Genomic DNA, 57,017 nt, shown 5'->3' with positions numbered 1-57,017 from the left:
GATGGTGATGCGGTGCAACAGCTTGTTGTGGCTCATCTCGAAAATCTGCTTGGTCAGGATGTGACGTAGGCGCTCGTCCTGTTCCGGGATTTGTTCCGCAAGCCCGGCATCGAGTCGGCGTACCAGCTCCATCAAGAACAGCCCAGCAGTGGAGAACAGGTCCGCGAACGTCTTATCAGAATCGGTGAAGATGCCGGGGTTTTCGGCCTCAAGCGTGTCCACCATCATCTTCACCACGGGTTGCGGCGTGAACACGAGAGAGGTCTTCTGCTGTGGAATGTAGGCGAAAATGTCCTCGGTCTGAGTCTTGTCAAAGTAGTTCGCCAGCGCTTCCTTCTTGTCCAAGAACTCCTGAATCGACTGGTCGAACACCGCCTCATCGAACAGGCCGGGGATCTTCACGACGGTGCCGTCATCCTCGGTGACATCTTGGCCGTCGCGCAGGATTCGGAACTCGTCCTCAGTGATCCCGGTGATCTCCTCGAACACGTCGTCGGGGGTGTAATCATCCAGGTTCGCCAGGCGAATGTCCCGGTTGCCGTAAGCCATCAGGAACATCGGGATGGTGCGGGCGAACCCGCGCAGGTGCGAGCGCGCATCCTCCATAGCGCCATCGGCGCGCTTCTGTTCCTTCTTCGTCTCCTCGCGGGTAACGACCTCCGGCACGATGGAATCCAAGCTGGCTTCGACTATCGCGTTGATGTTCGCTGTAAACGCCGCCCTGTGTTCGACCTGCTTGGCCTCGACTACAGCCGCTTCGGCCTGCGTAGCAGCGGCCGCACGCTCATCGGCAAGGTGTTGGGTGGCGATGGCATTGTCAACGTAAGCGCGTTCGACCTGCGCCCTCACTGCCTGTTCTGTGCGTTTCTCATCACGCTCCACCTGCTTGACCGTGAGGCCATATTCGGCCTTCAGTTCGTCTCGCTTGGCACGTGCCTGCTCCGTGACGGCTTTAGCGATACTGGCCGCAGCGACATGCGCCGGAGTGTCAGGCTCGATAACTGGGATGTCCTCGACTGACCACACCGGTTTGCCCAGTTCAGCCACCTTCGGGTTGATGACCGTATCCGCATCGACAGACACGTTGCCGTCGCTATCAACAATCGGGGCGGGTTCCGGCATGTCGATGGTTTGGCCGGTCTTGAGCTTGCCCTGGTGCGCGGTGGGCAGTTTATCGAGGATTTGCTTCACGTGCTCCGAGTAACGGAAGATACCCCCAACACCTGCGAACAACAAGTTCGACAGGAAACCGCGCCGCACCACTTCACGGGCCTTGAACACCTGCGGGAAGGTGAGGACCTGCGCGGCATCCAGTTCGACCATGCGCCCTTCCGAGTCCTCGCCAATGACCGGGAAGAAGTTCAACAGGCGTCGAATGTTCTCCTGACGGACCCCCTGGTCGCCGGACGGGTTCGGATTCAGGTTGTTGGCGAACTTATCGAAGACCGTCAGGGTGCGTTCGGGTGCGAAGTCGAAGATATAGGCGTTCTTCTTCTGGTACACCGTGCCGGCGCGTTCGAATGTGCACGGGTTCTGCGCCCGGAATGCGGCCTGCATGTACAAAGCGGGCGACGTGATATTGGACAGCATGATGACCGCAGTCCATTCGGGGATGGTGACCCCGGTGGTCAGTTGGCCGACGGACAGGGTGATGGTCTTCCCGCCAGTGATTTCAGCCTTGGCTATCGCGCCGCGAACGGCGTCCAACGATTTGCCGGTGACTGCCAGGTCTGCGTCAGCGCCACGTCCATCGCCCGCAGCGAGGACGACCGAATAGTCCTTGAAGACGGGATGCTTTTTCAGCATTCGTTCTAGTGCTTTGGCGGACGCAACGCGGTCTAGGAGCCAGAACGAGTGCCGAATCTCGTCCCGCAACGCGGGGGTTGAGAACGGGTACTTCTCGTTGGTCGTCAAGCAATCAAGGAACTTGGCTACCTCGTCCTCGTGTTCGAAGAACCCATTGTCTTTGGTGCGGAAGAACTCACCCAAGTCAAAGGTGTAGTCGATGTTGGCGGAATCCTCGTCAATGGCAACGCCGACGGCGAGTTGGTCGGTGACCATCCGAGAAACCTGGTAGGTGAGCAGGTTCAGCGTCGGCAGCGCCTCATAGGGGTTCTCGGTAGCGTCATCGTCCCAGGTGTCGCGCGCGGTCTGTTCGTCCTCGTACGTCCAGTTGAAGATTTGGTCGTCGCCAAACTTTCCCGAGGCGAGCGCCTTGAACGGTGTGCCCGACAGGTGCAACGTGTGGGTGCGTTTGATGTGGTCGAACGCTACATCGGTTTTGGTCGTATCGACGCCCTCGTGGGCTTCGTCAATGACCAGGAGGTCCCAGTCGAAGTCGGCAATGTGCTTCAACTTTGGCAGGCTTCCCCCGAAGTACTGGGACCCTTTGAGGTCCTGGAGGGATAGGAACTCAACGATTCGGGGACGGCTGTCTAGATGCTCACCGGAGAATGATCGCCACTGAGCGCGCGTCATCGGTGTGCGGGACGCCAGCGATGGTGATTCGGAAACGAACTTAAAGGTGGTCTGGTGGCCGATGTATCGAACGAAGTCATCGAACCATGAGTTGGCGATAGCCGGGCGGTTCGTGACGACCAGCACCCGCTGTGCGCCCAGGGTGCGCATCAGGTCGTAGGTGGTCAGGGTTTTGCCGAACCGGGGCTTAGCGTTCCATAGGACTTCCGTGTGCCCGGCATCGAATGCGGCGATTGCTTGGTCCACCGCAGCTCGCTGCTCTGGACGCAGCGTGTAGTCGTCCTGCCCGTCTGCTTGGAAATCCGAGTAATCCTGCCCAGCGAAGGTGTTGAAGTAGTCGATGGAAGTCTTCGGTGCGCCAGCAAAATGATGCCACTCGGTGCGTTCCGGTTTGAGCTCGCGTTCCACACCCATCTGGCGCAGATAGGCGTGAAAGTCCGTGTCCTTGAACCTGCCACCAGCCTCAGAGGTGAATACCGCACGCCGGACCCAGAGCTTTTCCTTCGTCACTGAGAGCTGCGACGCTTGTTGTGCGATGCGAATGTCCGCAGATTCCTGTTCGGTGTAACCGATCTTCTCCCAGCCGTCGTACTTAGGGATGTCCGGAGTTCGCCACGAGTAGATCAGTGGCGTAATCACCTTGTATGTGCTGATGCGAGGGCTAGGCATCGGTCCTCACTTCCTTGTGGACGTGCTCAATGCGGCAGGGCTTGTAACTGGCGTACATGGTGAAATCGAACGCGTCTTCGTCACGCAACGACGCCAAGGAGAACGGTTCTCGATGAACCGTACCAGGGATGTTGAGTACGCGATTCCACCAGGAGAACTGGATCGGAGCGCCGCTGAAATCTTGGCCGGTCAGCGTGTTGCCGGCGATGATGTTCGCGCTAATGAGGTAGGCGGCTGACTGGTAGAGGTTGGTGCGGCGGGTGCAACTCGTACCATTCGCTTCGTGAAAGGCCACGAACTCTGTAAGGAGTGCCGACTGGGCGGCTTGGTGGTTGTCGGTGAGTAGCTCGACACCGTAAATGGAAGCGAGCGCAAACAATGACTCCGTGGGCCAGAACTCGCTTTGGTATCGGCGCTTGATGGCAACGAGTTTCCGCTGGAGGATCGCGACCAAGAAGTTCCCGTCACCGGCGGCAGGCTCAAAGAACGTCTTGTCCACAAAGTTCGGGCCAGTCTCCAACTCGGGCCGAACCAGGTCAAGCATCTGATCAACCATCCGGCGCGGGGTGAACACCTCCCCGTACGCCTTGACTCGATCACGGGACTTCACCAGGCGCTCAGGTGCCGGATGGCCCTGTTCGCCACGGGCTGGCGAGTGCGGCAGCTCGGCGGCGGTGCGAACGGTCATGGATCTTCTTCGATTGGTGGAGGGTTGCTCTGAACCAGAAAGTCTACTCAACGTGCGTCCGTGCTCTCGGTCGTAACGCGCTGTGGATTGCAGACTCGACTGCCACTGATTGCGGGTTCCAGATGCTCACACCTCTATCTATGCCAAAACTCACCGACAACTGGCGTTGAACCGTGCACTTCGATAAGAAATCAGCGGTGGCCGTCCGTACTCAAGTCGCTACTGATCGCTGCGACGCGGCTCACGATGCGCACTTAATGGACTTTGCTCTGCTGTCTCTGCTAGGAGCGCGGCTAAGTCGAATGATTCACTTGTGAGCGCAGATGGGTTCGTCTCCAAGCTGTCGATGAGCTGAGCTACTTGGGTCGGAGGAAGTTGGGCGAGAGTGCCCTCCAACTCTACAATCTGCTCGTCCTCGACGATGTTGGCGTTGGCCACTATCCGAAGTTGCTCGTCACTGAATGCCTTCGCCACCAACGCCATGAGATAACGGGCTTGGGCCTCCGAACTGCTCATGTTGCGGCGGTACTCTTGCGAGGCAACGGCGAGGTCGTTCGACGGTAAGGTCGAAGGGTTTTCGACAGACTCATGCACGCGATTCGGCATCTCATTAGGTTCGCGCTGCACGGTTGCCCGCTTCTGTTCGCGACGAGCCTGACGCTCGGTCTTCCGAAGGCTTCGGGCATCAAGTTTGGACTGGATCGTTGGGCTGATCTTTTCCTGCCAGAGCCGCTGAACGTGCGGCTTCGCTTTCACATACGCGACGGCCGCCAGAACGACGACCGCCTTAAGGATGAGTTCGGCCTGCTCTTGCTGATCTTGCTCTCGACGGCGATCCTCTGCTTCCGTTTCGGCCGCTGACTGGGCGGCGTAGTGCGGATCGCCGTAGTCGGAATCGTAGTCTTCCTCCGGTTGATCGTCGTCCGGGATGAATCGAGCGTTCCCCCTCAATTTCCCGTCCCCGTCGTAGAGGTTCTGGTGGAAGCCACCTTCCTTCTTCCTGCCAGGGGTCAGATCATCGTCGTCGTATTCGTAGGTACCGTGGATTCTCGCCAATGCGGTCACCGCCTCTCTTCCCCCGAGATTACCGGCACCCTTCGACGCATCAGGGTAATTCGAGTACTCCTGGTGCACCGGGGGTCGACCTGAATTGCGAGAAAGCCAATGTGGCACGTTCAAGATTAATGACCCTCAAGAGGTTCTCGTCGTAACGCGGGGTAGGGGTCTGCGATCTGGAGGAGGGACATGCGGGTGCGTCCGCGAAGGACTACCCAGAGGGCGTCTCGGGTAGTGGTGCCGCGATTGGCCCCCCAAGTGGCAAGCGTCATCGGCCGACGCCCGTCCCATCCCATCCCATCACGGCCTGGTCAAACGAGTGGGCCCCGTGGGGCTCGAACCCACGACCTACGGATTAAAAGAGCCTCCCAAGCGGTGTAGCGCCACGTAGCGTGGTGTGATCCCGCGTAGCGTTTGTGCAGGCCAGAAAGCATTTAGGGGATCGAAGGTCAAGGATTGGTGTAGCGCCGTGGAGCGGCAAATAGCGTTCGGCTGCTGCAATTTTGCTGCACGTGCAGCACGGTGGTGAAGTCGATCTTCAGATTCTGGGGGACTCGCAGTACTATCAGGTGCCAGCAGGATCAATGGCACCCGTGTTCAGTGCGGGCTGAGACAAGTGGGATGGGCTATGGCGCCGCATGCTCGTGGTGAAGTGAATGAAGTTCCAGTGCACAGTGTGCTCTTGGACACGCGTAACGCGCGGCACGAGCCGGTCCAAACGCAACCCGAGACGATAGCTTCTCTGCTCGGCGATCCTGCTATCGCTCGCTCGATCGTTGCGCTCGCCGAAGACATCTGCGAGTACGGCATTGATCCATCGAGCCTGCCAATACTTGAACCGAAGGGGAAGGGTTGGCGAGTCCTTGAAGGCAACCGGCGGTTCACGGTACTTAAGTGCCTGGCGAATCCAGATCTGATCGTTGAGAGCGCGCTGGTGGACGAGAAGACTGCCAAACGTCTCCGTAAGAAGTTCACGGATCTGGCGAAGAAAAATCCTGCACCCACCAAGGTCGCAGCGGTTATTACGGAAGACCGGGAATACGCCGACCATCTGATCGAACTCAAGCACACTAACCAAGCCCAGCATCGCGGGGCTGGAACCATGACGTGGGATGCTGCCGCCAAGATTCGGCATGACCAGGAGGTCGCGTCTCGTAGTACCAGAAGGCCGCGCGGGTCATCCCCTCAAGCACGGAGAGCCAGTGGGGTTCTCGATCTCCTGGCGAGCATCGCCTCGGGCAACGCGAACCTGAGCGCGCTCATTGCCAATGCTCGTAAGCATGGGTTGACCACGTTGGGTCGTCTGCTTGGCAAGCCTGAGCACCAGGAAAGACTGGGTGTCCGAATTGACAAGGCTCGGGATTATTTCGTAGAGAAGCTTGTAAGCGACGAGGCTTTGCTCCGTGCGTTCACGAAGGTCTTAGGTCAACTCGGCAGCGAGCATCTGAATAGCCGCGTCATCAATACGAATGCGAACCTCGAGGGGTACCTCAACAGGATTTCGTCGGATCTTCCTGCGCCGGGGGACTATCTGACTTCAGATAGCGACTCTGATGAAGACAGCCCTGTTGATGATGAGCCAGGTAGCCCAGGTGAGCCGGACCGCGATACATCCGGTGGAGGCGATCACCCCAATCCTGACGGCGACCCGGAGCCAGATCCGAAGCCAAAGCCGCGTCCGAAGCCGGACATCACACAGCCTTTTGCTGGTCTGCATCTACATACTGCCGGTACTAAGACTCAGCAGGTTCTAGCGGAGTTGCAGGCGCTGCGGATTGATCGCCAGCCGTACTCGTGCGTTGTCATGACCCGCGTTTTCATCGAGCTTTTTGTCGGGGAAGTCTTGAATTCGCTGAAGGGTCTGGGTGAACCTGTGACTCATGCGCTGAAGAAAGAGGATCTTGGGCCACGTGTCGCTCGTTGCTTGGAACTTCTCGAAGGGCGAGGAGTGAGTCCTCGCGCGAGAAAGTTTCCCGCGATTCATGACCACCTATCGAATGGGGCGGGCGAACTTTCAGTGGCGTACATGCACTCCTATGTCCACAGAACGGACTACTACGCAGACCGTGAAGCGGTCAGGAACCAAACAAGGCACTACCAGCCTTTCCTCGAGGCACTAGACCTGTACGTCGCGAACGCACAGAACCGAGCGGCTGGCCATCCGGCTTCAGAGTTGGAATGATAGTGAGGTGACGAGTTCCGAAACCGTGAGCCGCCCCGGACGTGGCATGTATACGCCATTGCGTTACCCAGGGGGGAAACGTCGACTAGCGCCATACATCGCGAATCTGATCGCGGCGCAAGATCGTCCGGCAACGACATACGCTGAACCGTTCGCTGGCGGAGCGGGAGCGGCGTTGAAGTTGCTCGTCGATGAGCGTGTAGATCGGATCTGCATCAACGATCTCCACACCGGTATCGCTTCGTTCTGGAAGTCTGTCTTTGGCCAGACAGATAGATTCTCGTCAGCTATTGAATCGTGCGTGGTTACGGTCGACGAATGGCACCGACAGCGAGCTATCTACCTTGATCCACAAGATCACGACGAGTTCACTGTGGGTTTCGCAACTTTCTTCCTCAACCGTACAAATCGTTCGGGCATCCTTAACGCCAGGCCCATCGGGGGATTGAACCAGAACGGGAATTGGAAGATCGATGCTCGTTTTAACAAGCCAGAACTTGCAGGCCGTGTTCGGTTCTTAGGCGGCTACCGCCATCGTGTGACAGTCACGCAGATGGACGCGCGAGCATTCCTGGAGTCGCTTGAGCCTGAGTCTGATTCGACCTTCGTTTACGTGGATCCCCCCTACGTCGTGCAGGGAGACGACCTGTATCTGGACCGGCTGACGTTGGATGATCACCAGGAGTTGGCAGATCAGTTGAAGGCTTCGACCCTCACATGGTTCATGACCTACGACGCGAACGACGTCATCGCGAACGATCTCTATGAGGGGGTCCGGTGTGCGACATTCAACATCTCGCACACTGCCCAACATCAACATATCGGTTCCGAATACGCACTATTCAGTGAGGACATGGTAGTCCCGGGACTCGATATTCTCCCCAACGATCTTTCCCGCTGGGTCACCGTCTGATACCGCTAGGCCCCACCGTGCACGATTCTGAGCCCGCGGCGCGCTGCGCGTTCCATGACGGGTGTTGCGCTCGCGGCTTGTCGTGGGTCGTTGGCGAGCGATCGGGTGACGGTGTCGGGCACTTCGTCTTGCAGGTGTTTGTAGCGTTCAGTGGTCAGTGGTGAGGTGTGGCCGAGGAGTTTGCCGACGTCGGATAGTGAGATTCCATCTTGGATGAGCCAGCTGGCGTAGGTGTGGCGGAGGTCGTGGATCCGGATGTGGGGGATTTCTGCTTTGTCGCATGCGTTGTTGAGGGCGGTACGGAAGCGGGATTGGTCGAGGATCGCGCCGTTCGGTGTGGTGAGCAGGAGCGGTGAGTGGCAGATTCCGGTGTCGTGGGAGTAGCCGCAGGTGCCGGTGGTGGCGGCGGGTAGGTCGATCCAGGGCGGGATTGGCACGGTGCGGGGTTTCTTGCCTTTGGGGTAGGGCTTCATGGTGCGGCCGGACTGTTGCCAGACGTCGATGACTTCGAGTGTGCGGCGTTGGTGGTCGACGCGGGCGTGGTGAAGTCCAGTTGCTTCGCCCCAGCGCATGCCGGTCCCGACGAGGAGGTCGGCTACGAGGTGCCAGCGCGGGTCGAGGTGTTTGCGGACGTCGGCGTATTGCGCGCGGGTGAGGTAGGTGCCGTGTCGGACGTGGCCGCCGCCGAATTTGAGTCGGGCGGCGGGGTTGGTGGTGAGGATTTCTGCGTCGATCGCGCCGTTGAGTGAGGCGGAGAACAGGTGGACGATCCGTTTGACGGTTTCAGAGGCTACGGGTTTCCGTCCGGTCTTTGTGTCTCCGAGCCGCAGGTGTGCTGCCCAGGCGACGATGTCGTGTCTGGTGATGTCGCACAGTGGGGTGTCTGCCCAGCGGGGGAGCAGATGTGTGTCGCGTCGCCCTTCGTCGGTGCGCAGGGTTGATGGTGCGACGGTGCGTGTTGGCCACCAGGCGGCGCACCATTCTCCCCACGTTTTGCGGGATGCTTCGGGGTCGCGCCAGCCGGCGTGGCGGGACTCGGCTTCTGCGGCAGCGCCGGCGCGGTCGGCTGCGGCTTTGTGGACGAAGGGCCCGCCGGTGACGGTGCGGACTTTCCCGTCGGGGCCGCGGTAGAGCGCTTGGTGTTTACCGCTGGGCAGTTTCCGAGTCCACGCCACATCAATCAGAGCTCCTAGTAGCCGACTGCTTTCACGCCGTACTCTGCCTGCGCGCGGGTGAAGCCTTCGTATTCGAGTTGGTCGATCAGACCGGAGCGAGAGAACGAGCTGCTCTCGAGGTAGCTTTCCGCCTTCTTCGCGGCCTGCTTCTTCCAGTTGACATCGATGTGTTCCACTCCGAACGTTGCTTGCTTCTTGGTGAAGCCTTCGTATTCGAGTTGGTCGATCAGACCGGAGCGAGAGAACGAACTACTGTCGAGGTAGCTTTCCGCCTTGTCGACGGCTTGCTGCTTCCAGTTGACATCGATGTAGTCGACCGCAAATTTCGCTTGCTTCTTGGTGAAGCCTTCGTATTCGAGTTGGTCGATCAGACCGGACCGTGAGAACGCACTGTATTCAAGGTAGCTTTCCGCCTTGTCGACCGCGTTCTGCTGACCGACGGTGAGTTCCGGTTCAGGTTCTTCTTCGATTGCCTCGGTGTCAGATGCGAGGCTGAACCCAGCTTCGGTGCAGCTTGTCATGACGTCGGCAATGTCCTCAGTCACGTGTGATGTGTCCATGTTCAGGCTGCCGCCGCCTGCTGCGACGACGTCGGCAAACGTTTGAAATGGCTCGTTGAGTCGGTCGATCTTCCCTGCCAGTGCGTCGGGTGCAAGTTTGCTGGCCTCGACAAGGGCCTCGTTGATCTCTGTCAATTCGTCGGCCTGGTCATCAGTCAGGTCTGCCCCGATACCAATCAACGCTCCTGGGATCCGCATGAAGATCGCATCGTCGTCGCCCTCGAAGATCTTCGCGCACGCGTCAACCGCTGACCCTTTATTCGGCTCCGTGGCTGGCGTCTCGGTCGTCGAAGTCGATTCCGTTGGTGCTGCCTTGTCACTCGACGTTTCGCTTGGCGTTGTCTCTTCATTCCCACAACCGCCCAGGACTGACGTGATCAATGCCGCCGAGGCAACAAGCGTTAGGAGGTTCTTCTTCATCCCATTCTCCAAGGTTCAGGGCCCCGTGGCCCACATCGTGAAGTCTTGCGCTTCGAATACCATTCATGGACAACGAAGCCCTGACCTCGTGTTTTTGTGAATCAATCGAGGCCGTAGTCTTCCTCGGCTACAGCCTCACGATCAGTACAGACCGCCCCGCAAACCTACCGCCTACCGCCCGTGCCGGTCTAGACCCCGAACAACATTCCGCCTGGCTCGACGCCAACCTCACTCCCGATCGACGCGCGCTCGCGGCCGAGCAGATCGTCGCGCTGCTTCTTCTGCAGCATCTAGATCCGCATCCGTAATCGCGATGGCCGAAGTTGAGGGATGTGCGATCTCGCTAAGGAGTTTGTCTTGCGCGCGTCCAACGACATGTCGTGGGTCGACACCAAGGAAGGTGCAAGCGTTGGAGAAAGTACCTAGCGTCATGAGTCCTCTAACGCCTGCCGCGTAATACGACAACTGCGGCGCACTGATCCCAGCCGCTTTCGCCACGTCTTTCTGCTTGATGCCCTGCTTCTTGGCTTCTGCGATCAGCTCCAGGGTGACTAGTTGAGACAGTCTCCGGCCTTTGTCCATGTGGACAACGTACACGCCATGAGTTCACATGTCTAGCCATACGGCTAATTGACAACCGTTAGCCATGCGGCTACGTTAGGCATATGGCTAACGCAATAGACGCGCTCGATCGGGTTGTTGAGCCCATTCAGACCTACATGCGCGAGCAGGGTTACTCGATCAACTCTCTCGCTTCGGAGACGCGCATTCCCTATGCGTCTCTCCGCCGTCGTCTGCTCGACCCGGAGCAATTGACCTTCAAGGATCTCTCACGCATAGCTGATGCTCTGCACGTAACCGCCGTTGATGTCCTGCCCCAGCCAACAAAGCAACACGCGCTCGCGGATGGGCGGTTGGCGGGATGAACGGGGTTGACCAAATGATCGGCGTTGATCAGCGCCTCGATGCTTTGCGGGTATTGCGCGTGACGGCGGCTTCTTCGGAGCAGGTGTGTGCTGAGGTTCTGCTCATGCTCAACGAGTCGGGGCTACCGCTTGGTTCGGTCGCAGTCGACTTGGTGCGCGGCGCGTGCGAACAAGCCGCACACGCCGCCCAGATGTTCTTAGATTTGGTCGACGTTGACACCGACGACCGGCTGGATACTGATCGGCACGCCGCTGCTGATGTAGATGTCGACAAGCGTGTTGGTGGTCTTGATGGAAATCCAGTCACCTTTGTCGAAACGCATCGCGTTGAAGACAGCGGCTTTGAGTTCCTCAACATCGGTGTCGAGAGGCAAATGCCACCGGTTCATGCCGACGGTAAGTCTGATGCTCGCCATGATGCTTCTCCTTCAGTTGGACACTCGCCGTTGTCGCGGTCGGGTGTCGTCGGTGGGGCAGGCGTTGGTCCGTCTGCTCCTGTGGTCCCGACTGTAGGGGAACCCTCCGACGCTGCCGCTGTGCCTCCTCCGGCGGCAGCGTCGGAGCACTCGCGCGATACGGGGTTCTCTTACCACTGCGGCAGCGAGATCGGTGACGCGTTGCTTGCCGCTGTTGAGCGGGTTTCTGCGCATCTAGAAACGATCCAGCGCATGAATGCGGGGATCACATTTCCCAACACCAAAACGACCGACCAGCGTCCTGTCTTGGCGGACGACGCTGATCGGTCTTGACCTACTTGAAGGAGTTGGTCCCTTTGACCATACCAACGATTGATCCGGTGGCGCCGTCGTCGGTGCTGTATCCGGGTGCTGTTGCGTTGATCGAGCGTCAGGTGGTGGAGGACGCGCTGTCGATCGGTCATGACAGTGACGAGGTGTTCTCGTGGCATGAGGCAAGCACAGCTCGGTCAGCGATTTACATTTCGACTCCGCGCCCCGAAGCCGCCCGTCCGATGTTGTCGCCGACTGAGGCGTTGCGTGTGATGCGTCATGAGTTGTCGGCTCTGCGTGCTCGTCGTCTTGAACTTCGCGAGAACACGGAGATCCGCCGGCAGGTCGAGAATGAGCGGCTTGACGCTGCGTTGTGGAGGGCGTCGTGAGCGCCGGGCTCGTAGTGGTGCCGGCAGCGGCGGAGTTCTTGACGGTGGCGGAGGCCGCGGCTGTTGCTCGGTGTCATACGGTGACGATGCGCCGGCGGGTGGAGTCGGGCGAGGTGCACGCGACGCAGCGGGTGAAGGGTGGCCGGTGGACGATCGCGCGGGTGTGTCTCGAGGAGCAGCTGCTGTCGGGTGCGTGCTCGCATCAGCGTCCGCGTCGGTCGGGCAACGTTGTCGATTTGGCGGCTCGTCGTCGGGCGGGGGGCGGACGATGACGTGGTTTTTTCTGATCAGTCTCACGGTCGTGGTCTTCGCCGGGTTGTTGGCGGTGCGCCGCTTGTGGATGTCGCCTCGCCGGTTGAAAGCGACGGTGGAGGAGTTGTCGTCGGCGTGGGGTATTACGCGGGCGGCGGTCGAGCTGTCGCAGGCATCTGGCATCAATTTGCGTGACGCGGTGACGGCGTTGGAGACGGTTCGCGCCGCGCAGGTGCAGCCCGGTGGTCGTTTCAGGGCGGTCCATCTTGTTTGGCCTCGCAGGGCGGGCAAGTCTCACGTCTCCGAGATCCTGCGTCGTGCTGGTGCGGTCCTGTTGGCGATAGCCGTGGTGCCGGGCGCAGCAGCGTTGGCATCGTTCCTCAATGGCGGGGGTGATCCGGGCCTATGAACGCTTCGGTGATTGGGGTTGTGTCCTCGGTGCGGGTCCGCACTGTCGAGGATGTCGCGCGGGACACGGCGGATGCCGCGTTTTCGTTGCTGCAGCGTCAGCGTCCTGGTCGTGATGACGTGCAGCTGTGGGAGCAGGTCCGCGACTTGCTTTCCGGCGGAGTGGTTCGGCAGTGCTTGCTCGCGCTTGCCGTGGGTGTCGAGCTGCCGCAGAAGGTCGTGGATCTGGTCGTCGCGGTCGATGTTGCGCAGCGTGCCGCGGATTCGGCGCGGGAGGCTGCTCGGGTTGCGGCTGTGGTCGTGAAGCCTGCGCGTGATCGCGAGTGGGTGGCGGCTGCGGATTTCCCGCCGGCGTGGCGCGAGGATCTCCCTGCGGATCTGACGGGTGAGGACGACGCGCTGTGGTGTGAAGCGAAGTCGCATCCGGTCGAGTTGCTTGGCGCGGTGTGTACGCGTCGGCGCGGTCACACGGGCAGGCATGCCCGCGGTGATGGTGAGCGGATTGTGGCGGTGTGGCGGTGAGCGCGCGTCAGGAGACGCAGTGCAAGGCGTGTGGCCGGGCGGTGGTGATGCTGCTGGTGATGCCGCTGGAGTTGCATCCGGGGTCGCAGCGGCAGTGGGCGCCGTTTGAGCCGGAGTTCGTTTCGGCCTGCGGGATCCGGCCGTCGCATGCGGTGCAGATCGGTTCGTCGACGGCGCGTGTGTTGCCGGCGACTGAGAGCCCGGATCCGACTGAGCGGCCGGCGTTGATTCATTTCGCGGTGTGTCCGGCACGCACGGCCTTGTCGGGTCGTGAAGCGGCGATCGCGGGGTGAGCCGGCAGGTACGGGTCGCGGCGCAGTTCCCGGGTGACGGGAATCTGCATGTAATCCCGGAGGACGGCCGTCTGATCGCCACCTGCATCGGGTGCGCGTGGGAGCGGCTGGCAGAGACAGATAGCGCGGCACGTGAGGTGCAGCGCGACCACATGAAGGGTTGCCCGGACGCGAAGAGCGTCGTGGCTAGGAAACAGGATTGAAGGGGTTGGTCAGTGTGGGAACAGCGACGAAGGAAACCGTGACCGGCGCGAAGTCGCCGGCGCGGAAGGGGAAGGCGCGGGCGAGTGTGCCGGCGGTTGAGGAGATCTCGGCGGAGTCGACGCCGGTGGCGGGTTCGCTGCTGGGCGACCTGCCTGCGGGCGCGCGCCTTGTGCCGGTCGATCAGTTGCGGCCGCATCCGTCGAATCCGCGCCGCGAGGTCGGGGACGTGTCGGAGTTGGCGGACTCGATCCGTGAGCACGGGATCCGGCAGAACTTGCTGGCGGTCCCGGACCCGGGCGATGAGGCCCGGTTCCGTCTCGTGATCGGGCACCGTCGTCATGCGGCCGCGGTCGTGGCGGGCCTGGCGGAGGTGCCGGTGGTGATCGATCCGACGTTGTCGGAGGCGGATCAGCTCGAACTGATGCTTGTCGAGAACATCCAGCGCAGCGACTTGACGGCGGTTGAGGAGGCGGACGGCTTCCAGGGTCTGCTGGATCTCGGTCTGTCGCAGGACCAGGTGGCCAAACGTGTCGGACGGTCGCAGTCGCATGTGTCGAACCGGATCAAACTGATTGGTCTGCCGGAGAAGGCACGTGAGGCGGTGCACGCGCGGACGTTGACGCTCGCACAGGCAGAGGCGATCGCGGACGTCGAGGACATCCCCGGCGCGACGGCCGCGCTTGATGAGGCTCTGAACGGCGATGCGTCCAATGTCTCGTTTGTCGTGAGTCGTCTGCAGTTGTTCCGTACGCGGCTCGAGTCTGCGACGGAGGTGTTGGACGACCTCGAGGCTCTTGGCGTCACGGTGATCCGCGAATATATGTCGACCCAGCCGCCGGGACGTCTCTTTGCCTACGCCTACAACTCGCACCCGGACACGTTCGCCGCGCTCGTGCCCAAAGTTCAGGCAGCGCTGGCCGAGGAGCATCCCGGTCATTTCACCGCGTTCATCTCCTCGTCGGGCCCGGACGTGTATCGCGCGTTCACACCCGAGGAGCAAGAGGCGCGCGACGCTGCCGCCAAGGCGGCCGCGCCGAAGACGCAGGCGGATCCGCCGTGGCTTGTGGAGCAGCGCAAGCGCGATGCTCGCCGCAAGGAACTCGAGGAGAAGTTCGGCGTGATGGCCACAGACGAGCAGGACTACCGTGCCGCGTTCGTGAAGGAACTCCTCCAGGCAGGCGAGCCGTTGGACGGGTCGTTCAGTGCGGCACTGTGGCCGCTGATCGGGCAAGCGTTCGTGCGTGCCACGTTTTACGACGACGTCCCCGAGTTCTTCAACTCGGCGCTCCTCGACAATGAACGGCTTGGCGAGATCCTCGGTGTCCCACCACTGGATGAGAACGACGACGAGGACACGCATTACGAGGCCGTCGCCGAAAAGCTCGCGCAGCTTGACCCGGCGACGTCAGTCGTCGTGATGACGACCGCGGCGTGGACGATCGACCACCAGGATTGGGGCACCACGTCACAGGGTGACGCCGAACTGATCCGCACCTGGTACACGGCGTTGCAGTCTCTCGGATACGAGCCGACACCGGACGCGCTCGAAGCCCTCGCCGCTCTCGCGGATGTCACGGACGGCAAGTGACATGGCGGCGACGTTGATTCCGGTGGGGGCGTTGGTGCCTGATCCGAAGAATGTGCGCGGTAATGCGGGCGCTGATCTGGACGAGCTCACGGCGTCGGTGGCTGCCGTTGGGGTTCTGCAGCCGGTGCTGGTCCGTCCTGCAGGGACGGCGGGGACTTACATGATCGTTGATGGGCATCGCCGGTTCGCTGCGGCGAAGGCTGCGGGCCTGTCCGAGGTGCCGGCACTGTTCTGCAAGCCTGCGTCGGCCGGTTTGGCCACTGAGGTCATGCTGGCCGCGGCGATGCACAAACAGCTAGAGCCGGTAGAGCGGGCTCAGGCATTCCAGCGGCTCGTCAACGCCGGCTTGACGATTCAGAAGATCGCTGCGCGGACAGGCTACTCGGTGGCGACGGTCCGTGACTCTCTTTCGTTGATGACGTTGCCGACTGAGGCACGCAGGATGATCCGCGACGGTGAGATCACTGCCACGACTGGTGTCGAGCTCGCGAAGCAGGTGCGTCAACCCGGTGACGCGGGTGCTCCGGCGGTGGCCACGACTCGTCGCAAGCCGCCGCAGTGGTTCTCACGCACACACCAGCTCGCCAAGGAACTCACCTGCACTCACGCGGGCCGTAGCCGCGTCGGCGGTGTCGCCTGTGGCGAATGCTGGGAAGACGCGATCCGCGCCGACGAACGCGCGAGGGCCGAAGCATGAAGCGGGGATACCAAGAACGGACGACAGCCCTCGAGATAACTCCGGAGTTCCTCGCGAAGGCCGCTTGTACCGGCCGAGAGGATGACCTGTTCTATCACGTCGATGACGAACCTCGCGGTGAGCGCCGGATCCGGGATCGCCGTGCCGCTACGATCTGTGCGACCTGCCCTGTGTTCGAGCAGTGCGCGCAGATTGGCACCACCGAACGGGCCGGAGTCTGGGCAGGAATCTGCCGGGAATGCCCGCCGGAGACACACGCCGTCGACGGCAACGAGGACGACTTACACGCCGAGGCTCTTGCTGATGCGCAGCGGTTGACAGGTCGGTTGTCGCGGATGCGCGCTGCGATCCGTCACCTGCCACAGGCCGAGGGTGCGTCGATCGAGCAGATCGTGCACCTGGCCGAGCTCGAGGAGGTAGGTGCATGAACCCGGACTGCGCGTGCCACAAGAGCGGAGCTTCATCATGACGTCATTACTCGCCGCGTTGCTCACTGTTCTCTATCTCGTCGCTCTCATCGGATCCTCGGTGTGGGCGCTCGAACGAGAGTCCTGGGCGCGTACCACGGTCCCGCTCGGTCTACGGGTCCTTGGTCTCGCGTTCCTCTTCCACGAATTCGCTGCCGAGGAGGCGAAGGGGCCCTCCCTGTGGAAGGAAACCAGTGTCGTGTACAACGCCGCGACGAAGACCACCATGCCGTGCACCGTCTGCGTTGAGCGCGGGACATTGGTGAACAAATGATCAGGTGTTCCAAGAGGATCGCTCAATGGAGCAATTTGAGTGCGATTCACAGTGGCAAAGTCGAAGGATCGAAGCCCGACGCATGCAAGTACTGCCGGAAATCGCCCACGGTCGCTTCTGGGTTATCCAAGTCAAATCTGGACGCGAGATCAGCTAGTTCCTTCAGTGCGCGAAGCGTTGTGATTCCGTCTTCTTTGATCTCAGACCCGTGCTCTATGCAGTTGAAGCAGCTCAAGAGGGTATGGCTAGCGTTCTGGAGCGCACCCTGGACCACCGGGTGCACAGACTTTCCAAGCATCAATGTGGCTTTGGCGCTCAATCTCGCAATTTCATCTGTGCGCGTACGCAAATCAAAGCGATGGGGTCCGATGAATTTATCGCGAGCATCAGAATACGCCGCTGCATCCAATTCTCGATTTTCGTCGGGATCTGGCCCGTTGTGTACGAGTCGGTGCTCCCGGAGCACACGGTCTTGGATCGATAAGAACCTCGCGCTTTCTAACACAGCGTTCACTTCCGCAAGAACTTCTAGATACAGGTTTGTCTTCTCCTGCCTCAGAATTCGACTCTGCTCAGTTCTGCGACGGACTTCATCCATTTTCTCTGAACTCAGACGTGCAGATCTTGCAGTGGTCCAAGTTCCGCCGATCCCGGCAACTCCTAAGCCAGCGGTTATCAGAAGGCTCCAATCGAACATGTCCCAGTCCAACTTCCTCGTCGAAATTGATGTGACGACTCTACTAGAACTGTGTCCACGATAATGAGAGTAATCACGATCAGACAGCCGTGGGCGTGGGCGATCATTTATTCCGGCAAGGACGTGGAGAACCGGTCGCGGAACATTGCCGGGGACTATCGCGGGCCAGTGGCGATTCATGCGGGTCTGGTTGGCGCGTCACCAACCGATTCGGCCTGGTTGAACGCGCCTCTGACAGATGGCCCGATGCGACATGCAGACCGGCTGAGCGTCCGTGGCCAGATCATCGGCGTGGTGGATCTCGTTGGTACGCATCACTGGTCTGACTGCCTCGACGGCGCATTTGGCTGCTCACCGTGGGCGCTGAGCGACTGCTGGCACATCGCACTCGCCAACCCGCGCCCCATCGACCCAATCCCGTACAAGGGCGCGCTCGGACTGACGACGATCGCTGACCCCGTCGTGCTCGGAAGACTGAGGGCCACGTTATGACGCCGTCAACACGCGATCACGCGATCGCCGCCATGCTCGAACGCGACCTGCAGGACACGGTGCTCGCGCTCGCGGACGTACACGGCTGGATGGCCTATCACACGCACGACAGTCGCCGGAGCCAGCCGGGCTATCCGGATCTGCATTTGGTCCACGTCGGCCAGCGCCGCAGCATCTTCCGCGAACTCAAAAAACAGACCGGCCGCGTGACGCCCGCCCAGCAGGAATGGCTCGACGCTCTGACCGCCGTCGGCGTCGACGCAGCCGTGTGGCGCCCTGCCGACCTGCTCGCCGGGACCATCCTGAACGACCTGAAAGGACAACCGTGATGACGACCATCGACATCCCCGCAATCGCCGGGACCGAACTCCCGCAACTCGACATGAACGTCTCCCGCGTCTCACTGCGCTGCGCACTCGCCGCCGTCCTCCCACACGTCGGAGACACCGACAGCACACACCGAATCCGCCTCGCGCTCGCGGATGAGCGGACTCTGATTGTGATGGCGACGTCGTCATACACGGCGATCACGGCCCGGGCTCATGTGATCGATGTGATCTGGTCGTCCGAGATGCCGGTGATTGACATTGAGCCGAGGTCGGCGCGCGAGATCTTGTCGGTGTTCGCTCCGCCGGCGGACAAGGATGAGCGGTCGGTGTGGGAACACAACGGGTTCCGGGTGCGGGTGACGGACACGGAGGTGACCGTAATCGAGTCCGCCGGCATGCTCGACGATCTCGACCGGGTTCTGACGGTGCCGCGGCTGCGGTCGACGCCGGCGGATGACAAGGCGCCCCGGTTCCCGGATCTCGCCCGACTGGTGCTGAGGAATCTGCTCACACAACCCTCAGTGCAGGACCGTGCGCGGGTATCGGTGAAGCGGCTCGAGCCGTTCATCAAGTCCGCGAAGGCGTACGGCATACCTGACCTGACCCTGCGGACCTTCGAGACGGTGCACGGCTTGATCGTGCACGTCTCGGAGGATGCCGTCGGCATCGTGTCCGGCAGTGAGCGCGCACCTGACGCTGAGGCTGAGCAGGCCGAGAACCTCGCAGACCTCTGGCAACGGCAGCTCGCGCCTCTGTTCCAACCCATCACGAAAGAAGGTGCCGATAGTGAGTGAGCACGTGACGGGGTCCTTGTCGAGTCGTGAGGTGGCTGAGCACGTGGGGCAAGACGCGATCAGGCATGCGCTGCGGGGATGTCTTCCGTTGCTGGTCCTCGCCGGGCGAGTGACGGATGTGCGCGGCATTCTGCGTGCGTTCGAACTCGAGGAGCAGGTGCCGCTCAGGTACAAGGTGCCGGGTACGCGGGCCTTCATCACTGCGTACGCATCCACGCAGGACATCGACGCGTCAATTCGAGGCCATCGCTTTGACTGCCTGCACACCGATGTCCCCAACATCATTCGACTGGCCAAAGTCGTTGCGCCGGCATTCCTCACCTCGCAATGCCCGACCGCTACAGGGCTCGAGCTCGTGTTCCCTTCCAAGAAAGAAGCCAAGTCATGACCGCCAGATCGCATTCCCGTACCTTCCGGAAGTTCAAGCGGCGTCTGGCGAGCTTGAACAAGGGCAAGCGGGCTGTGGCGCCGCATCGCCGGCCCCTGCCCTGGGAACAGAAGGGAGGTGATCGTGATGGCCTACCGCGTTGAGCGCTGCACGGCGTGCGGCAAACCCATCAACCCGCAGACCGGCGAATGCGCCGGCTGCTCCGACTGACCGAAAGGCCAATCCATGCCCTGGGCCCGATTTGGCGACAACATCGCCACCTATCCGGATCTGCTCGAGATCCGGGCGCTCGCGGAGGCGGACGACCGTCTCATGCTTGAGGCGCTGGGTTTCCTCACCGTGTGCGCGACGTTGTCGGCTGGGCACAAGACCGACTATCTGACGAATTACGGTACGGCGCTGCAGGTGGCCGGGCCGCGTGCGGACGCGTTGATCGGCGTCCTGGTCGCGGTCGGGCTGGTGACACCTGTTGCGCCGATTGCGGGGCGCAAGTCGGGGTTCATCATCCGTGCCGATTCGGATTTCATTCACGTGCGCACGCGTGATGAGCTCGAGGCGGAGAAGGCGAACCGTCAGGGGCGCCGCTCGGACCGGCTCAAGCGTGAGATCCGTCTGCGTGACGGTGACAATTGCCGGTGGTGTGGAATCGTCGTGCATTGGTCCGGTACGGCAAAGTCGGGTCGGCATGCCGAGGTGGATCACCTTGATCTTGATCCGAAGGTCGAGGCGACGCCGGAGAACACTGTGGTGGCCTGCAAGACGTGCAACGGCACGCGCGGGCAGGATCCGGAGAAGTGGGCGCGGGAGCACGAGTTGCTGCCGCCGCCACCTCGCCCGTTGTACGGGCGTGAGACCGCGCAGTACTTGCAGCGGCAGTTCCCGGACCGACACATCGTCCAGACCCATCGCAGCGACGAGACCTCGCCGGTCGCGGCCGCAGCGGATCCCGCACGCCAGCAGGCTGTGCGACCCGCAGCGCCGGACAGGGCTGAGGACATGGCGCGCGAGGTGGACGAGCCTGCTCCGAAACCTCAACCTAACCTCGGACAACCTCGCAGGGCGGACGGAACCGGTTCTCCCGGGACGGGACGGGACGGGACGGGGATGGAAGGTAAGGGACGGGCTGGGCCTGATCGGTCAGGTGCGGGGGGCGCGGTTGCCAAGGGTGGGCCACCTCGTAAGCGTCGGGGTAAGCGTGGCGGTCGAGGGAGGCGTCAATGAGCGATCGGGTGTGTGGCTGTGGTGCTGAGCTTGGTCCTGACTGGTATGTCTGCCGTGGTTGCGTCGGGACGTTCCGTGGTCTGCTCTCTGATCTCGGTGGGCTGATGGATGACGTTGATGCGGCGATCGGGAAGCAGCTCCGGTTCGGTGGCGGTGGTGGCCGACGCGGGTCTGACCGTCCGTTGCCGATTGACGTGCTGGTGGTCGAGACTGCCTGGACTGCACGGCAGGCCGTCTTGAAGTGGGTCGATTGGGTCGCGGCGGTGCGTGGTCATCCGGTGCCGGCGGCATGGTCGGAAGTCGGGACGTATCTGCGTGAGTCGTCGGGGTGGCTGTCTCGTCATCCGTCGGGGCCGGAGGCGATCGCTGCTGTGGTGTCGGCGGTGCGGCGTGTGCGCCGGTCGACCGATGCGCCGCCTGAGCATCCGTACGTGGGCAAGTGCTCGAGCTGTGGGCATGAGGTGCATGCGAGTGCTACTGCCGTGATCGCGGGTTGCCGGTATTGCGGTGCGGAGGTAGACGTGCCGACGTTGCGGGATGAGACGTTGCGGCGTGTCCGCGATCACTTGGTGACTGCGGCTGATGCCGAGAGACTCTTCGATGAGATGGGCATCAAGCTGACGGCGGATCTCGTGCGCAAGTGGAGGAAACGTGGTGACGTTGCTGCGGTGCGGATGAACGTCAAGGGACAGCCGCTCTTCCGCATTGGCGACCTGCTTGCGCGACACGCCGCCACGTTCAGAAATGAGGGTGCTTGACAAGCTTGTCCTGCTAACGTTCATTACGTTGGCAGTGTCTTGTAGGGAGACCGCCGCGGGAGGCTCGGACCATTCGGTTCGGGCCTCTCGTCGTTGGGAGGCACGATGCTCGATGAATGGGATCCTCGTCGTGGTCGTCAAGGCCGGCCTTGGCGTCGGCTTGTCGCGCAGGTCTGTCCGCCGGGTTCGCTGTGTGAAGTGCCGGCGTGCCGCAAGCCGACGCGCGAGATCATCTTCGGTCTCCGGCCTCGGCATCCGCTTGGCCCATCGGTCGACCACATCGTGCCGCTTGAGGACGGTGGGCATCCGACAGCACTGTGGAACCTGCGCCCGGCGCACTACGGCTGTAACTCGGCGCGGGCTAATAGTCCGCGCTTGCCGCAGCTCATGCCACGCAGCTCGGTTCGGTTGCCGTTGACGCGTGACGATTCGCGGATCGTCGTTGTGCTCGCTGGTCCGCCCGGTGCTGGTAAGACCACGGCGGCCAGGCAGTCTGGCCTTGAGGTGTTCGACCGTGACGATAGGCAGTGGCACACGGAGCGCGGGTTTCAGGATGCGCTGCGGGATCTCGGTCGGCGTTCGGATGCGCGGGCCGTGGTGATCAGGTCGGCTCCGACGTCGAGAGCTCGTGCACGGTGGTCGGCGCTGACTGACGCGACTGCCTGCTACGTGCTGACCACGGCTCTTGATGAGTGCGTGCGCCGGATCAACCAGCGTGGCCGTCCTGGTCGTCACCGCGAGATCGCGGCGGCGGCGACCTGGTTCGAGCGGTTCGATACCCGTGATGGGGTCGAGACGTTCGAGGGCTGGTCGATCGACCGGCCTCAGCGGCCGTCATCGGGCGTCCGCATCCCGGTCGACGGGGCGGTTCGGCCCCGGTCTGGGGTGCGGCTGCCGGTCGAGCAGTGACATGCGAAAACGTTGGAATTGCAACGATTCTTTTTTGAAACCGAGACGGCGGCTGACCCGCGCCCTACCGCCCGTTCTCTCTCCCCGTTTCTGTCCCGGTGGCGCCCCACGCAGTGAGGGGAGGTTGTGGTGATGGCTCGAGAACTCAAGCATGGGAACTCTGGTTACCGTCGCGGCTGCCGTTGCGAGGTCTGCCGGTCTGGTCATTCGAAGGCGAACCGTACCTGGCGGCTCCGGAAGCAGGATGAGGCTCGCGAGGTCGGCGAGGTGGAGAAGGCTCAGGCTCAGGCGCTCGCAGATCTTGTTGAGCCGGCTGATGGCTCGCAGGCTCCGCTGGTGATTGATCGCACGCTCGCGGACGGTCCGATCGAGGCTGCGTTCGCGTCGGAGTTCGCCGAACTGCAAGGTGGCCCGCCGTGGAAGGACACTTTGGGGATGCTCGCACGGGCGAATGCTCGCGTCGTCGACCAGGTTTCGGTGCACGGCCGCCTCGATGTGCTCTCGGGTGTGCAGCTGCGGATGCTCGACATCCTTGACCGCTTGCGGCGTCTGCCCTCGGGTTCGGGCGCCGGGGTCCCGAATGATCTGGGTTCGCTGCTGAGCGATGGGTAGCCTCCTGCTTCCGGCGCAGCTGCCGGAGGCGGTTCCGAGGTTCGCGACGCCGCGTGATCCCACGCGGGAAACACGTGGCGGCGAGGTCTGCGGGATCATCCGTAGGATCGATGGCGTGCCGATGCCGTGGCAGCGGCACGTTGCCCAAGTGGCATGTGAGATTGATCCACGAACCGGGAAGTACTGGTATCGCGAGGTCATCATTGTCGTGCCTCGGCAGGCCGGGAAGACGTCGCTCTCTCGCGGCAAGGTGTCGCACCGTTGCTTGACGGATCCGCGATCCTCCGTGCTGTACACGGCGCAGGATCGGATCATGTCTCTGCGGCGGCTCAAGAAGTCGTTCTACGAGCCGCTGGATAATTCTCCGTTCGCGCCGTATCTCGGGAATCCGCGGTGGACGAACGGGTCGGAGACGGTCCGATTCCGGAACAAATCCGAGATCGTGATCGCGGCCCCGGGCAAGAAGACGTCGATTCACGGTGACACGTTGCCCGAAGCGCACATCGATGAGGCGTTCGCTCACGCGGACGCCCGGATCGAGCAGGCGGTCGGCCCGACGATGATCACGGTGATCGGCGCGCAGACGTGGGTGACCTCCGCGGCTGGTGACTCTGACTCGAAGTTCTTGTGGGGCAAGGTCGAGGCAGGGCGGGCGCGTGTCGAAGCTGGCTTGCCGTCGAGGATCGCCTACTTCGAGTTCTCCGCCCCGGAGGACGCGGACCGTGATGATCCGTTGGTGATCGCGGCGTGTCATCCGGCGGTCGGGTTCACGATCGAGCTGGAACTGATCATGGCGGAGAAGGACCGGATGGACACCTCCGGACCGGTGGAGTTCAACCGCGCGTATCTGGGCTGGTGGCCGCGTGCGGATGAGAAGCCGTGGGCGATCCCGAAGGGCGCCTGGAAGCAGTGCCTCTCGACTGAGGAAGAGATCGAGTGGGATGGCGTCCCGATGTGGTCGATTGACGTCTCACCGGAACGTGACTGGACGTCGGTCGGGATGGCAGCCGAGCACGTCACGGGGAATTGCTTCCTTGAGCTCGTGGCACGCGAGCAAGGAACTGATTGGGTCGTCCGGCATCTGAAGAAGCTCCGTGAGACGTTCGGTGGCAACCAGGTCGTGATCGACGGTTCAGGGCCGGCCGGGTCGCTCGAGCAGGATTTGGTCGACGAGAACTTCGAGGTGATCCGTCTCGGCCGTCAGGAACGCGCTGACGCGTGTGGTGCGCTCTTCGACGCGGCGCTCGCAGAGACGATCGTGCACTCCGGTGTCCCGGAGGTTGATGACGCGCTCGCGGCTGCCGAGAAACGCTATTCGGGCGACGCGTTCATTTGGGGACGCCGCCAGTCAGAAGATGACATCACCGCGCTGTATGCGCTCACGCTCGTGCGCGCCGGGTGGGTGTCCCACCGCGCACCTAACTACGACCCGCTCGATTCCGTGCCGGGTGCGACATCGAACGCAGAGGAGTGAGTGTGCATTCATTGATCACGACAGTGCTAGATCTCCTCGGAGCTGTTCTCATCGTCATTGCGCTCGCGCTCGCTGCAGGCGCATGGTGGACACCGGCCGGTGTGTTCGTTGCAGGTGTGGGCCTGGTGGCGGTCTCGTGGCTGGTCGACCTGCCACGACGCAGGTCGGCGCGGAAGCGGGCACGTCGATGAGTCTCTTCCGTCGGCGTGAAGCCAGCACGCAGATGCTCGTCCCGTCGCGGTTTTCGCGGTCGGGTGGTTCGCGCGGCCCTGGCGGCGCACTCGCGCAGTCGGTGGTGTGGGCGGCGCAGCGTCTGCGCGCGGATCTGATCTCGATGATGCCGGTCGATGTCTTCACGAAAGTCGCTGGACTGTCCGTGGCCGTGAATCCGCCGCCGCTGTTGGTGGAGCCGTCGCAGATCTCTGACGGTCAGCCGATGCCGATCGGCGAGTGGATCTACTCCTCGCAGGTCTCCCTCGACCAGCACGGAAACGCGTTCGGGATCGTCAAGAAGGTCGACGCTGCAGGTAAACCGGCACGAGTCGACCTGGTCGACACGATGGACGTGGTCGCCCGAATCAAGAACGGCCTGATCGTCGAATACAGGGTGGCCGGCGAGAAGGTCGATTCCCGATTCATCTGGCACGAACGCCAGTTCACCTACCCTGGGTTGCCTATCGGCCTGTCGCCGATCGCCTACTCCGCTTTGACGGTCGCCGGCGCGCAGGCCGCAGCCCAGTTCGCCGTCGACTGGTTCGAGAACGGCGCATCGCCTTCCGCGCATTTGCGAAACAGCGAAGTCAAAGTGGAGAGCGACCAGGCGCAGGCGATCAAGGAGCGCTTCGCCGCGTCAATGTCCACCGGCGACGTCTTCGTGACGGGCAGAGACTGGGAATACAAGCCGCTGTCCGCGAAGGCTGCAGAGGCTCAGTTCCTCGAGCAGCAGAACTACACCGACCTGGAACTCACCCGCTTCTTCGGTGTGCCGGCGGACCTCGTCGACGTCCACGTGGATTCCTCCACGATCAACTACGCGAACATCACCGAACGCAACGTGCAACTGATGGTGATGAACCTCGGCGGCGCAGTCAAACGCCGTGAGGACGCTTTGTCACGAGTCGCGCCGGGATCTCGGTTCGTGAAGCTGAATCGAGATGCAGTCCTGGCGATGGACCCCAAGACGCGCGCAGAGGTCCTCAAGCTCAAGATCGAGTCCCGCTCGATCACCCCGGACGAGATCCGCACGCTCGAGGACCGCCCAGAGCTCACGGAGCAGCAGTACGTCCAGTTCGAGCGCCTGTTCGGTGTGCGGACTCGCAATCAATCACAGATCACGGGAGGTTCCTGATGGACCACGAGACACTCCTGCGCGAGGCTGGGGAACGGCGCGCTGCATGCGTCGCAGCACCACCTGACCGCCCGTCCAAGCGCCGCTGTGCAGAGAACAGTGATTCGGGCGCTTTCGCGCCGGCACCGACGCGTGGCCTGCAACTGCGCGAGACCGGTGACGGCACCGGCCTGCATTTCTCCGGCTACGCAAGCGTTTACGAACGCGGTTACGAAATGTGGGATTTCTACGGCCCTTACACCGAGATTGTCGCAGCCGGTGCCGCAGCCAACTCGCTCGCCCGGGCCGACCTTGACGTGCCTCTCGTCCTGCAGCACGACTCACTGCGCCGCATCGCCCGAACGACGAACGGAACCCTCGCGCTCGCGGAGGACGAGATCGGTTTGCGTGTGGAGGCGCCGGCACTGGACGCGGCGGATCCGGATGTCGCTTACATCGCGCCGAAACTTCGCAGCGGGCTCATCGATGAGATGAGTTTCAAGTTCCGCATCGTGCGCGGTCAGTGGTCGCCGGACTACACGGAGTACCGCATCACGGAGGTCGACATTCACCGTGGCGATGTGGCGATCGTCGCGTACGGCGCGAACCCGTACACGGTCGGCGCTGGTCTGCGCGCTGCGGATGTGCGCGAGCTCGTGCGCGGCGTCGACGACGCTACCGCACTCACTATCTTGGCTGACTTGCAGGCACGGTCGGCTACTCCTTCTCCCCGGGTCACGTCGGACGACGTCCGGGTTCTGCCGTTCATCTGATCGGCTTCGCAAGCGTCGCGTAAGGGCCGGATGCTCCACGGACTGTCCGGTGACCGCCTGTCGCTGTCACAGCAACGACAACTCCCGAAAGAGGAACAATCATGAATTTCGCGGCTCTTTTGAAGCAGGCCCGAGACAACGTCAACGCGCTGATCTCTCAGCGCAATGACATCGCCAACCGATTCCTTGAACTCTCGGCTTCGGCGTCGCCGTCGGCCGAGCAGATCAGCGAACTCCGCACTGCTCGCGCCGGGCTCGATGAGCAGATCGAGACGGCTCGAGCACGTGTGACGGATCTCGAGGAAGAGCAGGCCCGTCAGGCCGAACTCGACTCGCTCCAGTCGCGCACCAGCGAGGTGCCGCAGACCCGCGACGTCGGTGACGGCACTGTCCAGGACCGCAGTGCGACTCAGGTCACGAGTGAGCCTCGGACCTATCGCGAGGATCAGGACCCGCAGGGCTTGCAGTTCCTGCGTGACGTCACCGGCTCGTTCCTCGGGAATCAGGCGGCGCGCGAGCGTCTCAACCGTCACATGGCCGAAGAGCGCGTGCTACGCGGTGCGACGGTCGAGCGCGGGGTGACCACGGGCGGCGCTCCGGGCACGGTTGTCCCGCAGTACCTGGTCGAGCTGTACGCACCGAAGGGACGTCCGGGCCGTAAGTTCGCGGACGCCTGCCGCAAGCACACGCTGCCGGCCACGGGCATGGATATCTACATCCCGCGGCAGAAGGCGAAGACCACCGTCGCCGATCAGGTGTCGGAACTCGACACCGTGTCCGAGACGGACTACGAGGACGAGCTGATCTCATCGCGGATCCGCACCGCGGCCGGTTCCCAGACGATCTCCCGCCAGGCGGTCGACCGTGGTATCGGCATCGAGGACATCGTGCTCGGGGACATCCTCAAGGCGTACGACCAGAACCTCGACAGCCAGCTGATCAACCGGGCCACCACCGGCCTGCTGGCTGTGTCGAACGCGGTCACGTACACCGACGCGGACCCGACCGCGCTCGAGCTGTATGCCAAGATCCTGCAGGGCACGGCGAACGTCGAGGACGTCCTGCAGGACCTGGACGACGACGATCTGTTCATTCTGATGCGCGGCCGCCGTTACACGTGGCTGCAGAATCAGTTCACGGACAAGTGGCCGATCCTCGCGACTGGCGGCGCTCCGCAGCTCAACCTCGGCACCAACGCGGAGAACCCGTACAAGTCTGGCGTTCGCGGACACCTGCCCAACGGTGGCGACATCATCACGGACAACAACCTGCCGAACAACCTCGGCGCGGGCACCAACGAGGACGTCGTGGTCGTGGTCGCTCGGCAGGAAGCGCACCTGTGGGAAGACCCCTCGGCGCCGCTGTTCATCCGTGCCGACCAGCCGCAGGCCAAGAAGCTCGGTATCGACCTGGTCGTGTGGGGCTACTACGCGGCCGTGTTCAACCGGGTGGTCGACGACCAGGGCTCGCCCAAGGCCGTCCACCAGAAGATCACCGGCACCGGCCTGGTCGCCCCGGTCTTCTAGTCACCGTGTGGGGACGTCGCGCCGCGGCGTCCCCACACCCCACCGGATGGAAAGGACGATCTGATGACGTCAGCAAAGGAAGCGGCTGAGGCACGAGCTGCAGTAGCCGATCGTGAGCACCTTCGTGCGGCGCTCGAGTCGGAGCGGCAGGGCTACGTCTCGCGAGGTTTGACCAAGCGAGCCAAGCAGGTCGAGGAGCAGTTGAAGAAGCTGCCATCCCTCGATGCTCCCGCCGAAAAGGTCGAACTGCAGGGTGACCAGCAGCCCTCGACCACGCGCAAGGGCTCGCCGAGAGGTGCAGTCAAACCCTCCGACACTTCGGCCGCCGACCCGGAAGTAAAGGGCGACGCCGCGGGCACGGTTGAGGGTGGCGACGCCGACGACGCCGCGGGCAAGGCTGAGGCGTAGTCGCTCATGGCGTGGACTCCGCCTGACCCTGATGAGCGGTTCGTGACGTTGAAAGACTTCGCGGACTATCTCAAGGTGGCTGCGTGGGCGGATGACGCCTCGAACGGCCCGGCGCTCGATGAGGCGTTGAACTCTGCGATCTCGTGGTGCGAGGGTGCGGTTGGGCCGCTCGGCGTCGACGAGGTCACCTATCGGGTGGAGCCGCGCGGGTCGAGTCTCCTCTTGCCGGCGTTCGACCTGCAGGAGGTGGTGTCGGTGGTCTCTCCGAGTGGGGTCGAAGTCACGCCGACGTCGGTGCGGCTCGCGGCCGCGATCGTCACGCTGTCATCGGTTGAGGCCGGGGCGTACGCGGTGACGGTGCGGCCGCGGGTCTTGCCGGCAGACAGCATGCGCCTGGCGATCAAGCTCGTCGGCTCCCAACTGTTCACGCCGCGGCGCGGCGCCGGGAAGCAGGCTGGGGCGATCACTCCGGTCGCGGACACGTCGGGCAAGACGGGTTTCGCGATTCCGAACCGTGCGGCGGAGATCGTCGCACCGTATCTGTTGCCGACGATCTGACATGGACAAGCAGCCTCTGACGCGGATAGCCGCGGTCGTGGAACGTCTCGTGGAGATCTGCGTGGCCGCAGCGCCGGGCGTGCAGGTGGTCGACGGGCCGATCATCGGTGAGACCGATGACGACGCGCTGTTCGTCGGCATGCCTGAGGGGGAACGGTCTGGCTACAACTCGACGGTGACAGCGCAGCAGGGCCGAGGTGGCATCCGGCAGCGTGAGGACTGGTCGGTCGGTTTCATGCTGTCGCTTTTCACCGGCATGGACGACATGTCCGCTCTGCGCGCGAAGGCGGTAGCGATCCTCGGCGCGATCGACGCCGGCGTGAGCGCCGAGCAGGTGCATGCCGGGATCTGGGATCGCGCAGGGATGGACGGGGACGTGTCCTGGCTGCCGTATCAGACTGACCAGGGTGCATCCCTGGTCGTGCAGTTCTACATCTCCGGCGCGGGGTTGCTGTGAGCGGCGCGACCGTCGAATACAAGTTCGACGCGTTGAAGCGCCTGACAGCGGCGCTGCAGGACGCTCCCCGGGAGTTCCGCAAACTCTCGCGTCGGGCCCTGACGGAGGCCGGGAGGGACACCGAGCAGCGCGCGATCTCGAACGCATCGTTTTCGTCTCGGATTCCGTCGTCGATCTCGCTGCAGGTCTCGTTCCGATCGTCCCGTCCTCGCATCATCCTGCGGGCGTCGCTCGCGAAGGCTCCGCACGCCCGAGTGATGGAGGGCATCACGGCGCAAGGCGGCATGTTCGAGCACCCTGTGTTCGGCAACAAGCGCGAGTGGGTCAAGCAGAAGGCGCGTCCTTACATGGCACCTGCCGTGCGTGACACCCGGATCGAGCTGAACGACAAGATCGAGAAGGTCGCGGACGACATGATCGCGAAAATCGCATCATCAACCTGAAAGGGAGGACCATCATGGCCACCAAGTTCGTCACAATCCACCACCCAACACTCCGGCGCGAATCGCTCGTCCCGGCGACCTCCGTGCCGAAGTGGAAAGAAGCAGGCTGGCGTGAAGGCGCCCTTACCGCCGCACCGTTGCCCGACGTCACCGACCCGGAAAAAGTCGAACCGCCGTCGCCCGACGTCACCAACCCGGCAGATGTCGAACCGTCGGCAAGCCGCGCGAAGACCAAGAAGTAACAACCCACACTGAATTCCCGAAGGGCCCGCCTTGTGCGGGCCCTTCGCCATTCCCAGAACACGCCTAGGAGGGCAGCATCATGACGAAAGCCAACGCCACGAAGCGGTATTTCGCGGTCGGGATCACCAAGATCCTCTTCGCGACTACGCTCGCGGATCCCGAAGTCATCACCCGCGCCGAACTCACCGCGGCACTCGAGATTCAGGATGAGGTCGCTGACATCAGTGGCTTCAACACCTCCGGTGGGACGATCGACGTCCCGGACTACGGCCGCCGGTTCGTCGCGAAGATCCCGGGTCGGATCAACTCCGAGGACTCGACCCTCACCGTGTACGCGGACCTCGAGGGCGACGACCTGCGCAAGCAGCTCCCGCGCGACACCGACGGCTATCTGATCTTCATGGACGGTGGCGACGTTGAGGACCAGCCGATGGACGTCTTCCCGGTCCGAGTGACCTCAGTCGGCAAGGTCCGCTCCACCGGCGATCAGGGCTTCCAGCTCACGATCGGCTTCGCGATCACCGCGCCGCCCGCCGAGGACGTCGAGATTCCGGCGACTGCCTGATGGCAAGCATCAAAGAGCAGCTCGAGGCCAAGCGCCGCCGCACGGCGAGCGTCCTGATTCCCGTCGAGGACGCTCGCCGTGAAGCGAGCGAGATGGAACGCGCCAAGGGTCGTCTTGCTCTCGCGCTCGCGGAGGAGTCTCAGGGCGACACGTCCGAACTCGAGGCGGAGCTTGAGGCTGCTGTGTCGGCGTGGCAGGCGAAGCATGCCGAGGTGGTGTTCCAGGCGCTCGGTTCCGACGTGTACGAGGGACTCCTCGCGCCTCACTACGGCGCCGGCGGGGATCTCGACCCGGTAGCGGCGACTCCTGTCCTTGCGGCGGCGTGTGCCGTCGACGAGGACCTGCAGGACATCGACTGGTGGATCGCGCAGGTCGCGTCTGATCGGTGGTCGCGTGGTGAGCGTGCGGACCTGTTCACCGCGCTGCTGCAGCTCAACGTCGACGGCCTGTACCGCTCGGTCCCAAAAGGCTGAGTCGGGATGACACCTTCGCGGCCCGCATGGCTTATTGCGGGCCGCGAGGCATCCCGCTGAGTCAGTTCTTGGGCTGGTCGAAAGCCGACCAGTCCGCTGCCATCGGCTGGCAGCAATACGAAGCGAGGCGCTGTTCGGGATGCGGTTCCCACCCCGATGAAGGCCCGCTGCACACGCACGTCAACGTCTGCTCGACGTGCGCGCAGCTTGACACCGCGAGGTCGAGTGATGACGCCAAGGCGTCGGGCGCTCACGTAGTGCTAGCGCACGGCGAGGCGGGCACTTGCTCGCGCTGCCTTGTGGAGATTCGCGCAAACCGAAGTAGGGGGTGAGTGATGTCGTCGTCATTTCGTGATGTGATGATTCGGATCGGGCTCGACCCGTCGGCTTTTGAGCGCGGCTCCCAGGAGTTGAATGCGTTCGAGACGAACCTGATTCGTGATCGCGAGATGGCGGCGGCAAAGCTCGCGCAAGTCGAGGACCGTGCCCTCGATGCGCAGAAGAAAGTGCTGGAGGGGACCGGCGAACTTTCGTATTCCGAGAAGCGACTGCTGCGCGATCGCCAACTTGCCGCGCGTCAGGTCGAGCGCGCGGAGCAGAAGGTCGCGCAGGCTCGTGAGCAAGTGGCGCGCGGGGCCATGGTGGCCGGTGGGATGATGATCGCTCAGACTGCCGTGGCGGTGAAGAAGTTCGCGGACTTCGACGAGGCGATGTCGGGTGTCGCTGCGACCGGTGATGACGCGCGCGGGAGCCTGGCGGCGCTGCGTGAGGAGGCGATCCGTCAGGGCGCCGACACCAAGTACTCCGCGACCGAGTCGGCGAACGCGATCGAGGAACTCGCGAAGGCCGGCGTTGAGGCGAACGACATACTCGGTGGCGCGCTCACCGGTTCGTTGTCTCTCGCGGCTGCTGGTGAGCTCGAGGTGGCTGACGCTGCGGAGATCACCGCGAAGACGATGAATCAGTACAACCTGACCGGCGCGGATGCGACACGGATCTCGGATGTGCTCGCCGCCTCGGCCGGGAAGGCTGCCGGTGAGGTCTCGGATTTCGGGACTGCGATGGAGTACGTCGGACCGATCGCGGCGTCGCTCGATGTGAGTCTTGAGGAAACCTCCGGAACGCTCGCCTACTTCGCTCAGAACGGCCTTCTTGCTGACAAGGCCGGTACGGGCCTGCGCGGCGTGCTGTTGTCGATGGCCGCGCCGACGAAGAAGGCTAAGGCGGTCATGGATGAGTACAACATCTCGGCCTATGACACGCAGGGAAAGTTCATCGGGATCTCTGCGCTCGCTGGCGAGCTGCAGTCGAAGCTCGGAAACCTCAGTGATGAGGAACGCAACGCCGCGCTCAAGCGAATGTTCGGCAACGCCCAGCTCACTGCCGCGCAGATCCTGTACAAGAACGGTGCAGCAGAGGTAGAGAACTGGACCGCGAAGGTCTCCGAGCAGGGCTACGCCGCTACGACCGCGGCCACGAAGATGGACAACCTCAAGGGCGACCTTGAAAAGCTCAGCGGCTCCATCGATACCGCGTTCATCAAGTCCGGGTCCGGCGCGAACGACATCTTGCGGAAACTCACGCAGGGCGCTGAGGACGTTGTGGACGCGATCGGGTCGATACCTGAGCCGGTGTTGTCGGCCACGTCCTCGATTGTCGGTGCGGGTGGCCTCGTCGTGCTCGGTGTAGCCGGAGCGTACAAACTCGTCAAGGGGTTCAAGAGCGTCAAGGACACTTTGACTGCGCTCAACATATCGATGCGCTCGGCTTCTCTGCGAGCAGGGGCGGTTGGCCTCGCGGTGGGTGCCGGCGCCCTGGCTTTCACTGCATGGGCGAATGCCGCTGCGGATGCCAAGGCGCGCACTGAGGGATACCTGGACACGCTCGACGAGGTCGGTTCTCAAACCTCAGCGACAATGCAGAAGATCAACGATGCACTGTCATCGGATCGGCGCGACGCCTTTGATCGCTTCTTTGGTCAGGATTTCAAGAGTCTCACGACCGAAGCGGAGGAGTATGGGCTCGCGGTCGAAGATCTCCAGCAGTACATCTTGGGGAATGCCGACGCAATTCAGAAGGTGAATGCCGGCATCGACGCATTCACTGCCGCCCAAGGTGAGATTCGCCGGGACGATCAATCGAACGACTTCGTGAAGGCCCTAGATAGCGAAGCCAGTGCACTGTCAGACGCGGAGAAGCAAGCCGCGCTCAAACTGGAGGCGGACCGCAAAGCCGGTATTCAAGCGCAGGAGAATGCTGATGCGACGCAGAACGTGGCCTCGGCCACGGACAAATACCGTGAGGCGGTAGAACAAGGAACGTCGTCGTCCGAGGACTACACGGACGCTCTTAAGGAGCAGATTGACGCGCAGCGTGAAGCAGCCGGAGTCATCCTCGATCAGCGGTCTGCCGAGCGTAATTATCAGGCTGCGGTCGACGATTCGAGCAAGGCGCTCGAGGACTACAGGAAAGAGTTGGTTGACAAGTACCAGAAGCAGAGAATGAGTGAGTCCGCGGCCAAGGCGGCTGCGGAGGCGGACATCAAGGCGGGTAAGGCTCTCGACGAGCATACGGAGGCTGGTCGGAAGAATCAGGAGACGCTCGACAACATCGTCGAATCTACGTGGAAGCAGGTTGAGTCAGAGCGCGCGGCTGGTGCCTCTCAAGACGAACTGGCCGCACTCGTGAAGCGTGCCCGCACGCAAGTGGTCAAGCAGGCCGAAGACTGGGGCATGACGAAGAAGGAAGCCAAAGCCTATGCAGACGAGTTGGGTCTGATCCCGGAGGATATCCCCACGCGGGTGAGCCTGCTGACTGGAGACGCGTCGGACGCCTTGACGAAGTTCATTCAGGACGCCTCGGGTCGGAAGATCAAGATCAAGGTCGAAGCCAATGGCAAGACCACGATCAACACGGGCGCCGGCAACTCGAAGGGGATGGCGTCTGGTGGCCCGGTGCAGGGCGGTCAGCCGGGTAGGGATTCGGTGCCGATTCTCGCGATGCCGGGCGAGCACATGTGGACGACCTCGGAGGTTGACGGTGCTGGCGGGCATTCGGGGATGTTTGCGCTGCGGGCGATGGCACGTGCTGGGCTTCTTTCTGGCCTGCTCGATGGCTACGCGGATGGTGGTCCTGTCGCCACGGCGCGCTCGCGTCGCGACACCGCGAAGAAGGCGGCATCGAGAGCGCGGGAGGCGCTCGAGGTAGCTGAGGCGGCGGCCACGCGGGCGTCGCGGAAATCTCGTGACACGTCATCGAAGGACAAGGCGAAGAAGGACGCCGCGAAGACCGCGAATGATGCGGCGAAAGATGCGTTGAAAGCGGCCCGGGCGACGAAGAGAGAAGCCGACCAGGAGTATAAGGACGCTCAAGAAGCGTTGAAACGGGCGAAGTCGGATCAGGCGGAACGCAAGACCCGCGCTGCAGAGTTGTCCGTTTCGGTGCGTCGTGGAGAGATCGCCACGTCAGTGACGTCCGGTGGTGGCCTGGCGCAGGTGGACCAGTTGCGCTCCTGGTCGGTCGATTCGGCGCTCTCGCCGTCTCAGCGCAAGAAGTTGAAGGCGTTGAGTGAGGTGATGGAAACCCGGATCACGAGTTTCAACACCCGGATGGAGAAAGCGAACAGCGCGCTGCAGGAGATGGGGTCGGTTGTCGAGTCGGTCTCGGGTTCGCTGTCTGCGGAGTCATCCCTGCGCGACCTGACGTCATTGACGTCGACGGCCGGGTTTGGTGCTGCTCCCTCCGGCGCCGCGATGGTCACCTACAAGACCGGGCACAAGGAACGCCTGAAGTCTTTCAGCAGGAAGCTGAAGGCTCTAGCGGCCGCCGGCGCGCCGGCATCTCTGGTCAAGGAAGTCGCTGGGTACGGCTCCGTCGATGGGGCTGCGCTCGCGGATTCGTTGCTCGCTGATCAGAAGTCGCTCAAAGAGATGTCGCTGCTGTATGGCGATGGTCCGGAGTCGATCTCGTACTGGTCTCAGCAGGGCGGCCAGGCCGTCAGCGAGTCGATGGGCGCAGGCGGGTATGCCGCAGCGAAGGCGCTTGTGGACACGTTGACGGCGGAGGGTGTGTCGATCGGAGCGGAGATCGCGAAGGGGTTTGCTTCTGCAGCGGACGTCACGATCGACACGGTGACGGGCAAGGTAACTGCGAAGCCGGCGTCGAAGAAGGCTTCCTCGTCGAAGAAGTCGACACCGAAGAAGACGGTGAAGAAGAAGGCTCTCGGCGGTAGTGCGCAGGCTGGTGAGCCGATCCTGGTTGGTGAGGGCGGGCCGGAGGTTTACTGGCCGGATCGGCCCGGTCATGTGGTGTCGGCGTCGTCAACTCATCGGGTGTTGTCGGCGCTCGACGCGTCGCTGTATGCCCGCCCTGAACGGCAGCTCTCAGCGCTGTCCACGGTTGATGCGTTCCGGGCTGCTATGTCGGGCATGTCGTGGAGGGTCGACGTTCGCAACGAGGTTGGTGGTGAGACGGCCGCGAAGATCGTCCTGCAGGGGACGGAACGCGCCCGGATGCGCGGGGCAACAGTGAGGGGAGTGCCACTGTGACGTTCTACATCGGCCCGTTGGGCGGCCTTGTGGCAGTCGAGGGCGTGCAGCCGGAGGTGCCGATCACGCCGTCGCGTGGGGTTGAGGAGACACAGATGGACGACGGGTCGCTCATGATCCGGGACACGCCGTTCGCGCCGCGCCGTTGGTCGCTGCAGCTGCGTCCGTGGATGCCGGCGAGAGAGGCTCGCGTCCTGCAGGCGGCAGCCGGGCGTCTGCTCGGTGATGTGTGGCTGTTCGACGATTCGCTTGCGCGCGAGAACATGGTGCACCTGCATCAGGTTGCCGGGTCTGACGTCGATGGGTTCGGCCGCGTCGATTGCCACGGCCTGTGGCTGCGCTCTTTTGTGCCCGGGGCGAACTCGTCGAGGTCGGTCACTCGTGAGGCCCGTTATGCGACCGTGGATTCGCAGGCCCCCTACCAGGTCGGCCCGAACCTTTGTCGTATCGATGCGACGTCGTCGTTGCTCGCCAGGATTGCATTGCCGTTCCTCCCCGCAGGGGCCGCCTTTCTCGATGCGAGCCTCAAACTGTTGCCGTCGATATCCGGAGCCCTCACCGGAGGTACGGTCCGTCGCACGGGGGCGGGCTGGTCACCCGACCTGGTCGCATTCAACAACGCGCCCGACTTGGCTGGCGCGCCGATTGGCTCGCTTCCAGCAACTTTCGGCAATGCCGAGATCACGATTCCGATCAGCCTCGACGTGACCGACTTCGGTACCGACGTCAACCTGGCATTGACGGCAACCTCCGGCGGGCTGCACTCGAACTACGGGCCGGTCCTGGTCGTCAACTACACACTCGCTGAGGGGGAGGACGCTGTCCGTCAGGTCCTTGTGAGGGGTGCTCGTCCGGTGAATGTGTCGGTATTCACTGACGCGGGTCCGGCGGCCGTGGTCGGTTCCGTTGCTGGCCCTGGCGTGGCGGCGCCTCTGACGGCGGGCGCCGACGGGCGGGCGGAGGTCACAGTGACGCCGTCGAGTGACGGCGTGCTTGTGGTGACGCTCGCCGGAGGCGCACAGCCCGGTCTTGTCTCGGGATTGCAAGTTGTCGAGGGCTTTGAACCGCCAGACCTGTTCGTGCCGGGTCGTGGCGCGTGGGCGCGCGTGCATGTGTCGGATCCGGGTCAGGTGCTGCAGATCGCGGAGGCGGGCCGGGATGCACTCAGCGATTGGACTGTGGAATTTGTGGAGATTGGCCGGCCAGGTGATGTGCCGTGAGGGTGCTTCCTGCGGGCTGGCCGGACCAGGACGCGCCGGACTCTGTCCTGCCGTCCGCCTATATGGTCGTGCCGGGCGGGTCGTGGCCGCCTGCGCGTGATGGACTGCCGGCGGGTGTCTCGCGTGTGGTGTCGTGGCAGGTGTCACGGGATCTGACCGGCGGCACCCTCCCGGGGCAGGTGCGCGGGGCGACGGGCATGTCGATCGGGTCGGGGCAGGTGGTGATCGCCCAGCCGGAAGCAGTGCACGCCTCGATGTTGCCGTGGCGCCGGGATCCGCAGTTCACGGTCCCGGACGGCGAGTTCATGGCCGAGGTTGTGGTGTCGCATGACGGCCCGCACGGCTGGACGGCTCTGTCGTTGGGCCGGTTCGTCGCGCAGGTGCGGTCGGGCTCGCGGTCCGGAGCGACGATCACAATTGACCTGCTCGAGCAGACCACGCAGTTGCGCGCTCCGCTCAAGTTGACGCCGCACATCGACGCGACTGGCGGCTCGCGGACGATTGAGGCCGCGGGTGTCGTCGAGCAGCTCGCGCGGCGCGTTGGGCTGCATGCGTGCCCGCCGGCGTCGGCAGCGGCGCTCGCGGCTATGCCGCTCGTGGGGTCGCTGACGCAGGAGCGTGGTGGCGTGCAGTCGCGTGGCGCGGGCTCGTTGTGGGCGCCGGCCGGATGGCAGGCGTGGCCGGATGGACAGGTCGGTCCGGCCCGCTCGACGGCGCTCGATGGCTGGTTGGGCGCGAGCTCGTGGATCTTCCAGGAGTGGTTTGTGACGCTGGACGTCGACGGCCTGCCGGCTGTGTGGTCGACCGCGGCGGGATTGCGGATCCGGCTGCAGGACACGGCCGGGAACGCCACGGACTTCTACCTCTCGGCCGCGCATTTCGGGGCGAGCTCGGCGACGGCTTGGACGCCGGGAGCCTCGAAAGTGCATCCGGATCGCCTCGAGTTGCATGTTGTGCGGTCGTCCGCCACGACCGTCACCTGCAGTGTCCGGTCGGGCCCGGATGCCCCGTGGTCGGCAACGGCCTCGGCGACGGTGTCGTCCGGCTTCCCGCGGTCCGCGGCTGACAATTTCACGCAACTCGAGGTGAAAGCCGGTACGACTCCGGTCGCTGTGCGAGGAATCCAGGTTACGACCGCGGCCGACCCGGCTGTCTGGGCTGAGCCCACTGCCCACATCGAACCGTCCGGCGTCACCCTGCAGGCGCTGCTGCTGGATTCTGTGACCGACGCGTGGGGAACCATCCGCGAAGTCGCCGCTGCGACGATGTCCTCGGTCTGGCTCACGGAAACCGGCGTGCTGATGTTCCGACGGCTGATCGACACGGACCTTCTCACCCCGAAGCGGGTTCTGCAGGTCGCGAACCGGCTCACGGATTTGCCGTGGACATCGGACCCGGCTGACATCGCCGACCGCGTCTCGATCACCGCGACCCCGCCGGTGATCCGTACCGATGCATCCGGCTCGATCCTCGTGTGGGAGGCAACGGACCCTGTCGTCGTCCCTGCGAAGGGATCCATCGACATCCCGGTCGAGCACGTCGGCATGACCGTCAGCGTGTACGCCCCGTGGCAGCGCTCCGTGACGGGCCTCGAATCGTCCGGATCCAGGTGGATGGCCCTCGACTCGTCCCTGACTGTGGTCACCTCCGGAATCACGATCTTCACGATCGGGGACGCCACCAACGGCTGCACACTCCGTATCGTCAACGACAACGCACTCGCGGTATCGATGGTCAACTCGGCCGCCGCTCCGTATCTCGTGCTCCGCGCTGAAGTCTCAGCGACGGCGGGTGAGCAGATAGAGGTAGCGGCGGGTGTGGGCGAAGCCGTGGCGAGATCTCCGTTGCAGGTCGACATGGGGGCGTGGGGAGATCCCGTGACCGCGGCCCGGGCCCTGACCTGGCTCAGCTCGCAAGCCTCGCGGGCGCGCTGGACCGTCACCGGCGTCGAGCGGCCGGCCGACTTCCGCGAGCAGCTCGGCGACGTCCTGATCCTGGCTGACGAGGAAACCGACCTGCGTGTCAAAGCACTCATCACCGGCATCGAGTGGACCGGATCTGCCGTAGGCATCAAGCAACGCGACTCCTATGCGGTCCTAGGCGTCACCAACGCCGACATCGCACGCGCATTCTCGGGACTCACCAACGCACAGCTGATCTCAACGATCACCGCGAACGCCGCCGGCACTACCAACGCTGCCGCCATCCGGTGGCTTGACGAGAGGAGCATCTGATGGCAACCCCGCAAGACAGTGTGGCACCACCGCAACTCACCGACGGCGGGCCTGGTGAAGTCGTCCCCGGCCGCGCATCGTGGGTCCAAGCCTCGATCGACAACTCGCAATGGCTCGCCGGCCTATCGCCCGCCGGCGCCACCCAGCACGAAACCTCGTGGACGGATCTCACACCCGCCACAGGCTGGGCCTCGACGGCCGGCCAGCAACCTCAGATCATGCGCGAAGGCAAAACGATCTGGCTGCGAGGAGCGTTCACCCGCTCATCCGTCGCCGGCCTCCTGACCGCGATCTGCCAACTCCCCGCCGGCACCTTCGACACGACACAAACCCGATACATCGGCTCAGGCGTCACCTCCACCGGCCTCGTCTACGAGCTCATCGTCTCCGCGACAGGCATGCTCACCATCAGCGGATACACCACGATCGCCGCTCAAACCGGCTTCGCCCTCCCCATCGCCGCATCCTGCAGGATCCCGTAATGGGCACCACATCGACACTGCCCGATCAGATCCGGCAAGTAATCTCCTCCCTCAACCTCGCCGTCGAGAACCAAGCCACCGAGAACGCCTCACTCGCCACAGCGATCGCCTCCGCGCAAACCAGCGCCGACGGCAAAACCACCAACTACTACGGCCCCGACGAACCAGCCATGGGCGCACTACAGATCGGCGACACCTGGTTCGACACGGCACACGACTTCCGCATCTCCCGCTGGGACGGCAGCACCTGGATCGCCGCCCAATTCGGCAACGCCGCGCTCGCGGCTATCGACGCAGCGAAGATCACGACGGGCACGCTCGATGCGGCGCGACTTGCCGCGCATTCGATCACGACGGGCTTGCTGGCGGCCGACGCGATCGATGGTATGACGATCACTGGCACGATCATCCGCACGGCTGCGTCGGGTGCTCGTATCCAGCTCGACAGCGTGAACGGGATCCGCGGCTTCGATGCGAGCAACGTCGTCAAAACGCAGATCACCACAGGTGGGGTCCTGACGGCGGTCGACGCGACGATCACGGGGACGGTGCGCACGGGTCCCGTTAGTGGCTTGCGGTGGGAACTCTCCCCCATTCCAGGGGACGACGGCCGCCTGGACATCAACATGATGAACGCCGCGGTGACAGGGCCTGCAATACAGGGCGGGATGCGCGCCACCATGAATTTCCTGAACATATTTGGCGGGGTACAACACAAGGACTCCAACCGGATATGGCTCAGCCCCAGCCCAAACGCCCCAGGTGGGGTGTACGGGGACATATCGCTCTTTCCGGGTGCGGTTGGCATCGGTTCATCAGGCACACTCCAACTGACAGGCTCAATCGACTTCACCACCACCGCCACCAAGCGCACTGCCCGCACCTCCCTCGGCATGTACGACGACGACACGTACGACACCGGGTGGGTGACAGTCACGCCAGCAGTGGGATATACCGGCGCTGCGTATGTCCGGCGGATCGATAGCACCGTGTACATGCGGAATCTGATCACGGTGCCGGCCTCTGTCGCCGCCAACACGACCTACACGTGCTGCACGCTGCCGACTGGATACCGGCCGGCATCTGGCTCGAACGGCATCCCGTCGATTTTCACCAACGGGGAGATCGCATGGGGTTCGGTTGCGTCGACGGGCGTGTGGTCGTTCCGCAAGCCGACTGCGGGAACGGGCGTGCTCATGTCCGCCGGGTCATGGCCGGTCAACTAGGAGACGCAATGCAACCTGATTTCAATCCCGACGAGTTCGTCGCTTCTACCGTGGCCTGCGCTCAGAGCGACTGCCCGAGTCGAGACGTGGCCTTCACGGTGGCTCACCCGCCCGGCGGTCTCATCCTGTGCGGCGCATGTGGCACGACTCTGATCGACCGATCACCCAACCCTGAAGATGGAGACCTCCCCGATGGACATTGACATCAACGACCTCGTCGCCCGATATGACGCCGAACTCGCCAAAGCGAACCAGCGTGCGATCTTGGCTGAAGCCACTGCCGCAGCTGCGCAGAAGCGCATCGTCGAACTCGAGGCTTCGTCCAGTGAGGAGGCGAGCGCGTGACTCCACCTCCCGAGGGCACGCCGGGGTGGGCGTGGCTCCTGGCCGTCGTCACTGTCGCGCTCATCACCGCGATCACCTCGTGGGTGACGGCGCTGCCCGCCCGGCGCGACGCGGCCGCGTCACGGCAGGCCGCCGAGGTCGCTGCCCACGAGGCCCGCCCGAACTCTGGCGGGTCTATGCGCGACGCCATCAACCGCATCGAGGCCCGGCAGGTCGAGCAAGGGAAAGAGATCGGCGAGATCAAGAAAGACATCGGCGGGCTGAGGGCTGACCATCGTCAGGAACGCGAGGACCGCGCCAACGGGGACCGGAACATCTGGGACACGATCAACCGAGACGCGGGTAGCCGGCCACCGTGGTCGCCGCCCATCAACTGACACCCAACCCGCTGCAGCGGGTTTTTTCATGCCCAAGGAGGCACTGATGGCAACGAATGGAAAGTTGACCGTGTTGTCGCTGAAAGCTGTCGGCGGCGGTCATAAGTTCGAGAAGCGCGCCGCTGCATCGTGGTTGCGCATGGTCGAAGCGGCGAAGGCCGACGGGATCACGCTCACCCTAACGGACTCGTATCGCCCCTACGCGGTCCAGGAGACGATCTTCCGCGCCCGGTACACGACGACCTGCATCGCCGGTCGTCCGTCGAAGCTGTGGCAGGGCAAGCGCTGGTATCAGCGGCCCGGCACCGCGACCGCCGCCGTGCCTGGCACGTCGAATCACGGGTGGGGCCTGGCCGCTGACATCGCCGGCGTCTACTACGCGGTCGGTGGGCAACGCGGCGCCGCCGCAGCGTGGCTCGCGCAGCACGCGGGCAAGTTCGGCTGGGTCCGGCCTGCGTGGGCATTCGAGGCGCTGTTCTGGGAGCCGTGGCATTTCGAATACGACGCGAGCCGCGACGTCAAAGGCCGTGACGTCGGGAAGTACCTGATCGTCAAGCCGACCGGTAACAGCCGCACGATGGCGTTCTATCGGACGCACGCCGCGAAGGGGACGCAGATCACCCGTCGAATCAAGCCGGGCAAGAGGATCAACGTCACCTTGAAGTGGCGGAACAAAGTGCAGACCAAGAAGAAGGACTGGGGCAAAGCCTCGAAAGTCAGGAAGGTGAAACCATGACCACCACTGAATCCACCGCGCTGAGCGATCGGGTCGTCTCGATCCTGCGCACCGCTGTCCCGACCCTCTGGGGATCCGCCGTCGTATGGCTGCTCGCGCTGATCCCGGCACTCGAGTCCGTCCGTGACGCGCTGCTATCGACCGGCGTGCGCGAACTCGTCGTCGGTGTGGCGATCGTCGTCTGGTACGCCCTGTGGCGTTGGCTCGAGCCGAGGATGCCCGACTGGCTCACGCGGCTGGTCCTGGGTTCCGCACGCGCACCTGGCTATGCGCTGCTTGCCGGTCCGGTTGCCGAGATCACCGACGTCGACGGGCGTCCCGTGCGCGTCGACAGCAATGGGATCCCGATAGTCGAGGACTCTGGGACGGCAGGCGATCACTAGCCGGAATATTATCCGGCATATTTTCATGCCCAAAGTCACATCAGATCGCCCCGCCCTCCGCAAAGGAAGGCGGGGCGATCTGATGCGTTCGGCACCTTGTAGGCGATCAACTTTTCGCAGTGGCTGCTGCAATTTTGCTGCAATTTTCACTGCCTCAATAGTCAAGGCTTAGTAAAGTACCTGGTCAAACTAGTGGGCCCCGTGGGGCTCGAACCCACGACCTACGGATTAAAAGTCCGGAGCTCTACCAACTGAGCTAGAGGCCCTTCGCGCGGCTCAGGCCGCGCGAAGCGTGTCGACGTTCACGTCGCTACGCCACGAAAGCCTATCGCCACAGCGCGCACTTTGCCGAATCGCGATGCGCCGTTCGCCACACGACAGCACAGTTCGCCGCAGGGCGACCGGTCCTTCCCTGGTATCGCTCGTACCGGCACCCCCATCGCCAGTCCGTCTACCGCCCCGGCACGCTCACCGCCCCCGGCACGCTCACCGCCCCGGTGAGCAGCCACAGGATGCCCAGGGCGCCGGCCGCAACGACGAACAGGAAGAAGAGGCCGACCCAGAACCAGCCGGGCAGGACGGTCAGCCGCGCCAATTCGTCGGCATCCGATCCCGACGAGCCGCCCGCCCGCCGCCGCTCGGCCTGCATCTCGATAACGGGTCTTGCCGCACCGAGCAGCAGCAGCCAGGTGAGCCCCACTGCGACGGCCGCGACGATAGTGTCGGACCCCCGCCACACCACGAGCCCCAGTCCTAGCCCCGCGACGATGATCGGCACGAGCCCGAACCAGTTCCGGATCCAGATCAGCATGAGCGCGAGCGTGACGATCCAGAGCCACACCACCGCGGTGTAGCGCCCGGTAGCTATCAGCCCCGCGCCGATCAGCCCGGCGACGGCGGGCCCGGGGTAGCCTGCCAGCGCCGTAAGGATCATCCCGAATCCGCGAGCCTTGCCGCGCGAGGTCGTGAGCCCGGACGTGTCGGCGTGCAGTCGGATGCCCTGCAGCCGCCGTCCGGTGAGCACCCCGATGGCGGCGTGGGAGCCCTCGTGCGCAATCGTGATGATGTGTCGCACCCATCCCCAGGTCGTCGGCGTCACGATGAGCGCGAGCACGCCCGCACCGATCAGCACGGTCCACGACGTGCTCAACGGCTCGCTCACGACCCGCGCGGAGTCCCACCAGTTGCCGAGTCCCGAGAAGAATGCGCTCATGGGGGAATCACACCACACCGTCTGCGCGTTATTACTGAGACAGGCGCTAGGGAAGGGGATCTACATGACCTACACAGTCAACAAGTCCGAGGAGGAGTGGCGCGAACTGCTCACGCCCTTCGAGTTCTCCGTCCTTCGTGAGGCGGCGACCGAGCGCCCCGGCACTGGGGCGCTTTTGGACGAGTTCCGCCCCGGCAAATACTCGTGCCGGGCCTGCGGCGCGCACCTCTTCGACGCCGACACCAAGTTCGAGTCGCACTGCGGCTGGCCCAGCTTCTTCAAGGCGGGCGACGCCGCAGTCGAGCTCATCGACGACTACACCCACGGCATGGTCCGCACCGAGGTTCGCTGCGCAAATTGCGGCTCGCACCTGGGTCACGTATTCAATGACGCGCCCCAGACCCCGACGGGCCAGCGCTACTGCATGAACTCGGCGTCGCTCACCTTCACGCCCGATCCGCGCTAGCGAGAACACCGCTTGTGGATGTCGGCCTCCGATAACCTGCCAGATCTACCCGACGCCGTATGGTGAGAGCACCGGTTGTGGTCGTGGAACACACGGGATATCGGGTGTTCCACGACCACAACCGGTGTCGGCCCGTGCTCGGTAGTTAGTTGCTGACTGCTCGCGGACCGCACGGATCGGGGTCGGCGCGTTCCAGATCGTCGGCGAAGCGCTTCAACAGCAGCGTGAACTGCGCCAGGTCGGCCTCGTCCCAGTCGTCCAGCGCCACGCGTAGCGAAGCGATCTGCCTGGTCTTCATCTCCTGGACGAGTCCCAGCCCCGCCTCCGTGAGTGTGAGGCAGACGGAGCGGCTATCGTTCTCGTCCGCGTCGCGCGAGATCAGCCCGAAGGACTCCAGGCGCGCAACCTGCCGGGACATGGTGCCCTTCGACACGCCCTGCGCCCCGGCGAGCCCGGAGAGCGTCGCCCCGGGGGTTCGGTGCAGGAAGCTGAGCAGCGAGTACGTGCTCGGGTCGAGTCGAGTGTCGAGCCCGCTGAGCGATCGCTGCGAGATGCGTCGGCCGCGGCGGATCACGACCGCGAGCGCGCGCAACAGCGTGGTGTGCTGGTCGGTCAGTTCAGGGCTCACGCTTCGACAGTCTGTCCGGCCGCCTGCTCCTCGCGCAACTCGATGCCGCTGCGGCGCCCGAGGGGGACCTCGCGCAGGAAGAACAGCGCGATGAGCGCGATCAGGGCGACGGGCGCCCCGATGAGAAACATCTCGGGGACGGAGACGCCGTAGGCGTGCTCCACGATCGGCACCAACTTCGGATCGAGTTCCGACAGCGACGGCATCGAGCTGCCGCTCATCGAGCCAGCGGGAATGCCGATCGCCGAGAGTCCGGCGATGAGCTCGTCCTTAACACGGACTGCGAGCACGGAACCGAGCGCTGCCACGCCCATCGCGCCGCCCATCGTGCGGAAGAAGGCGACGGCCGAGCTCCCCGCGCCAATCTCGGAGATCTCGATGGAGTTCTGCGTGACGAGCACCAGGTTCTGCATCAGCATGCCCACCCCGATACCCACGAAGAACAGCGACGCGAAGATCGCTGCGAGTGGCGTCTTCTCGTCCACCAGTCCGAACGATGCGAGCGCCAGGACCAGGATGGTTGAGCCTGCGATCATGATCCGCTTGTACCGGCCGGATGCCGAGATGAGGTTTCCGGAGATCGTGGACGCAAGGAACATGCCGACGACGGTCGGCAGCGAGGCGAGGCCCGCGATCATCGTGGAGTAGCCGCGGGCGAGCTGCATGTACTGGCTCAGGAACACCGACGAACCGAAAAGGGAGACGCCGATCGCGGCGCTCGCGATGACGGCGATGACGAAGGTGCGGTTCTTGAACAGATGCATCGGCAGCAGTGGTTCGGGACTGCGCAACTCGACCATGACGGCCGCGATCAGCGCGATCAGCGCGCCGCCGACCATAACCCCCGACTGCCACGACGCCCACGCGAAGTCCGAGCCGGCGAAGGTCACCCACAGCAGAAGCGTGGCGACGCCCAGGCTGATGAGCGCGGCACCCACGTAGTCGATTCGGACGCGCTTGCGAGGGCTAACGGGCAGGCGCAGGGTGCGCTGGATGGTGATGATCGCGACGATGGCGAACGGAAGAGTCAGGTAGAAGATCCAGCGCCAGCCGAAGTGCTCGGTGATGAAGCCGCCGAGCACGGGCCCGCCGACCATGGCGACACCGGTCACGGCGCCGACGTAGCCCATGTACTTACCGCGCTCGCGCGGCGAGATGATGTCCGCGATCAGCACGGGGCCGAGTGCCATGAGGCCACCGGCACCGATGCCCTGCAGGGCGCGGAAGGCGATGTGGATACCCACTCCGTTCGCCATGCCGGCGAACGCGCTGGACACCACGGAGATGATCAGTGCGATCTGGATGAGGCGCTTGCGGTCGACGAGGTCGGCGAGCTTGCCCCAGATCGGGGTGCTGATTGTCGAAGTGAGGAGCGTCGCGGTCACGATCCAGGTGAACGATGCCTGCGATCCGCCCAGATCGGACACGATGACGGGCAGGGAGGACGAGATGATCGTCGTGGACAGGACCGATACGAACAGACCGACGAGGATCCCGGAGAGCGCTTCGAGTACCTCGCGCCGCGGGCGGATAGGGGCGTCGACGATAGGAGTTACGGGGGAGTCATTAGTTGTTAGTTGAACTGAAGTCACCCCGCCATATTAGTTGCCTGAGGCAACCATTGGAACCCGTGGGAGTGTGACCTTCGGCACTGCCGTCGGCTCCGTAAGAGCCGCCATCGCGTTATCCCGGGCAAAGTGCGCGAAAATAGGGCGATGGAATCGTCCGCCCACCTCCAGCCGCGCAGCCGCCCGCGCCGGCCCGCATCGCTCAACCCGCGCGACGCGGACCAGATCCCCGGCGACCTCGACCCTGCGCTGCGCTCCGAGATCGCGCACACGACTGCGGGCGTCATCGTCCACGGCGCCCGCTCGAGCGAGGACCCCGAGGTCGTTGACCGGCTCATTCGCCTGGTCGACCTCGAAGGGCTCGACATGGTGGCCGAACTGTGGGCCGACGCCGCACCCGACACGTTGCCAGGCGCGCTGTGGCGGCTCTACATGCTGCGCGAGTTCGTCCGCCGAAGCCCCGAGGACACCGCCCGGCGGTATCGCTACGGCATCCAGGTCGCACCTGTCGCGGAGGCCATCGCCGGCGCTGCCGCGGTTCCCGGACCGGAGGATCTGCGTAGGCTCGCCGACGCGGTCCTCGGCGGCGTTTACACCGGCGAGCTCGACGTCGCGCTCGAGCGCGCTGCCGCCTTTTGCCGACTGCTCGCGGTGGGTGCGGCGTACGACGCCGACGGATTGGACCTGGTGGGGGACGAGCACTCCCGGCGTCTCACCTTCGCCGCGGCCGCAATGGACCGCACGGCCGCCGAGTTGGACGAAGCGGCAGGTCTTTGGCGCGCTGGCCGGTTAGACTAAGAGGGCGACGTCAGGTTGCGGTAGCCCCGGGCTCCAACTTCAGCCGCTTCGAGCGGCCACGCGCCGAGAGGCGCTCCCAACCTGGCGTCGCTTTATCTTTCCCCTCGCTCTGCGGCCCGGCCGTCGCTCGCGGTCCCGCCCGCTCCGCAACGTGTCCGGCACTCCGCGTTCCGTGCGGGCCCTGCGAGGGCGGCTCCCAGCGCAGCGGGATTTGCCGGTCGGTACGGAGCGCTCGTCCACGGGAAACGGCGGCATTGCAGCGGTCCGCTCGACGGCAAAAAGCCATCCGCCGTTCGTACTATGTCCAAGCGCCGTTTACCGGTTATTGTGAGTGCGTCGGCGCTTGATTGTCACCGCCGAAGTCCCTCACCGAATTACGGAGAACGCTGTGCGATTGACCCCGCGCGACAACACCTTCTTTGACCTACTTGCCGAGTCCGCTGGGCACCTGGTTACGGGATCGAACATCCTCGCTCAGATTCTCGGGGCCGACAACGGCGACCGCAAGAAACTCGTCAAGCAGATGAGCGAGATCGAGCACAAGGGCGATGAGGCGACACACGCGATCATCAAGCGACTGAACTCCTCGTTCGTGACGCCGTTCGACCGTGACGACATCTACAACCTCGCGTCGGCGCTGGACGATTGCCTCGACTACATGGACGAGGCCGCCGAGCGCATTGTGCTCTACAAGATCAACGAACTGCCCGACCGGGTCGAGGACCAGGTCGAGATCCTGCGCCGCATGGCTGAGCTCACCGCCACGGCCATGCCCCGCCTGCGCTCCATGAGCGAGCTGCACGACTACTGGGTCGAGATCAACCGGCTCGAGAACCAGGCCGACAAGGCGTACCGCAAACTCCTGTCCCACATGTTCGACGAGATCTCCGACCCCATCGAACTGATGAAGCTGCGCGAGGTCGTCGAGGTGCTCGAGAAGGCGGCGGACGCGTTCGAGAAGACCGCTAACTTCGTCGAGACGATCGCCGTCAAGGAAGCGTGACCGACCGGTGGAGTTCGCCCTCGTCATCATCGTTGTCCTTCTCGCGCTCGCCTTCGATTTCACCAACGGCTTCCACGACGCCGCCAACGCGATCGCGACCTCGATCGGCACCCGTGCGCTGACGCCGCGCGCGGCGCTCATCATGGCGGCGATCTGCAACCTGCTGGGAGCCATGCTCGGCACGCATGTTGCGGAGACCATTGCGCACTCGATCGTCAACATCGATGGCCAGCCGATCCACAGCTCACTCATTCTGGTCCTTGCGGCGCTGGTCGGCGCCATCGGGTGGAACCTCATCACCTGGTGGTTCGGCCTGCCGTCGTCCTCCACCCACGCCCTGATCGGCGGCCTGACGGGGGTCGGCCTTGCGGCTGGCGTGCCCGTCTTCTGGAAGGCGATCACCGACAAGGTCGTCATCCCGATGTTCGTCTCGCCGATCGTCGGATTCACCCTCGCCTTCCTGGTGATGGTCGGTGTGCTCTGGCTCGTGCGCAAGGCGCGCCCCAACCCGACCAACCGCCGGTTCCGCATCGCGCAGACCGCCTCGGCAGCTGCCATGGCACTGGGGCACGGCCTCCAGGACGCGCAGAAGACGATGGGCATCATCATGCTCGCGCTCGTCGCCGGCGGCTACTACGGAAAGGGCGACGCGATCCCGTTCTGGGTCAAGATCTCGGCAGCGCTGGCGATCTCCGCGGGGACCTACTCCGGCGGGTGGCGCATCATGCGCACGCTCGGGCGTCGCATCATCGAGCTCGACCCGGCGCGCGGCTTCGTCGCCGAGTCGGTGTCGGCGATCGTCCTCTACGTGAACGCGTACGCGCTGCACGCGCCCATCTCGACCACCCACACGATCACGTCCGCGATCATGGGCGTGGGTGCTACGAAGCGCCTCTCCGCGGTCCGCTGGGGTGTCGCGAAGAATATCGTGGTCGCATGGGTTCTGACCATCCCTGCCGCGGCGATCGTCGGCGCGGTGAGCTACTGGATCCTGCACGGCATCCTGGGTTAGGGCAGGCGCTCGCGCCCCTCGGCAAAGGCACTCTTGCCTGCTCCCTACCAGAGCGTCGGCTTGAAGCGCTCGAACGCCACGATGCGCGGCCCTTTCGCGGTGTCCGCGATGTGCGCGACCAGGCAACCGCCGGGCTGAAGATAGGGCGTGGCCTTGGGTAGAGCGCGCGCCACCTTGGGGCGCGCGGATTCCCGCAGCACCTCGAAGATCGTGGGCAGCACCGGGCGGTGCGTGCACAGGACCGCGCCGGGCGCGTCGGCAACCAGGTTCTCGACGAGGGCGCGCACGGACTTCCGCGACCTCTCATGAGCGTGCTCCGTGAGTTCGGGCGCCGCCTCCGGGGTCAGGCCCGTCGCCGTCGCGAACGGTTCGACGGTTGCGGCGCAGCGCCGCCACGGACTCGTCAGCACCCGCGTCACGTCGAACGCCGCGAGCAGTTGAGTGAGCGCGTCGGCCTGACCCGAACCAAACGGAGTGAGCGGCCGGGTGGCCTCGTCCCCATCCCACGAACTGCGATCGATCGCCTTGCCGTGCCGGGCGATGATCAGCGGACGCGTCCGCAGGTGGCCCGATTCGTGGGCCGAGATCAGCTCTTTGAGGGGGATCTGGTCGGCGCGACGTGTGAGGCGCTCCAATGCCTCGGCGACCGACAGCCACTTGCGGCCGTCGATCTCGTCGGGATCAACCGCGGGCACGGGGAACCGTGCCGCGACGACCGGCGCGGACTTCGGAGCGCGCGTCGCCGCCCAGTAGTGCACCCGCTTAACGCGCCCATCCGCCAACAGGTACTGCAGCCCGGGCAGCGGGATCCCGAGGGAAACAGGTTTGCCGGTTTCCTCGGCCGTCTCACGGACCGCGCCCACCGGCTGCGGCTCACCCTTGTTCAGGCGCCCTTTCGGCCAGGACCAGTCGTTGTAGCGCGGCCGGTGGATCAACTGCACCTGCAACTCGCCATCCTTGACGCGCCAGGGCAGGCTCCCCGCGGCTTGAACGACCGGCGCGATATCGATGGCGTCGCGATCAATATCGGCTGACATGTCGACGATTCGCAGCGAAGTCGGTCCCATCAGCGGCCCGACGACAGTTGGCGGCGCTGGCGCGCGATGAGTTCGGACTGCAGATCGATCAGGGGTCCGTCCTCACCCAGATTCACGCGATCCCAGCGCCCTGATTCGTCCAAGTGCCACGAGGAGGTGTGGTCGGAGGTCGATTCGTCCAGCAGCCACAGCAGGTAGTCGATGTGGCCGGGATCGTCGATGCGGACGAGCGCCTCCACGCGCCGGTCAAGGTTGCGATGCATCAGGTCGGCGGAGCCGATGTACACCTCAGGTCCGGCCTCTGGCCCGTCACCGATCGCGGGGCCGCCGGAGTTGGCGAATGCGAACACGCGCGAGTGTTCCAGGTATCGGCCGAGGATCGAGCGGACGCGGATCGTCTCCGAGAGGCCCGGGACGCCGGGCCGGATGGAGCAGATGCCGCGCACCACGATGTCGATCTCGACGCCCGCCTGTGAGGCGCGATACAGGGCATCGATCGTCTGCTCATCCACGACCGAGTTGACCTTGATCTTGATCCAGGCCTTGCGCCCGGCCAAGGCGGCGCGGCGTTCGCGTTCGATGCGGGCGATCAGCCCCACCCGGACGGTGCGCGGGGCCACCAGCAGGCGGGAGAACTTGGTCTGCGGTGCGTAGCCCGAGAGCTGGTTGAACAGGCGCGTGACGTCCTGCCCGACGGTGGGGTCGCAGGTCAGCAGCCCGAGGTCCGTGTAGAGGCGAGCCGTCTTCGGGTGGTAGTTCCCAGTGCCCACGTGGACGTAACGCCGCAGCCCGTCCGCTTCCTGGCGCACCACGAGGGACAGTTTGCAGTGTGTCTTCAGGCCCACGATGCCGTACACGACGTGCACGCCAGCATGCTCGAGCTTGCGAGCCCACGAGATGTTCGCCTGCTCGTCGAAGCGCGCCTTGATCTCGACGAGCGCCAGCACCTGCTTGCCGGCATCGGCCGCGTCGATGAGTGCGTCAACGATGGGCGAGTCGCCCGAGGTCCGGTAGAGCGTCTGCTTGATCGCCAGCACGTTCGGATCCGCGGCCGCCTGCTCCAGGAAGGTCTGGACCGACGTCGAGAACGAGTCGTACGGGTGATGCAGGAGCACATCGCGCTGCCGAATCACCGAGAAGATGTTCGTCGGGGTGGCCCGCTCCACCTCGGCGAGTTGATGGTTCGTGGTGGGCACGAACTTGGGGAACTGCAGGTTCGGCCGCTCGATGTCGGCGATCGAGTTCAGGCCAGTGAGATCAAGGGGCGCAGGCAGGGTGTAAACCTCCGACGCCTTCACCCCGAGCTCGCGCGTCAGGATCGAGGCGACGCGCTCGGTGATGCCCTCGGCCACCTCGAGGCGGACCGGAGGGCCGAACCGGCGGCGCAGTAACTCCTTCTCCATGGCCTTCAGCAGGTTCTCGGCGTCGTCCTCCTCGACCTCCACGTCCTCGTTGCGGGTTACGCGGAAGGTGTGGTGCTCGGAGATCTCCATGCCCGGGAACAGCACGTCGAGGTGTTCGGCGATGACCTCCTCGATGGGCACGAACGATACCGTGTCCGGGTTGGCCACCTGGGAGTCGGCCGGGCTCGGGCGTCCCTTGTCGTCCACAGCGATGAACCGCGGCAGGAGCGGCGGCACCTTGACGCGAGCGAAGTGTTCCTTACCCGTTGCCGGGTTGCGCACCACCACGGCCAGGTTCAGCGAGAGCCCGGATATGTAGGGGAAGGGGTGAGCCGGATCGACGGCCAGGGGAGTCAGAACGGGGAAGATCTGCCGCCGGAAGTACTTCCGCAGCCGCTCCTGCTCGTCTGCTCCGAGCTCGCCCCAGTGGACGATCGATATGCCTTCCGCCAGCAGTGCCGGGCGCACCTCATCCGCGAACACGCGTGCGTGCCTGTCCATCAGGCGGCTGGCCCGGATGGAGATCTCCTCCAGCACCCGATGCGGGCTGAGGCCCGACGCGGCCGTCACGGCAATACCGGTCGCGATGCGTCGCTTGAGACCGGCGACCCGCACCATGAAGAACTCGTCCAGATTGGACGCGAAAATCGCGAGGAAACGTGCGCGCTCAAGCAGCGGCACGGATTCGTCCTCCGCCAGTTCCAGGACGCGCTTGTTGAACGCGAGCCACGAGATCTCGCGGTCGAGGAACCGGTCCGCGGGCAGCGGCTCAAGTTCCTCCGGCACGTCGAGGGCCGGCAGCGTTGCGGCCGCTTTGCCCCGGGCCTTGTCCGCGATGTGCTCGGCGATGTGCTCGGCGAGGCTAGGCTCCATCGTCGGGTCGACGGCGAGGCTCGATTCGCCGATCACGGAGTTCGTTTCTGGCTGCGACTTCTCGGTCATAACCCTATGGTTACACCCGTGGGCGCCAGTCGGGAACTTATCAACAGGTTGTCAAGCCGCCATTGGGGCAGTCGAGGGTCGGGCGTACTGCACGTCGGTGAACGCGATCTCGAAGCCCTGCGACCGGTACGTGGCCATGGCCGCGGCGTTGTCACCGTCCGTCCAGAGCGTGGCAGTGGTAAGCCCTCGTTCCCGCAGGTACGCGAGGCCGAGCGCGGTGAGACCGCGCCCCAGACCGCGCCCCTGTGCCTCTGGCGACACCGCTATCACATATAGCTCGCCGCTGACGGGGCGGGAATCTGGATCATTGGCCGGCTCGACCTTGGTCCAGGCGGCGCCGACGAGTGCTCCGTCGCCATCTCCTGCACGCACCACGAAGAAGCCGTTCGGGTCGAACCAGGGCTCGCGCTCGCGGGCTCGTAGGTCGTCGAGGGTGAGCTGACCCTGTTCTGGGTGCGAGGCGAACGCCCGGCGGTTGAGGTCGAGCCACGGCTCCTCGTCCCGGGCCGGGTCGAAGGCGCGTACCGCGTGGCCCGGGCCGAAGGCGGCCATCGCCTCTGTCAGCGACGGGGCGAGCCTTCCGTCGTTGAGGGACCGGCTCAGTTCGTGTAGTTCGCGCACGATTTCAAGACCCGCAGACCGGGCGAATTCCTGCGCGGCCGGCAGGTTGCCATGCGCCCAAACCCGCAGTGGGTTGTGGGCACCGGGCTCGCCCGATCGGCTCGGCAGTGAGGCATCGCGCAGCGCGGTGCGCCACAGCAGGGTGCCGACGCCTCGCCGGCGGGTGTCGGGGGCGACGAGGATTTCGGACGAGGCCACCGAGCCGCGCCTGTCGACCTGCGCGTAGCCGATGACGCGGTCGCGATCGTCTCGGGGGCTGACAGTCACATGAGTGAGGTCCGGATCGGTGGTGGTCAGGTTGAGCAGGGATTGCTCCGACAGCGGCCGAACTCCATCGCGTTGGTGCGCCGCGCTTGCAAGTTCGCCTATCTTCGAGGCGAGCTCCATGCTGCCGTCGGCGATATCGAGGGAGAAGTCCATCGTCCAAGTTCACCACAACGGGCGACCTGCTCCCGTGCGACCTGCTCCCGTGCGGCCGGCTCCCCCCATGGAGAACACCCGTTATGGTCGCTGCGTGCGCAATATAACGGGTGTGGAGCGACCACAACGGGTGTTCTCGTGATGAGCGCTACCCGAGCTTCCCCTTGATCAGCGCCATCACCGAGGAATCGGCGAGCGTGGTCGCGTCGCCCACCGTCCGGTTCTCGGCGACGTCGCGCAGCAGCCGGCGCATGATCTTGCCCGAACGGGTCTTGGGGAGTTCCGGCACGATCAGGATCCGGCGCGGCTTGGCGATCGGGCCGATCTGCCTGGCCACATGCGTCCGCAACTGCTCCTGGATCGCCGCGGCTCCCTCGTCGTCCTGAGCGGCGGCGGCGAACTCCCCGCGCAGGATGACGAACGCGACCACGGCCTGGCCTGTTGTCTCATCGGCGGCGCCCACCACGGCGGCCTCGGCCACCGCATCGTGCGCCACGAGCGAGGATTCGATCTCGGTCGTGGATAGCCGGTGGCCGGAGACGTTCATGACATCATCGACGCGACCCAGCAGCCAGATGTCGCCATCATCATCGCGCTTCGCGCCGTCACCGGCGAAGTAGATGTTCTTGAAGCGCGACCAGTACGTCTCCTTGAAGCGGTCGAGGTCGCCCCAGATTCCGCGCAGCATCGCCGGCCACGGCTTTGATACGACGAGGTAGCCACCGCCACCGGCTGGCACGGAGTTGGCGTCATCGTCCACGACGTCCACCGCGATGCCGGGAAGCGGCGACTGAGCGGACCCCGGTTTGGCGGCGGTGACACCTGGCAGGGGCGAGATCATGATCGCACCCGTCTCGGTCTGCCACCAGGTGTCGACCACCGGAGTGGAGCCGCCCCCGATGACGCGGCGATACCACATCCATGCCTCCGGATTGATCGGCTCGCCCACCGAACCGAGGAGCCGAAGCGACGTCAGGTCGAACTGATCGGGGACCTCCTCGCCCCATTTCATGTATGTACGAATCGCAGTCGGGGCGGTGTACAAGATGGAAACCTTGTACTTCTGGACGATCTCCCACCAGCGCCCGCGGTGCGGGGTGTCTGGCGTTCCCTCGTAGATCACCTGGGTCGCACCGTTGATCAGCGGTCCGTAGACGACGTAGCTGTGGCCGGTGATCCAGCCGATGTCGGCGGTGCACCAGTACACGTCCGTCTCGGCCTTGAGATCGAACACCGCCCAGTGCGTGAACGCCGCTTGCGTGAGGTAGCCACCGGTCGTGTGGAGGATGCCCTTGGGCCGCCCGGTCGTCCCCGAGGTGTACAGGATGAAAAGCGGGTGCTCGGCCTCGACGAAGGTCGGCTCGTGCCGGATGTCTGCGGACTCCATCGCCTCGTGCCACCACAGGTCGCGCTCGTCGTGCCACTCGACCTCCTGTCCGGTGCGCTGCACGACGAGTACGTGCGAAATGCCCGGGTGGTTGTCGGGGTTCAGCGTAGCGATTGCCTCGTCCACGGCGGGCTTGAGCGCGAACGGCGCGCCGCGACGATACCCGCCATCCGCGGTGATGATGACGCGCGCTCCGGCGTCCTCGATGCGGGAGCGCAACGCCTCGGCGGAGAAACCGCCGAAGACGACGGAGTGCGGCGCGCCGATGCGGGCGCAGGCGAGCATCGCGACGACCGATTCCACGAGCATGGGCAGGTAGATGATCACGCGATCACCAGTCTGAACGCCGAGCGCCTGCAGCGCGTTCGCCGCGCGCGACACCTCGGTGAGCAGATCGTCGTAGGTCACCGTCCGGGTATCGCCAGGCTCGCCCTCGAAGTGAATGGCCACGCGCTTGCCGCGGCCGGCCTTGACGTGCCGATCGAGCGCGTTGTACGCCGCGTTCAGAGTGCCGTCCGCGAACCAGCGGGCGACCGGGGCTCTCGACCAGTCCAGCGTCTGCGTGAACGGAGTATGCCAACTGAGCATCTTGCGGGCCTGATCCGCCCAGAACTCCTCTCCGCGCTCATCCGCCTCCCGCGCGAGGGCGGCGGTGGCGTTGGCCTGGGCCGCGAATTCTTCGCTCGGCGGGAAGGAGCGGGCTTCGGACAGCAGATTGGATAGTGCCGGGGACGAGTTCTCCGTCGTGTTTGACACAGGTAACCTCCGGACGCGGATCGACGTTGATGCGACGCATGGAATGTGGGACGTTTGACCCTCGCCACGAGTCTAGCCCTCAAGTGTGAAGCCCGTCACAGCGAACTATGGATGGGTCGAAGGTCAGGGAAGCACTGTGGAAGGATGAGGGCATGGCAGGGCGCCCCCGTGACCAAGTGCTGCAGTCCTTGTGGACTGCGGCATTTGCCGTCGCCGCGACCGTGCTGGCACACATTGCTGGAGGCGGAGCCGTCCCGGGCATCTTCGTGATCCTTGCCGCGACCGTACCGACCATGCTTGGCGCCGTGGCACTCGCGTGGGCATCCACGGGAACGGCGCGCGTGCTGTTCGCTGCGATAGCGAGCCAGCTGCTTTTTCACTGGCTGTTCGCGGCTACGAGCGCCGCGCCCGCTAGTGGCGTAGCCGCGCAAGAACGATTCGGGCTCATTGCGGGCGATCATCTGAGACACGGTGCGAGTAGCACCTGGATCGGCTTCGACTCAGCGACCGAGACTGGCCGCGGTACCGGAGGCGGCGTGCAACTGTCCGAACACGCGCATCTTGCCGGCAGCGTGACCATGGCCGTGAGCCACGTGATCGCGGCGATCTTCATCGTCACGATCATGCTGTCGGCGTCGCGGTTGGCCGCATCGGCGATGCGCATCCGCGACCGCGCCGTGGCAATCCTGCAGCCGCTCAGGGCGCAGGTGGGACGAGTGACGCAGAACTCGTCCATCGTCGTATCCCGGCCCAGTACGCACTCCAGCCGCGCAACGTACGGAACTTGGTGCGGCAGGGCCCCGCCAGCCATCGCCTAGACGCTGCGGCTCCGCCTCCTGGGGCCGCGCGTCACAGCGCGATCAGGCCGGCGATCCCC

Annotated in this window: 61 protein-coding genes and 1 tRNA gene (1 of these 62 only partly in view); 47 read left to right on the top strand and 15 right to left on the bottom strand. The window is 64.1% G+C overall.

The window, feature by feature from the left end; translation table 11 throughout:
• The 3 genes from FB461_RS09725 to FB461_RS09715 form a co-directional block, all read right to left on the bottom strand.
• On the bottom strand, positions 1-3,147 hold the 5' portion of the coding sequence (locus FB461_RS09725; RefSeq protein ID WP_142121575.1) for a DEAD/DEAH box helicase. Its footprint begins 144 nt before the window's first position; only the first 3,147 of its 3,291 coding nucleotides appear in the window; it begins with the start codon at positions 3,145-3,147; the stop codon falls past the left edge of the window.
• Positions 3,140-3,835 carry a DNA methyltransferase family protein gene (locus tag FB461_RS09720; protein WP_142121573.1) on the bottom strand — a complete coding sequence of 232 codons (696 nt, stop codon included), beginning with the start codon at positions 3,833-3,835 and terminating at the stop codon, positions 3,140-3,142. Before FB461_RS09720 ends, FB461_RS09725 begins: the two co-directional genes overlap by 8 nt.
• A 219-nt stretch (positions 3,836-4,054) precedes the next feature.
• Positions 4,055-4,900 (bottom strand): hypothetical protein, encoded by an 846-nt coding sequence (locus FB461_RS09715; RefSeq protein WP_142121571.1) that lies wholly within the window; start codon positions 4,898-4,900, stop codon positions 4,055-4,057.
• A 673-nt stretch (positions 4,901-5,573) separates the two neighbouring features.
• Here FB461_RS09715 and FB461_RS09710 point away from each other — a divergent pair.
• Together FB461_RS09710 and FB461_RS09705 are read left to right on the top strand one after the other, a co-directional pair.
• Positions 5,574-7,073: a hypothetical protein gene (locus FB461_RS09710; RefSeq protein WP_142121569.1), complete on the top strand. Its 1,500-nt coding sequence runs from the start codon at positions 5,574-5,576 to the stop codon at positions 7,071-7,073.
• Between the two features lie 7 nt (positions 7,074-7,080).
• Entirely contained in the window at positions 7,081-7,986 is a 906-nt protein-coding gene (locus tag FB461_RS09705) for a DNA adenine methylase (protein WP_246046194.1), read from the top strand.
• 5 nt (positions 7,987-7,991) lie between these two features.
• On the opposite strand, the gene FB461_RS09700 is transcribed toward FB461_RS09705, so the two are convergent.
• A complete protein-coding gene (locus tag FB461_RS09700) occupies positions 7,992-9,161 on the bottom strand; it encodes a tyrosine-type recombinase/integrase (RefSeq protein ID WP_170222700.1) in 1,170 nt (389 codons plus the stop codon).
• Between the two features lie 14 nt (positions 9,162-9,175).
• On the bottom strand, positions 9,176-10,141 hold the full coding sequence (locus FB461_RS09695) for an Ltp family lipoprotein (protein ID WP_246046193.1): 966 nt from the start codon (positions 10,139-10,141) through the stop codon (positions 9,176-9,178).
• A 65-nt stretch (positions 10,142-10,206) separates the two neighbouring features.
• On the opposite strand from FB461_RS09695, the gene FB461_RS12040 reads away from it, so the two are divergent.
• Positions 10,207-10,449, top strand: a complete 243-nt coding sequence (locus FB461_RS12040; protein WP_170222688.1) for a hypothetical protein — start codon at positions 10,207-10,209, stop codon at positions 10,447-10,449.
• Here the strand turns inward: FB461_RS12040 and FB461_RS12515 are convergent.
• A complete protein-coding gene (locus tag FB461_RS12515) occupies positions 10,370-10,723 on the bottom strand; it encodes a helix-turn-helix domain-containing protein (RefSeq protein ID WP_142121565.1) in 354 nt (117 codons plus the stop codon). The two genes, FB461_RS12040 and FB461_RS12515, sit on opposite strands and share 80 nt — an antisense overlap.
• An 83-nt stretch (positions 10,724-10,806) precedes the next feature.
• On the opposite strand from FB461_RS12515, the gene FB461_RS09685 reads away from it, so the two are divergent.
• From FB461_RS09685 to FB461_RS09635, 11 genes are all read left to right on the top strand, one after another.
• A complete protein-coding gene (locus tag FB461_RS09685) occupies positions 10,807-11,067 on the top strand; it encodes a helix-turn-helix domain-containing protein (RefSeq protein ID WP_142121563.1) in 261 nt (86 codons plus the stop codon).
• A 14-nt stretch (positions 11,068-11,081) separates the two neighbouring features.
• Positions 11,082-11,816, top strand: a complete 735-nt coding sequence (locus tag FB461_RS09680) for a hypothetical protein (protein ID WP_142121561.1) — start codon at positions 11,082-11,084, stop codon at positions 11,814-11,816.
• A 23-nt stretch (positions 11,817-11,839) separates the two neighbouring features.
• A complete protein-coding gene (locus FB461_RS09675) occupies positions 11,840-12,184 on the top strand; it encodes a hypothetical protein (RefSeq protein WP_142121559.1) in 345 nt (114 codons plus the stop codon).
• Positions 12,169-12,456, top strand: a complete 288-nt coding sequence (locus tag FB461_RS12510) for a helix-turn-helix domain-containing protein (protein ID WP_142121557.1) — start codon at positions 12,169-12,171, stop codon at positions 12,454-12,456. Before FB461_RS09675 ends, FB461_RS12510 begins: the two co-directional genes overlap by 16 nt.
• Positions 12,453-12,845: a hypothetical protein gene (locus tag FB461_RS09665; protein WP_142121555.1), complete on the top strand. Its 393-nt coding sequence runs from the start codon at positions 12,453-12,455 to the stop codon at positions 12,843-12,845. Before FB461_RS12510 ends, FB461_RS09665 begins: the two co-directional genes overlap by 4 nt.
• On the top strand, positions 12,842-13,366 hold the full coding sequence (locus tag FB461_RS09660) for a hypothetical protein (protein ID WP_142121553.1): 525 nt from the start codon (positions 12,842-12,844) through the stop codon (positions 13,364-13,366). Before FB461_RS09665 ends, FB461_RS09660 begins: the two co-directional genes overlap by 4 nt.
• Positions 13,363-13,659: a hypothetical protein gene (locus FB461_RS09655; RefSeq protein ID WP_142121551.1), complete on the top strand. Its 297-nt coding sequence runs from the start codon at positions 13,363-13,365 to the stop codon at positions 13,657-13,659. Before FB461_RS09660 ends, FB461_RS09655 begins: the two co-directional genes overlap by 4 nt.
• 217 nt (positions 13,660-13,876) lie before the next feature.
• Positions 13,877-15,451 carry a ParB/RepB/Spo0J family partition protein gene (locus FB461_RS09650; RefSeq protein ID WP_170222698.1) on the top strand — a complete coding sequence of 525 codons (1,575 nt, stop codon included), beginning with the start codon at positions 13,877-13,879 and terminating at the stop codon, positions 15,449-15,451.
• Complete coding sequence (locus FB461_RS09645; RefSeq protein ID WP_142121544.1) at positions 15,432-16,148, top strand: ParB/RepB/Spo0J family partition protein; 717 nt, start codon at positions 15,432-15,434, stop codon at positions 16,146-16,148. The genes FB461_RS09650 and FB461_RS09645 overlap by 20 nt, the downstream gene beginning before the upstream one ends.
• Positions 16,145-16,576: a WhiB family transcriptional regulator gene (locus tag FB461_RS09640; RefSeq protein WP_170222696.1), complete on the top strand. Its 432-nt coding sequence runs from the start codon at positions 16,145-16,147 to the stop codon at positions 16,574-16,576. Before FB461_RS09645 ends, FB461_RS09640 begins: the two co-directional genes overlap by 4 nt.
• Positions 16,577-16,613: 37 nt before the next feature.
• A complete protein-coding gene (locus FB461_RS09635; RefSeq protein ID WP_142121539.1) occupies positions 16,614-16,889 on the top strand; it encodes a hypothetical protein in 276 nt (91 codons plus the stop codon).
• 46 nt (positions 16,890-16,935) lie between these two features.
• Here FB461_RS09635 and FB461_RS09630 read toward each other — a convergent pair whose 3' ends face one another.
• Entirely contained in the window at positions 16,936-17,598 is a 663-nt protein-coding gene (locus tag FB461_RS09630) for a hypothetical protein (RefSeq protein ID WP_142121538.1), read from the bottom strand.
• A gap of 234 nt (positions 17,599-17,832) precedes the next feature.
• On the opposite strand from FB461_RS09630, the gene FB461_RS12160 reads away from it, so the two are divergent.
• The 28 genes from FB461_RS12160 to FB461_RS12155 all read left to right on the top strand — a co-directional run bounded on the left by FB461_RS12160 (position 17,833) and on the right by FB461_RS12155 (position 42,886).
• Positions 17,833-18,078, top strand: coding sequence for a hypothetical protein (locus tag FB461_RS12160; RefSeq protein WP_211349890.1), 246 nt, complete (start codon positions 17,833-17,835; stop codon positions 18,076-18,078).
• 32 nt (positions 18,079-18,110) lie between these two features.
• Entirely contained in the window at positions 18,111-18,407 is a 297-nt protein-coding gene (locus FB461_RS09620) for a VRR-NUC domain-containing protein (protein ID WP_142121534.1), read from the top strand.
• Entirely contained in the window at positions 18,407-19,201 is a 795-nt protein-coding gene (locus tag FB461_RS09615) for a hypothetical protein (protein WP_142121532.1), read from the top strand. The genes FB461_RS09620 and FB461_RS09615 overlap by 1 nt, the downstream gene beginning before the upstream one ends.
• Positions 19,194-19,589 (top strand): hypothetical protein, encoded by a 396-nt coding sequence (locus tag FB461_RS09610; protein ID WP_142121530.1) that lies wholly within the window; start codon positions 19,194-19,196, stop codon positions 19,587-19,589. Before FB461_RS09615 ends, FB461_RS09610 begins: the two co-directional genes overlap by 8 nt.
• A 225-nt stretch (positions 19,590-19,814) precedes the next feature.
• Positions 19,815-20,810 carry an HNH endonuclease gene (locus tag FB461_RS09605; protein ID WP_142121528.1) on the top strand — a complete coding sequence of 332 codons (996 nt, stop codon included), beginning with the start codon at positions 19,815-19,817 and terminating at the stop codon, positions 20,808-20,810.
• Positions 20,807-21,568, top strand: coding sequence for a hypothetical protein (locus FB461_RS09600; RefSeq protein ID WP_142121526.1), 762 nt, complete (start codon positions 20,807-20,809; stop codon positions 21,566-21,568). The genes FB461_RS09605 and FB461_RS09600 overlap by 4 nt, the downstream gene beginning before the upstream one ends.
• Positions 21,569-21,943: 375 nt before the next feature.
• Entirely contained in the window at positions 21,944-22,477 is a 534-nt protein-coding gene (locus tag FB461_RS09595) for an ATP-binding protein (RefSeq protein WP_246046192.1), read from the top strand.
• A gap of 132 nt (positions 22,478-22,609) precedes the next feature.
• Positions 22,610-23,089 carry a hypothetical protein gene (locus tag FB461_RS09590; protein WP_142121522.1) on the top strand — a complete coding sequence of 160 codons (480 nt, stop codon included), beginning with the start codon at positions 22,610-22,612 and terminating at the stop codon, positions 23,087-23,089.
• 148 nt (positions 23,090-23,237) lie between these two features.
• Positions 23,238-24,563, top strand: coding sequence for a hypothetical protein (locus FB461_RS12035; RefSeq protein ID WP_170222694.1), 1,326 nt, complete (start codon positions 23,238-23,240; stop codon positions 24,561-24,563).
• A 136-nt stretch (positions 24,564-24,699) separates the two neighbouring features.
• Positions 24,700-25,911, top strand: a complete 1,212-nt coding sequence (locus FB461_RS09585; RefSeq protein WP_170222693.1) for a phage portal protein — start codon at positions 24,700-24,702, stop codon at positions 25,909-25,911.
• Positions 25,911-26,663, top strand: coding sequence for an HK97 family phage prohead protease (locus FB461_RS09580; RefSeq protein WP_142121518.1), 753 nt, complete (start codon positions 25,911-25,913; stop codon positions 26,661-26,663). The genes FB461_RS09585 and FB461_RS09580 overlap by 1 nt, the downstream gene beginning before the upstream one ends.
• A gap of 101 nt (positions 26,664-26,764) precedes the next feature.
• On the top strand, positions 26,765-28,189 hold the full coding sequence (locus FB461_RS09575) for a hypothetical protein (protein WP_142121516.1): 1,425 nt from the start codon (positions 26,765-26,767) through the stop codon (positions 28,187-28,189).
• A gap of 63 nt (positions 28,190-28,252) precedes the next feature.
• Entirely contained in the window at positions 28,253-28,597 is a 345-nt protein-coding gene (locus FB461_RS09570; protein ID WP_142121514.1) for a hypothetical protein, read from the top strand.
• A gap of 42 nt (positions 28,598-28,639) precedes the next feature.
• Positions 28,640-29,155, top strand: coding sequence for a hypothetical protein (locus tag FB461_RS09565; RefSeq protein ID WP_142121512.1), 516 nt, complete (start codon positions 28,640-28,642; stop codon positions 29,153-29,155).
• 1 nt (position 29,156) lies between these two features.
• Positions 29,157-29,612 carry a hypothetical protein gene (locus tag FB461_RS09560; protein ID WP_142121510.1) on the top strand — a complete coding sequence of 152 codons (456 nt, stop codon included), beginning with the start codon at positions 29,157-29,159 and terminating at the stop codon, positions 29,610-29,612.
• Complete coding sequence (locus tag FB461_RS09555; RefSeq protein ID WP_142121507.1) at positions 29,609-30,055, top strand: HK97 gp10 family phage protein; 447 nt, start codon at positions 29,609-29,611, stop codon at positions 30,053-30,055. The genes FB461_RS09560 and FB461_RS09555 overlap by 4 nt, the downstream gene beginning before the upstream one ends.
• A 14-nt stretch (positions 30,056-30,069) precedes the next feature.
• The gene (locus FB461_RS09550; RefSeq protein WP_142121505.1) at positions 30,070-30,297 is read left to right on the top strand and encodes a hypothetical protein; all 228 of its coding nucleotides are present in this window, start codon (positions 30,070-30,072) and stop codon (positions 30,295-30,297) included.
• Positions 30,298-30,377: 80 nt separating this feature from the next.
• Positions 30,378-30,863, top strand: a complete 486-nt coding sequence (locus FB461_RS09545; RefSeq protein ID WP_142121503.1) for a phage tail tube protein — start codon at positions 30,378-30,380, stop codon at positions 30,861-30,863.
• Entirely contained in the window at positions 30,863-31,336 is a 474-nt protein-coding gene (locus FB461_RS09540) for a hypothetical protein (RefSeq protein ID WP_142121501.1), read from the top strand. The genes FB461_RS09545 and FB461_RS09540 overlap by 1 nt, the downstream gene beginning before the upstream one ends.
• A 335-nt stretch (positions 31,337-31,671) precedes the next feature.
• The gene (locus FB461_RS09535) at positions 31,672-35,883 is read left to right on the top strand and encodes a phage tail tape measure protein (RefSeq protein WP_142121499.1); all 4,212 of its coding nucleotides are present in this window, start codon (positions 31,672-31,674) and stop codon (positions 35,881-35,883) included.
• Positions 35,880-37,103, top strand: coding sequence for a hypothetical protein (locus FB461_RS09530; protein WP_142121497.1), 1,224 nt, complete (start codon positions 35,880-35,882; stop codon positions 37,101-37,103). Before FB461_RS09535 ends, FB461_RS09530 begins: the two co-directional genes overlap by 4 nt.
• Positions 37,100-39,337 (top strand): hypothetical protein, encoded by a 2,238-nt coding sequence (locus tag FB461_RS09525; protein WP_142121495.1) that lies wholly within the window; start codon positions 37,100-37,102, stop codon positions 39,335-39,337. The genes FB461_RS09530 and FB461_RS09525 overlap by 4 nt, the downstream gene beginning before the upstream one ends.
• Entirely contained in the window at positions 39,337-39,819 is a 483-nt protein-coding gene (locus tag FB461_RS09520; protein WP_142121493.1) for a hypothetical protein, read from the top strand. Before FB461_RS09525 ends, FB461_RS09520 begins: the two co-directional genes overlap by 1 nt.
• Entirely contained in the window at positions 39,819-41,045 is a 1,227-nt protein-coding gene (locus FB461_RS09515) for a hypothetical protein (RefSeq protein ID WP_142121491.1), read from the top strand. Before FB461_RS09520 ends, FB461_RS09515 begins: the two co-directional genes overlap by 1 nt.
• Positions 41,046-41,237: 192 nt before the next feature.
• Entirely contained in the window at positions 41,238-41,390 is a 153-nt protein-coding gene (locus tag FB461_RS12030) for a hypothetical protein (protein ID WP_170222692.1), read from the top strand.
• Complete coding sequence (locus tag FB461_RS09510) at positions 41,387-41,767, top strand: DUF2746 domain-containing protein (RefSeq protein WP_142121489.1); 381 nt, start codon at positions 41,387-41,389, stop codon at positions 41,765-41,767. Before FB461_RS12030 ends, FB461_RS09510 begins: the two co-directional genes overlap by 4 nt.
• Positions 41,768-41,813: 46 nt before the next feature.
• On the top strand, positions 41,814-42,503 hold the full coding sequence (locus tag FB461_RS09505; protein WP_170222691.1) for a M15 family metallopeptidase: 690 nt from the start codon (positions 41,814-41,816) through the stop codon (positions 42,501-42,503).
• A complete protein-coding gene (locus FB461_RS12155) occupies positions 42,500-42,886 on the top strand; it encodes a hypothetical protein (protein WP_211349889.1) in 387 nt (128 codons plus the stop codon). Before FB461_RS09505 ends, FB461_RS12155 begins: the two co-directional genes overlap by 4 nt.
• 193 nt (positions 42,887-43,079) lie before the next feature.
• Here FB461_RS12155 and FB461_RS09495 read toward each other — a convergent pair.
• A tRNA-Lys gene (locus tag FB461_RS09495) sits at positions 43,080-43,152 on the bottom strand.
• 185 nt (positions 43,153-43,337) lie between these two features.
• A complete protein-coding gene (locus FB461_RS09490; RefSeq protein ID WP_142121485.1) occupies positions 43,338-44,099 on the bottom strand; it encodes a M50 family metallopeptidase in 762 nt (253 codons plus the stop codon).
• 64 nt (positions 44,100-44,163) lie between these two features.
• Between FB461_RS09490 and msrB the strand changes: the two genes are divergently transcribed.
• Positions 44,164-44,565 (top strand): peptide-methionine (R)-S-oxide reductase MsrB, encoded by a 402-nt coding sequence (gene msrB, locus FB461_RS09485; RefSeq protein WP_142121483.1) that lies wholly within the window; start codon positions 44,164-44,166, stop codon positions 44,563-44,565.
• A 145-nt stretch (positions 44,566-44,710) separates the two neighbouring features.
• Here msrB and FB461_RS09480 read toward each other — a convergent pair whose 3' ends face one another.
• A complete protein-coding gene (locus FB461_RS09480; RefSeq protein WP_142121481.1) occupies positions 44,711-45,193 on the bottom strand; it encodes a MarR family winged helix-turn-helix transcriptional regulator in 483 nt (160 codons plus the stop codon).
• On the bottom strand, positions 45,190-46,785 hold the full coding sequence (locus FB461_RS09475) for a DHA2 family efflux MFS transporter permease subunit (protein ID WP_246046191.1): 1,596 nt from the start codon (positions 46,783-46,785) through the stop codon (positions 45,190-45,192). Before FB461_RS09475 ends, FB461_RS09480 begins: the two co-directional genes overlap by 4 nt.
• 123 nt (positions 46,786-46,908) lie before the next feature.
• Here FB461_RS09475 and FB461_RS09470 point away from each other — a divergent pair, with 123 nt between their 5' ends.
• The 3 genes from FB461_RS09470 (at position 46,909) to FB461_RS09460 (ending at position 49,574) form a co-directional block, all read left to right on the top strand.
• On the top strand, positions 46,909-47,559 hold the full coding sequence (locus FB461_RS09470) for a hypothetical protein (protein ID WP_142121479.1): 651 nt from the start codon (positions 46,909-46,911) through the stop codon (positions 47,557-47,559).
• 388 nt (positions 47,560-47,947) lie between these two features.
• The gene (locus tag FB461_RS09465; protein ID WP_142121477.1) at positions 47,948-48,562 is read left to right on the top strand and encodes a DUF47 domain-containing protein; all 615 of its coding nucleotides are present in this window, start codon (positions 47,948-47,950) and stop codon (positions 48,560-48,562) included.
• 7 nt (positions 48,563-48,569) lie between these two features.
• Positions 48,570-49,574 (top strand): inorganic phosphate transporter, encoded by a 1,005-nt coding sequence (locus FB461_RS09460; protein ID WP_142121475.1) that lies wholly within the window; start codon positions 48,570-48,572, stop codon positions 49,572-49,574.
• A gap of 44 nt (positions 49,575-49,618) precedes the next feature.
• On the opposite strand, the gene FB461_RS09455 is transcribed toward FB461_RS09460, so the two are convergent.
• The 4 genes from FB461_RS09455 to acs all read right to left on the bottom strand — a co-directional run bounded on the left by FB461_RS09455 (position 49,619) and on the right by acs (position 56,140).
• Positions 49,619-50,611 (bottom strand): NUDIX hydrolase, encoded by a 993-nt coding sequence (locus FB461_RS09455; protein WP_142121473.1) that lies wholly within the window; start codon positions 50,609-50,611, stop codon positions 49,619-49,621.
• Between the two features lie 29 nt (positions 50,612-50,640).
• On the bottom strand, positions 50,641-52,887 hold the full coding sequence (locus FB461_RS09450; RefSeq protein WP_425466917.1) for an RNA degradosome polyphosphate kinase: 2,247 nt from the start codon (positions 52,885-52,887) through the stop codon (positions 50,641-50,643).
• 120 nt (positions 52,888-53,007) lie between these two features.
• Positions 53,008-53,997 carry a mycothiol synthase gene (gene mshD / locus FB461_RS09445; protein ID WP_142121468.1) on the bottom strand — a complete coding sequence of 330 codons (990 nt, stop codon included), beginning with the start codon at positions 53,995-53,997 and terminating at the stop codon, positions 53,008-53,010.
• 148 nt (positions 53,998-54,145) lie between these two features.
• Positions 54,146-56,140 (bottom strand): acetate--CoA ligase, encoded by a 1,995-nt coding sequence (gene acs, locus FB461_RS09440; RefSeq protein WP_142121466.1) that lies wholly within the window; start codon positions 56,138-56,140, stop codon positions 54,146-54,148.
• Positions 56,141-56,292: 152 nt separating this feature from the next.
• On the opposite strand from acs, the gene FB461_RS09435 reads away from it, so the two are divergent.
• Positions 56,293-56,958, top strand: coding sequence for a hypothetical protein (locus FB461_RS09435; RefSeq protein WP_142121464.1), 666 nt, complete (start codon positions 56,293-56,295; stop codon positions 56,956-56,958).
• The last annotated feature ends 59 nt before the right edge of the window (positions 56,959-57,017 follow it).

This window comes from Rarobacter faecitabidus, from assembly GCF_006716265.1.
GTDB lineage: Bacteria > Actinomycetota > Actinomycetes > Actinomycetales > Cellulomonadaceae > Rarobacter > Rarobacter faecitabidus.
Note: the sequence above shows the minus strand (reverse complement) of the source record. Positions and strands in the feature narration are given on the sequence as shown.

Excerpts from the sequence above, each read along its gene's own strand:
- FB461_RS09720 (WP_142121573.1), bottom strand. The coding sequence starts at position 3,835 with ATGACCGTTCGCACCGCCGCCGAGCTGCCGCACTCGCCAGCCCGTGGC.
- FB461_RS09695 (WP_246046193.1), bottom strand. The coding sequence starts at position 10,141 with ATGAAGAAGAACCTCCTAACGCTTGTTGCCTCGGCGGCATTGATCACG.
- FB461_RS12040 (WP_170222688.1), top strand. The coding sequence starts at position 10,207 with ATGGACAACGAAGCCCTGACCTCGTGTTTTTGTGAATCAATCGAGGCC.
- FB461_RS12515 (WP_142121565.1), bottom strand. The coding sequence starts at position 10,723 with ATGGACAAAGGCCGGAGACTGTCTCAACTAGTCACCCTGGAGCTGATC.
- FB461_RS09685 (WP_142121563.1), top strand. The coding sequence starts at position 10,807 with ATGGCTAACGCAATAGACGCGCTCGATCGGGTTGTTGAGCCCATTCAG.
- FB461_RS09680 (WP_142121561.1), top strand. The coding sequence starts at position 11,082 with ATGATCGGCGTTGATCAGCGCCTCGATGCTTTGCGGGTATTGCGCGTG.
- FB461_RS09665 (WP_142121555.1), top strand. The coding sequence starts at position 12,453 with ATGACGTGGTTTTTTCTGATCAGTCTCACGGTCGTGGTCTTCGCCGGG.
- FB461_RS09660 (WP_142121553.1), top strand. The coding sequence starts at position 12,842 with ATGAACGCTTCGGTGATTGGGGTTGTGTCCTCGGTGCGGGTCCGCACT.
- FB461_RS09645 (WP_142121544.1), top strand. The coding sequence starts at position 15,432 with ATGTCACGGACGGCAAGTGACATGGCGGCGACGTTGATTCCGGTGGGG.
- FB461_RS09640 (WP_170222696.1), top strand. The coding sequence starts at position 16,145 with ATGAAGCGGGGATACCAAGAACGGACGACAGCCCTCGAGATAACTCCG.
- FB461_RS09635 (WP_142121539.1), top strand. The coding sequence starts at position 16,614 with ATGACGTCATTACTCGCCGCGTTGCTCACTGTTCTCTATCTCGTCGCT.
- FB461_RS12160 (WP_211349890.1), top strand. The coding sequence starts at position 17,833 with ATGCGACATGCAGACCGGCTGAGCGTCCGTGGCCAGATCATCGGCGTG.
- FB461_RS09620 (WP_142121534.1), top strand. The coding sequence starts at position 18,111 with ATGCTCGAACGCGACCTGCAGGACACGGTGCTCGCGCTCGCGGACGTA.
- FB461_RS09615 (WP_142121532.1), top strand. The coding sequence starts at position 18,407 with ATGACGACCATCGACATCCCCGCAATCGCCGGGACCGAACTCCCGCAA.
- FB461_RS09605 (WP_142121528.1), top strand. The coding sequence starts at position 19,815 with ATGCCCTGGGCCCGATTTGGCGACAACATCGCCACCTATCCGGATCTG.
- FB461_RS09600 (WP_142121526.1), top strand. The coding sequence starts at position 20,807 with ATGAGCGATCGGGTGTGTGGCTGTGGTGCTGAGCTTGGTCCTGACTGG.
- FB461_RS09590 (WP_142121522.1), top strand. The coding sequence starts at position 22,610 with ATGGCTCGAGAACTCAAGCATGGGAACTCTGGTTACCGTCGCGGCTGC.
- FB461_RS09580 (WP_142121518.1), top strand. The coding sequence starts at position 25,911 with ATGGACCACGAGACACTCCTGCGCGAGGCTGGGGAACGGCGCGCTGCA.
- FB461_RS09575 (WP_142121516.1), top strand. The coding sequence starts at position 26,765 with ATGAATTTCGCGGCTCTTTTGAAGCAGGCCCGAGACAACGTCAACGCG.
- FB461_RS09570 (WP_142121514.1), top strand. The coding sequence starts at position 28,253 with ATGACGTCAGCAAAGGAAGCGGCTGAGGCACGAGCTGCAGTAGCCGAT.
- FB461_RS09560 (WP_142121510.1), top strand. The coding sequence starts at position 29,157 with ATGGACAAGCAGCCTCTGACGCGGATAGCCGCGGTCGTGGAACGTCTC.
- FB461_RS09550 (WP_142121505.1), top strand. The coding sequence starts at position 30,070 with ATGGCCACCAAGTTCGTCACAATCCACCACCCAACACTCCGGCGCGAA.
- FB461_RS09545 (WP_142121503.1), top strand. The coding sequence starts at position 30,378 with ATGACGAAAGCCAACGCCACGAAGCGGTATTTCGCGGTCGGGATCACC.
- FB461_RS09540 (WP_142121501.1), top strand. The coding sequence starts at position 30,863 with ATGGCAAGCATCAAAGAGCAGCTCGAGGCCAAGCGCCGCCGCACGGCG.
- FB461_RS09535 (WP_142121499.1), top strand. The coding sequence starts at position 31,672 with ATGTCGTCGTCATTTCGTGATGTGATGATTCGGATCGGGCTCGACCCG.
- FB461_RS09520 (WP_142121493.1), top strand. The coding sequence starts at position 39,337 with ATGGCAACCCCGCAAGACAGTGTGGCACCACCGCAACTCACCGACGGC.
- FB461_RS09515 (WP_142121491.1), top strand. The coding sequence starts at position 39,819 with ATGGGCACCACATCGACACTGCCCGATCAGATCCGGCAAGTAATCTCC.
- FB461_RS12030 (WP_170222692.1), top strand. The coding sequence starts at position 41,238 with ATGGACATTGACATCAACGACCTCGTCGCCCGATATGACGCCGAACTC.
- FB461_RS09505 (WP_170222691.1), top strand. The coding sequence starts at position 41,814 with ATGGCAACGAATGGAAAGTTGACCGTGTTGTCGCTGAAAGCTGTCGGC.
- FB461_RS12155 (WP_211349889.1), top strand. The coding sequence starts at position 42,500 with ATGACCACCACTGAATCCACCGCGCTGAGCGATCGGGTCGTCTCGATC.
- FB461_RS09490 (WP_142121485.1), bottom strand. The coding sequence starts at position 44,099 with ATGAGCGCATTCTTCTCGGGACTCGGCAACTGGTGGGACTCCGCGCGG.
- msrB (WP_142121483.1), top strand. The coding sequence starts at position 44,164 with ATGACCTACACAGTCAACAAGTCCGAGGAGGAGTGGCGCGAACTGCTC.
- FB461_RS09470 (WP_142121479.1), top strand. The coding sequence starts at position 46,909 with ATGGAATCGTCCGCCCACCTCCAGCCGCGCAGCCGCCCGCGCCGGCCC.
- FB461_RS09455 (WP_142121473.1), bottom strand. The coding sequence starts at position 50,611 with ATGTCAGCCGATATTGATCGCGACGCCATCGATATCGCGCCGGTCGTT.
- FB461_RS09450 (WP_425466917.1), bottom strand. The coding sequence starts at position 52,887 with ATGGAGCCTAGCCTCGCCGAGCACATCGCCGAGCACATCGCGGACAAG.
- mshD (WP_142121468.1), bottom strand. The coding sequence starts at position 53,997 with ATGGACTTCTCCCTCGATATCGCCGACGGCAGCATGGAGCTCGCCTCG.
- FB461_RS09435 (WP_142121464.1), top strand. The coding sequence starts at position 56,293 with ATGGCAGGGCGCCCCCGTGACCAAGTGCTGCAGTCCTTGTGGACTGCG.